Annotated in this window: 52 protein-coding genes and 1 pseudogene (2 of these 53 cut by a window edge); 38 read left to right on the top strand and 15 right to left on the bottom strand. The window is 63.5% G+C overall.

The features are described from left to right. From prmA to NCT05_RS14505, 5 genes are all read right to left on the bottom strand, one after another. Positions 1-355, bottom strand: partial view of a 50S ribosomal protein L11 methyltransferase gene (gene prmA, locus NCT05_RS14525; protein WP_250502631.1) — the start only. 548 nt of this gene lie to the left of the window's left edge; only the first 355 of its 903 coding nucleotides appear in the window; it begins with the start codon at positions 353-355; its stop codon lies beyond the left edge, outside the window. Positions 356-380: 25 nt separating this feature from the next. Next, entirely contained in the window at positions 381-1,748 is a 1,368-nt protein-coding gene (gene accC / locus NCT05_RS14520; protein ID WP_008342904.1) for an acetyl-CoA carboxylase biotin carboxylase subunit, read from the bottom strand. Between the two features lie 154 nt (positions 1,749-1,902). Then, positions 1,903-2,376 (bottom strand): acetyl-CoA carboxylase biotin carboxyl carrier protein, encoded by a 474-nt coding sequence (accB, locus tag NCT05_RS14515; protein WP_008342903.1) that lies wholly within the window; start codon positions 2,374-2,376, stop codon positions 1,903-1,905. 528 nt (positions 2,377-2,904) lie between these two features. Further along, positions 2,905-3,444 (bottom strand): TlpA family protein disulfide reductase, encoded by a 540-nt coding sequence (locus tag NCT05_RS14510; RefSeq protein ID WP_250502630.1) that lies wholly within the window; start codon positions 3,442-3,444, stop codon positions 2,905-2,907. An 18-nt stretch (positions 3,445-3,462) separates the two neighbouring features. After that, positions 3,463-4,110 (bottom strand): hypothetical protein, encoded by a 648-nt coding sequence (locus tag NCT05_RS14505; protein ID WP_008342899.1) that lies wholly within the window; start codon positions 4,108-4,110, stop codon positions 3,463-3,465. 201 nt (positions 4,111-4,311) lie between these two features. Between NCT05_RS14505 and mpl the strand changes: the two genes are divergently transcribed. The 16 genes from mpl to pyrF all read left to right on the top strand — a co-directional run bounded on the left by mpl (position 4,312) and on the right by pyrF (position 21,410). Continuing rightward, positions 4,312-5,715 carry a UDP-N-acetylmuramate:L-alanyl-gamma-D-glutamyl-meso-diaminopimelate ligase gene (gene mpl, locus NCT05_RS14500; protein WP_250435199.1) on the top strand — a complete coding sequence of 468 codons (1,404 nt, stop codon included), beginning with the start codon at positions 4,312-4,314 and terminating at the stop codon, positions 5,713-5,715. Beyond that, positions 5,712-6,311, top strand: coding sequence for a YqiA/YcfP family alpha/beta fold hydrolase (locus NCT05_RS14495; RefSeq protein ID WP_250502629.1), 600 nt, complete (start codon positions 5,712-5,714; stop codon positions 6,309-6,311). The genes mpl and NCT05_RS14495 overlap by 4 nt, the downstream gene beginning before the upstream one ends. A gap of 62 nt (positions 6,312-6,373) precedes the next feature. Next, positions 6,374-8,428 (top strand): ribonuclease catalytic domain-containing protein, encoded by a 2,055-nt coding sequence (locus NCT05_RS14490; RefSeq protein ID WP_250502628.1) that lies wholly within the window; start codon positions 6,374-6,376, stop codon positions 8,426-8,428. Continuing rightward, the gene (gene aroE / locus NCT05_RS14485; protein WP_239295161.1) at positions 8,425-9,267 is read left to right on the top strand and encodes a shikimate dehydrogenase; all 843 of its coding nucleotides are present in this window, start codon (positions 8,425-8,427) and stop codon (positions 9,265-9,267) included. The genes NCT05_RS14490 and aroE overlap by 4 nt, the downstream gene beginning before the upstream one ends. A 1-nt stretch (position 9,268) precedes the next feature. Continuing rightward, positions 9,269-10,027: a monofunctional biosynthetic peptidoglycan transglycosylase gene (mtgA, locus tag NCT05_RS14480; protein ID WP_250502627.1), complete on the top strand. Its 759-nt coding sequence runs from the start codon at positions 9,269-9,271 to the stop codon at positions 10,025-10,027. 348 nt (positions 10,028-10,375) lie between these two features. Then, positions 10,376-11,305 carry an IclR family transcriptional regulator gene (locus tag NCT05_RS14475; RefSeq protein ID WP_008342893.1) on the top strand — a complete coding sequence of 310 codons (930 nt, stop codon included), beginning with the start codon at positions 10,376-10,378 and terminating at the stop codon, positions 11,303-11,305. Then, positions 11,302-12,276 (top strand): 2-dehydro-3-deoxygalactonokinase, encoded by a 975-nt coding sequence (locus NCT05_RS14470; protein WP_250502626.1) that lies wholly within the window; start codon positions 11,302-11,304, stop codon positions 12,274-12,276. The genes NCT05_RS14475 and NCT05_RS14470 overlap by 4 nt, the downstream gene beginning before the upstream one ends. Positions 12,277-12,291: 15 nt before the next feature. Beyond that, complete coding sequence (locus NCT05_RS14465) at positions 12,292-12,969, top strand: 2-dehydro-3-deoxy-6-phosphogalactonate aldolase (RefSeq protein ID WP_250502625.1); 678 nt, start codon at positions 12,292-12,294, stop codon at positions 12,967-12,969. Then, a complete protein-coding gene (locus NCT05_RS14460) occupies positions 12,966-13,742 on the top strand; it encodes an SDR family oxidoreductase (RefSeq protein WP_250482245.1) in 777 nt (258 codons plus the stop codon). Before NCT05_RS14465 ends, NCT05_RS14460 begins: the two co-directional genes overlap by 4 nt. A 131-nt stretch (positions 13,743-13,873) precedes the next feature. Then, positions 13,874-14,881, top strand: coding sequence for an arabinose ABC transporter substrate-binding protein (locus NCT05_RS14455; RefSeq protein WP_008342889.1), 1,008 nt, complete (start codon positions 13,874-13,876; stop codon positions 14,879-14,881). Positions 14,882-14,937: 56 nt separating this feature from the next. Beyond that, positions 14,938-16,452, top strand: a complete 1,515-nt coding sequence (gene araG / locus NCT05_RS14450) for an L-arabinose ABC transporter ATP-binding protein AraG (protein WP_008342888.1) — start codon at positions 14,938-14,940, stop codon at positions 16,450-16,452. 18 nt (positions 16,453-16,470) lie between these two features. Continuing rightward, positions 16,471-17,487 carry an L-arabinose ABC transporter permease AraH gene (araH, locus tag NCT05_RS14445; protein ID WP_008342887.1) on the top strand — a complete coding sequence of 339 codons (1,017 nt, stop codon included), beginning with the start codon at positions 16,471-16,473 and terminating at the stop codon, positions 17,485-17,487. A gap of 184 nt (positions 17,488-17,671) precedes the next feature. Further along, positions 17,672-18,460, top strand: a complete 789-nt coding sequence (locus tag NCT05_RS14440; RefSeq protein ID WP_008342886.1) for an SDR family NAD(P)-dependent oxidoreductase — start codon at positions 17,672-17,674, stop codon at positions 18,458-18,460. Continuing rightward, positions 18,451-19,326, top strand: a complete 876-nt coding sequence (locus tag NCT05_RS14435; protein ID WP_250502624.1) for an SMP-30/gluconolactonase/LRE family protein — start codon at positions 18,451-18,453, stop codon at positions 19,324-19,326. Before NCT05_RS14440 ends, NCT05_RS14435 begins: the two co-directional genes overlap by 10 nt. Positions 19,327-19,413: 87 nt before the next feature. Then, positions 19,414-20,517: an aldose 1-epimerase gene (locus tag NCT05_RS14430; RefSeq protein WP_502801791.1), complete on the top strand. Its 1,104-nt coding sequence runs from the start codon at positions 19,414-19,416 to the stop codon at positions 20,515-20,517. An 80-nt stretch (positions 20,518-20,597) separates the two neighbouring features. Further along, entirely contained in the window at positions 20,598-21,410 is an 813-nt protein-coding gene (gene pyrF / locus NCT05_RS14425; protein WP_250502622.1) for an orotidine-5'-phosphate decarboxylase, read from the top strand. A 9-nt stretch (positions 21,411-21,419) separates the two neighbouring features. Here the strand turns inward: pyrF and NCT05_RS14420 are convergent, their stop codons facing one another. The 4 genes from NCT05_RS14420 to thiL are packed head-to-tail and all read right to left on the bottom strand — an operon-like array spanning position 21,420 to position 26,790. Continuing rightward, positions 21,420-24,734: a DEAD/DEAH box helicase gene (locus NCT05_RS14420; RefSeq protein ID WP_250502621.1), complete on the bottom strand. Its 3,315-nt coding sequence runs from the start codon at positions 24,732-24,734 to the stop codon at positions 21,420-21,422. A 15-nt stretch (positions 24,735-24,749) separates the two neighbouring features. Continuing rightward, complete coding sequence (pncC, locus tag NCT05_RS14415) at positions 24,750-25,250, bottom strand: nicotinamide-nucleotide amidase (RefSeq protein WP_250502620.1); 501 nt, start codon at positions 25,248-25,250, stop codon at positions 24,750-24,752. Between the two features lie 27 nt (positions 25,251-25,277). Beyond that, on the bottom strand, positions 25,278-25,811 hold the full coding sequence (locus NCT05_RS14410) for a phosphatidylglycerophosphatase A family protein (protein ID WP_244807630.1): 534 nt from the start codon (positions 25,809-25,811) through the stop codon (positions 25,278-25,280). Continuing rightward, positions 25,801-26,790, bottom strand: coding sequence for a thiamine-phosphate kinase (gene thiL / locus NCT05_RS14405; protein WP_250502619.1), 990 nt, complete (start codon positions 26,788-26,790; stop codon positions 25,801-25,803). The genes NCT05_RS14410 and thiL overlap by 11 nt, the downstream gene beginning before the upstream one ends. A 242-nt stretch (positions 26,791-27,032) precedes the next feature. Here thiL and NCT05_RS14400 point away from each other — a divergent pair, with 242 nt between their 5' ends. The 3 genes from NCT05_RS14400 (at position 27,033) to NCT05_RS14390 (ending at position 30,801) form a co-directional block, all read left to right on the top strand. Then, entirely contained in the window at positions 27,033-29,327 is a 2,295-nt protein-coding gene (locus NCT05_RS14400; protein WP_250502618.1) for an NADP-dependent malic enzyme, read from the top strand. A gap of 411 nt (positions 29,328-29,738) precedes the next feature. After that, positions 29,739-30,233, top strand: a complete 495-nt coding sequence (locus NCT05_RS14395) for a guanyl-specific ribonuclease (protein WP_250502617.1) — start codon at positions 29,739-29,741, stop codon at positions 30,231-30,233. 4 nt (positions 30,234-30,237) lie between these two features. After that, the gene (locus NCT05_RS14390) at positions 30,238-30,801 is read left to right on the top strand and encodes a barstar family protein (protein WP_250502616.1); all 564 of its coding nucleotides are present in this window, start codon (positions 30,238-30,240) and stop codon (positions 30,799-30,801) included. Between the two features lie 66 nt (positions 30,802-30,867). On the opposite strand, the gene NCT05_RS14385 is transcribed toward NCT05_RS14390, so the two are convergent. Together NCT05_RS14385 and NCT05_RS14380 are read right to left on the bottom strand one after the other, a co-directional pair. Further along, positions 30,868-31,605 (bottom strand): 16S rRNA (uracil(1498)-N(3))-methyltransferase, encoded by a 738-nt coding sequence (locus tag NCT05_RS14385; protein ID WP_250502615.1) that lies wholly within the window; start codon positions 31,603-31,605, stop codon positions 30,868-30,870. 53 nt (positions 31,606-31,658) lie between these two features. After that, a complete protein-coding gene (locus NCT05_RS14380) occupies positions 31,659-32,072 on the bottom strand; it encodes a VOC family protein (RefSeq protein WP_008342874.1) in 414 nt (137 codons plus the stop codon). A 432-nt stretch (positions 32,073-32,504) separates the two neighbouring features. On the opposite strand from NCT05_RS14380, the gene tkt reads away from it, so the two are divergent. After that, the gene (tkt, locus tag NCT05_RS14375) at positions 32,505-34,559 is read left to right on the top strand and encodes a transketolase (protein WP_250502614.1); all 2,055 of its coding nucleotides are present in this window, start codon (positions 32,505-32,507) and stop codon (positions 34,557-34,559) included. 47 nt (positions 34,560-34,606) lie between these two features. Further along, the gene (gene gap, locus NCT05_RS14370) at positions 34,607-35,617 is read left to right on the top strand and encodes a type I glyceraldehyde-3-phosphate dehydrogenase (RefSeq protein WP_008342872.1); all 1,011 of its coding nucleotides are present in this window, start codon (positions 34,607-34,609) and stop codon (positions 35,615-35,617) included. Between the two features lie 53 nt (positions 35,618-35,670). Here the strand turns inward: gap and NCT05_RS14365 are convergent, their stop codons facing one another. Next, positions 35,671-36,366: a FadR/GntR family transcriptional regulator gene (locus NCT05_RS14365; RefSeq protein WP_250502613.1), complete on the bottom strand. Its 696-nt coding sequence runs from the start codon at positions 36,364-36,366 to the stop codon at positions 35,671-35,673. A gap of 228 nt (positions 36,367-36,594) precedes the next feature. On the opposite strand from NCT05_RS14365, the gene NCT05_RS14360 reads away from it, so the two are divergent. Next, positions 36,595-37,923, top strand: a complete 1,329-nt coding sequence (locus tag NCT05_RS14360; RefSeq protein ID WP_008342869.1) for a C4-dicarboxylate transporter DctA — start codon at positions 36,595-36,597, stop codon at positions 37,921-37,923. 79 nt (positions 37,924-38,002) lie between these two features. Next, on the top strand, positions 38,003-38,512 hold the full coding sequence (locus NCT05_RS14355) for an ureidoglycolate lyase (protein WP_250502612.1): 510 nt from the start codon (positions 38,003-38,005) through the stop codon (positions 38,510-38,512). 141 nt (positions 38,513-38,653) lie between these two features. Here the strand turns inward: NCT05_RS14355 and fur are convergent, their stop codons facing one another. Further along, a complete protein-coding gene (gene fur / locus NCT05_RS14350) occupies positions 38,654-39,082 on the bottom strand; it encodes a ferric iron uptake transcriptional regulator (protein ID WP_008342866.1) in 429 nt (142 codons plus the stop codon). 194 nt (positions 39,083-39,276) lie between these two features. Here fur and NCT05_RS14345 point away from each other — a divergent pair, with 194 nt between their 5' ends. The 9 genes from NCT05_RS14345 to NCT05_RS14305 all read left to right on the top strand — a co-directional run bounded on the left by NCT05_RS14345 (position 39,277) and on the right by NCT05_RS14305 (position 48,411). Further along, entirely contained in the window at positions 39,277-40,077 is an 801-nt protein-coding gene (locus NCT05_RS14345; protein ID WP_250502611.1) for an outer membrane protein assembly factor BamE, read from the top strand. Positions 40,078-40,195: 118 nt separating this feature from the next. Then, a complete protein-coding gene (gene dapB, locus NCT05_RS14340) occupies positions 40,196-40,993 on the top strand; it encodes a 4-hydroxy-tetrahydrodipicolinate reductase (RefSeq protein ID WP_008342862.1) in 798 nt (265 codons plus the stop codon). A gap of 8 nt (positions 40,994-41,001) precedes the next feature. Further along, on the top strand, positions 41,002-41,667 hold the full coding sequence (locus NCT05_RS14335) for a MotA/TolQ/ExbB proton channel family protein (protein WP_239295143.1): 666 nt from the start codon (positions 41,002-41,004) through the stop codon (positions 41,665-41,667). 10 nt (positions 41,668-41,677) lie between these two features. Then, positions 41,678-42,118, top strand: coding sequence for an ExbD/TolR family protein (locus NCT05_RS14330; RefSeq protein WP_239295142.1), 441 nt, complete (start codon positions 41,678-41,680; stop codon positions 42,116-42,118). Between the two features lie 193 nt (positions 42,119-42,311). Further along, positions 42,312-44,906, top strand: a complete 2,595-nt coding sequence (leuS, locus tag NCT05_RS14325; RefSeq protein ID WP_250502610.1) for a leucine--tRNA ligase — start codon at positions 42,312-42,314, stop codon at positions 44,904-44,906. A 92-nt stretch (positions 44,907-44,998) separates the two neighbouring features. After that, complete coding sequence (locus NCT05_RS14320) at positions 44,999-45,508, top strand: LPS-assembly lipoprotein LptE (protein ID WP_409014118.1); 510 nt, start codon at positions 44,999-45,001, stop codon at positions 45,506-45,508. A 22-nt stretch (positions 45,509-45,530) separates the two neighbouring features. Then, entirely contained in the window at positions 45,531-46,622 is a 1,092-nt protein-coding gene (holA, locus tag NCT05_RS14315; protein ID WP_250502609.1) for a DNA polymerase III subunit delta, read from the top strand. 88 nt (positions 46,623-46,710) lie between these two features. Then, complete coding sequence (locus NCT05_RS14310) at positions 46,711-47,982, top strand: glutamate-5-semialdehyde dehydrogenase (protein ID WP_250502608.1); 1,272 nt, start codon at positions 46,711-46,713, stop codon at positions 47,980-47,982. A 12-nt stretch (positions 47,983-47,994) separates the two neighbouring features. Next, positions 47,995-48,411 carry a CopD family protein gene (locus tag NCT05_RS14305; RefSeq protein ID WP_008342849.1) on the top strand — a complete coding sequence of 139 codons (417 nt, stop codon included), beginning with the start codon at positions 47,995-47,997 and terminating at the stop codon, positions 48,409-48,411. On the opposite strand, the gene NCT05_RS14300 is transcribed toward NCT05_RS14305, so the two are convergent. Next, complete coding sequence (locus NCT05_RS14300; protein WP_250502607.1) at positions 48,398-48,643, bottom strand: hypothetical protein; 246 nt, start codon at positions 48,641-48,643, stop codon at positions 48,398-48,400. The two genes, NCT05_RS14305 and NCT05_RS14300, sit on opposite strands and share 14 nt — an antisense overlap. Positions 48,644-49,082: 439 nt before the next feature. Next, positions 49,083-49,922, bottom strand: a complete 840-nt coding sequence (locus NCT05_RS14295) for a MurR/RpiR family transcriptional regulator (RefSeq protein WP_034471506.1) — start codon at positions 49,920-49,922, stop codon at positions 49,083-49,085. A 298-nt stretch (positions 49,923-50,220) separates the two neighbouring features. On the opposite strand from NCT05_RS14295, the gene edd reads away from it, so the two are divergent. The 6 genes and pseudogenes from edd to NCT05_RS14265 all read left to right on the top strand — a co-directional run. Then, positions 50,221-52,173 (top strand): phosphogluconate dehydratase, encoded by a 1,953-nt coding sequence (edd, locus tag NCT05_RS14290; RefSeq protein WP_239295135.1) that lies wholly within the window; start codon positions 50,221-50,223, stop codon positions 52,171-52,173. A gap of 91 nt (positions 52,174-52,264) precedes the next feature. Beyond that, positions 52,265-52,897, top strand: a complete 633-nt coding sequence (gene eda / locus NCT05_RS14285; RefSeq protein WP_008342842.1) for a bifunctional 4-hydroxy-2-oxoglutarate aldolase/2-dehydro-3-deoxy-phosphogluconate aldolase — start codon at positions 52,265-52,267, stop codon at positions 52,895-52,897. A gap of 471 nt (positions 52,898-53,368) precedes the next feature. Beyond that, on the top strand, positions 53,369-54,529 hold the full coding sequence (locus NCT05_RS14280; RefSeq protein WP_284507541.1) for a DUF2827 domain-containing protein: 1,161 nt from the start codon (positions 53,369-53,371) through the stop codon (positions 54,527-54,529). After that, positions 54,526-55,677 carry a DUF2827 domain-containing protein gene (locus tag NCT05_RS14275; protein ID WP_250502606.1) on the top strand — a complete coding sequence of 384 codons (1,152 nt, stop codon included), beginning with the start codon at positions 54,526-54,528 and terminating at the stop codon, positions 55,675-55,677. The genes NCT05_RS14280 and NCT05_RS14275 overlap by 4 nt, the downstream gene beginning before the upstream one ends. After that, positions 55,674-56,589, top strand: a pseudogene (locus NCT05_RS37225) (DUF2827 family protein). The gene NCT05_RS14275 and the pseudogene NCT05_RS37225 overlap by 4 nt, the downstream one beginning before the upstream one ends. Before the next feature lie 440 nt (positions 56,590-57,029). Then, positions 57,030-57,671, top strand: partial view of a GntP family permease gene (locus NCT05_RS14265; protein WP_008342836.1) — the start only. It continues 723 nt past the right edge of the window; 642 of the gene's 1,365 nt are visible here — the first part of the coding sequence; the start codon lies at positions 57,030-57,032; its stop codon lies beyond the right edge, outside the window.

Below are 57,671 nucleotides of genomic sequence, written 5' to 3'. Positions count from 1 at the left end.
TGCGCTCGCCGATGGCGATCGGATCGAACTGCGCCTGCGTGAGACGCACCCAGTCCTGCTCCTCGACCTCGCGCACCGTGAACTGCGGGGTTGCCGCGAGGCCGATCTCGTTCGCGGCCGCGGCGAGCAGCACGTCGGGATCTGCGTCCTCGGCGAGCAGCGCGACGACGCGCGAACGGTTCCACGCACGCTTTTCAGGCACGAGACCCGGCTCGCCGAAGAGCGGCTGTTCGTCGGGCGTGTCGGCGTCGGCGTCTTCGACTGACACCGACAGCGCGCCGACTTCAAGCAGCGCATCCGACAGCGCTTCCGCGTGCTCGCGATCCAGCTCGGCGATCAGTTCCCGGTAACTCATGCTATCTCTCTGAATAAGGCGTGCTTCAGGACTCTTCGGCGACGGCGGCCTGGCGCGCGGCCAGCTTGTTCTCGAGATAGTGAATGCTCGTGCCGCCTTCGACGAACTTCGCGTCGATCATCATTTCGCGATGCAGCGGGATGTTCGTCGAAATGCCTTCGACGACCATTTCCGACAGCGCGATACGCATGCGGTTGATCGCCTGCTCGCGCGTCGCGCCGAACGCGATCAGCTTGCCGATCATCGAATCGTAGTTCGGCGGAACGAAGTAGTTCGCATACGCGTGGGAATCGACGCGAATGCCCGGGCCGCCCGGCGTATGCCACGACGTGATGCGTCCCGGCGACGGCGTGAACTTGAACGGATCTTCCGCGTTGATGCGGCACTCGATCGCGTGGCCGCGGAACTGGATGTCCTTCTGGCGGATCGAGAGCTTTTCGCCCGCGGCGATGCGGATCTGCTCCTGCACGATATCGACGCCCGTGATGAGTTCCGTCACCGGATGCTCGACCTGCACGCGCGTGTTCATTTCGATGAAGTAGAACTCGCCGTTCTCGTACAGGAACTCGAACGTGCCCGCGCCGAGATAGCCCATCTTCTTGCACGCGTCGGCGCAACGGTCGCCGATGCGCTCGATCAGCCGCCGCGCAATGCCCGGCGCCGGCGCTTCCTCGATCACCTTCTGGTGACGGCGCTGCATCGAGCAGTCGCGCTCGCCGAGCCAGATCGCGTTACGGAACGAGTCCGACAACACCTGAATCTCGATGTGGCGCGGGTTCTCGAGAAACTTCTCCATGTACACCTGCGGGTTGCCGAAGGCGCGGCCCGCTTCTTCGCGCGTCATGTTGACGGCGTTCACCAGCGCCGCTTCGGTGTGCACCACGCGCATGCCGCGCCCGCCGCCGCCGCCCGCCGCCTTGATGATGACGGGGTAGCCGATTGCGCGCGCAATCTTCACGATCTCGCGCGGATCGTCCGGCAAAGCGCCTTCGGAGCCCGGCACGCACGGCACGCCGGTCTTGATCATCGTCTGCTTGGCGGTGACCTTGTCGCCCATCAGGCGGATGGTCTCGGGACGCGGCCCGATGAACGTGAAGCCCGATTGCTCGACGCGCTCGGCGAAGTCGGCGTTTTCGGAGAGAAAGCCGTAGCCGGGATGGATGGCTTCGGCGTCGGTGACTTCGGCCGCGCTGATGAGCGCCGGCATGTTCAGGTACGAGAGATTCGAAGGCGCCGGTCCGATGCATACGGCTTCGTCGGCCAGCTTGACGTACTTCGCTTCCTTGTCGGCTTCGGAATAGACGACGACTGTCTTGACGCCCAGCTCGCGGCACGCGCGCTGGATGCGAAGCGCGATTTCGCCGCGGTTCGCAATGAGAATTTTTTCAAACATAGTGGGTCGGCTCATCAACGGGCTCGCGCGAGCGGCCCTCGGGGATCCAATCGGCGGCGCGCTTCTCGACGAATCGATGCCGCATGAAACGCGCCGGCGCGGCGGGGCCGGGCGGCGGCTGCGAGGCGCATCCGCGGCACGGCCCGGTGCGCCTTTAGTCGCCGATCACGAAGAGCGGCTGGCCGTACTCGACCGCCTGGCCGTTCTCGACGAGGATTTCCTTCACGACGCCGGCCTTGTCCGCTTCGATTTCGTTCAAGAGCTTCATCGCTTCGATGATGCACAGCGTCTGGCCTTCCTTCACCGTATCGCCGACCTGGATGAACGGATCCGCGCCCGGCGACGGCGCACGGTAGAACGAACCGACCATCGGCGAGGTCACGATGTGACCTTGCGGCGCGGCGGCCGCGGGCGCAGCGGCTGCCGGCGCGCCGGCTTCGCCTGCACCGCCGAATTGCGGCGCGGCCGGCGACTGCACTTGCGGTGCGTACTGCTGCGGCGCCTGCATGTAGACCGGCGCGGCGTTCTTGACGATGCGAACCTTGCCTTCACCTTCCGTCACTTCCAGCTCCGAGATGCCGGATTCCGAGACGAGGTCGATCAGCGTTTTCAGTTTACGAAGGTCCATCGAAAAATCCCCTTTCAATACTTGGAGACCGGGACTGCCCGGCACTTGACTTGATTTGTGGGTGTTCTGACTGCTCAGCCGCGAGTCGGCGCGGCCAGCCGTCGCACGCGCGCGCTCGCGAAAGCGCCCGCGCAAACGACGGCTGCAGAATCGGTCGGCACGCCGGTAGCGTTCATGTCGAACGTATCGGCGTGGTCGCTTCGAAGCGCGCGCCCGAACAGCACGCGGATGACGGCTGCGGATGCTCCACGCCTTCCGACCGCCGTTTTGCGGAGGTCGGACTTGACGGCGAGGGGGCCACATGGCACCGGCAGAGTTGTCATAGTCGCTTCGGGTTGTGCGGAATTCGGCGCACTTTAGCGCCGTTTAGAGAATTTTGTCTAGTTTTACTGTGCAGTCCGGCTCGCAACCATGGGACAAATTACCGCCGCGTATTGGGAGTCGCGTCGAATTTCCAGCAAGATCGGCGTACTGCGTGCTAACTCGCAGCTTACTCGACGCAAGCCACGGCGTACACGCAGCCAATTTTTACAGGCTGTCGAGCGTATGTTTCAGCTCGGCCGGGTCGACTTCGCCCAGTTTCGTGGAGCGGATTTTCCCATTCGTGTCGATCACGACGGTAAATGGCAGGCCGCCCGCATTATTGCCGAAGCTACGCGCAAGATCCGCGCCGCCGAAGCCGGTGACGTAGACGGGATAGGCGACCGGCACTTTCTTAAGAAAATCGTTGACGTTCTTCTCGCTATCGACGCCGAGTCCGACGAACGTGATGCCTTTCTTTTCGTAATCGCGCTGCATCGCGGAGAGCGTCGGCATTTCCTTCACGCACGGTCCGCACCACGACGCCCAGAAGTTCACGACGACCGGCTTGCCCTTGAACGCCGCGAGCGGTTGCGACGTGCCGGAAGCGCCCGGCGGCGTCGCCTTCCACAGTTGATCGACGGCGTTGCCGCTCGGCTGCGTCGCGGCCACGGTATCGCCGCCGGTGAACAGATGGCCCGCGTAGAAGCCGCCGACGGTCGCGGCGACAGCGACCACGAGGGCCGCCAGAATGCGTGTGCTTTTCATGAGCGTAGAGAAGAAAGATCAGCCGCTGATCTCGAGCGGCGGGACATCGGGGTGATCGAGCAGCGTGCGTACGGCCGCCGCGTTCGCGCGGGCGAGGCGGCCGCGGTTGTCCGCGCGCACCGCGCCGCGCAGATCGTCGGGACCGTAGAGCGCGATATGCACGCCGACCGGCTCCTCGTCGCGTGCGCGATGCAGAAAGCTCAGCGTCTCGACATAGCCGCGCCCGGCGAAGTGCCGCGTCTCCGACACGTCGTATTGCACGTTCGCGTTCAGCAGATAAATCGCGACTTCCTTGGGATTGTCGCAGAAGCATTGCAGATGAATATCGGAGTGCTCGCCTGCGGTGCCGTTGAGCACCGCGCCCGTCAGATATGGATCGAAGGGTGTCAGGCGCTCCATCCAGTCGAGCGCGACTTCGCGCATCCGGCGCAGCACGGCTGGCTGGCTGTCGCTCTGGAAAATCGCCTGATACTCGCGGATTTCCTCTTCGATCTGGTCGTTATCGGGCAGGAACTCGCCGCCGATCTTCGCCTCGCCGACGACCTGCCGCGCAGCCTTGCGCTTGGCGGTGGAGTAGTCGAGGCCGTCTTCGGCGATCATCCTCGCGGCAGCGATCGCGATTTCCTCGCGCACGCGCTGCGGATCGAAATGTGATTTGCGAACCATGCCGGAATGATACTAGATAAGCTCGAGCGGCCCTTTTGCGGGCCAAGGGCGGCAGGCTTGCGCCGGGGGAAAAGCGCTTAGCCTGCTCGGTTACAATATGCGCCTTCAGGCGCCTTTCTGCACGGGTTTGCCCTCAGGTTCACCGGTACGGCGCCGTTCCTGTTTTCGCATCTCAATCGCCCGCGCGGCGCGACACGGTTTATGCACATCCACATCCTCGGCATCTGCGGCACCTTCATGGGCGGACTTGCCGTCCTGGCGCGCGAGGCGGGCCACAAGGTCACCGGCTGCGACGCCGGCGTCTACCCGCCGATGAGCACGCAACTCGAAGCCCAGGGCATCGAACTGATCGAAGGTTACGGCATCGAGCAGCTCGCGCTCGAGCCGGATCTCTTCGTCATCGGCAACGTGGTGACGCGCGGCAATCCGCTGATGGAAGCCATCCTCGATCGCGGCCTGCCATACACATCCGGCCCGCAGTGGCTCGGCGAACATGTGCTGAACGGCAAATGGGTGCTCGCGGTGGCGGGCACGCACGGCAAGACCACGACGAGCTCGATGCTCGCGTGGCTGCTCGAAGACGCGGGCATGAATCCCGGCTTTCTGATCGGCGGCGTGCCGTTGAACTTCGGCATTTCCGCGCGCCTGACCGATTCGAGCTTTTTCGTCATCGAAGCCGACGAGTACGACACGGCATTCTTCGACAAGCGTTCGAAGTTCGTGCATTACCGTCCGCGCACGGCCGTGCTCAATAATCTCGAATTCGATCACGCCGATATCTTCCCCGATCTCGCGGCCATCGAAACGCAATTCCACCACCTTGTGCGCACGGTGCCGGGCGTCGGGCGCATCGTCACGAACGGGCGCGAGGCGGCGCTGGAACGGGTGCTCACGCGCGGCTGCTGGTCGGGCGTCGAACGCTTCGGCGTCGAAGGCGGATGGCAGGCGCTGCCCGTCGAACAAGGCGCCGCCGTCGACGAGCAGTTCGCCGTGTATTGGGAAGGCGAGCGCCAGGGCGTCGTCGACTGGCAGGTGCAGGGCGAGCACAATCGGATGAACGCGCTCGCTGCGATCGCGGCCGCGCGCTCGGTCGGCGTGCCGGCGGCGCAATCGGCGAAATCGCTCGCGAGTTTTCGCAACGTCAAGCGGCGCATGGAAGTGAAGGGCAGCGTCGACGGCGTCACCGTCTACGACGACTTCGCGCATCATCCGACCGCAATCGAGACGACCGTCGCGGGCCTGCGCACGCGCATCGGCAATTCGGATACGTCGCGCATCCTCGCCGTGCTGGAGCCGCGCTCGAACACGATGAAACTCGGCACGATGAAAGCGCAATTGCCGGCGAGTCTCGCGGGCGCGGATCTCGTCTTCGGCTACGGCGCGCGCGAAGGCCGCGACAAGCTCGGCTGGAATCTCGCAGAAGCGCTGTCCCCGCTCGGCGACAAGGCGCGGGCATTCGACGAAATCGAACCTCTGGTGAAGGCGGTCGCGGCCGCCGCGCGCCCCGGCGACCACGTACTCGTGATGAGCAACGGCGGCTTCGGCGGCGTCCATCAGAAACTGCTCGACGCGCTTTCGGCGCGTGGCGCAGGAGGACATTCGTGATTCTCTATCTGCACGGCTTTCGCTCGTCTCCCCAATCGTTCAAGGCGCGCGTGATGCACGCGCGGCTCGCGGAACTCGGGAGGCTCGGCGAATGGCAGTGCCCGTCGCTGCCGGTGTCGCCGTGCGATGCCGTCGCGCTGGCCGAATCGCTCGCGGCGAGCGAGAAAGCGGGCGATGTGACCGTCGTCGGCAGTTCGCTCGGCGGCTATTACGCGACGTATCTCGCGGAGAAACACGGCTGGCGCGCCGTGCTGCTCAATCCGGCGGTCGTGCCGGATCGCGATCTGAGCCATTTTCTCGGCGAGCAGCCGTTGTGGCACGGCGGCGGAACGATCACCGTGCTGCCGCGCCATCTCGACGAATTGCGCGCGCTCAAGGTCGAATCGATCACGCGGCCCGAGCGCTACTATCTGATCGCGGCGACGGGCGACGAAGTGCTCGATTACCGCACGATGCTCGACCACTATCCCGGCGTGCGAACCACGCTGATTCAGGGCAGCGATCACGCGATCAGCGACTTCCCGGCTTATCTCGCCGATGTCATCGCGTTCTGCGACCAGGCGCCGCCACCCGTGCGCGCGACCGCAGCCGCCTGAGCCCATTCATTCGCCGGCGCGCGGCAAGCGCGGCCCGGTCCACCGTTTTACGAGAGTATTGAGTGAACGTTTTCTTCGAGGAATCGGGTAGTTTCAAGGCCGGATCGGTGTTGTCGAAACAGGGCGACGCGTTCCAGGTCGAATTGCCGGGCGGCCGGCGCGCGAAAGTGCGCGCGAAAGACGTGCTGATCGAGTTCGAGAAGCCCGCAGCCGGCGATCTGATGCAGGAAGCCGACGCCATCGCGCAGGAGATCGATCTCGACTTCCTGTGGGAATGCGCGCCCGACGAGGAATTTCCGTTCGCCGCGCTGGGCGCGGATTACTTCGGCGACAAGTTCGGACCCGCCGAACGCGCGGCGCTCGTCCTGCGCATGCACGGCGCGCCGGTTTACTTCCGGCGCAAAGGGCGCGGCCAGTATCAGCGCGCGCCGCAGGAACAATTGCAGATGGCGCTCGCGTCGCTCGAACGCAAGCGTCAGCAGGCGCTCGTGCAGCAGGGCTGGGAAGAGGAACTGAAGGCGGGCAAGCTGCCCGATGCGCTGAAGGGCAAGGCGATCGGCCTGCTCACGAAGCCGGACAAGAATTCGATCGAGTACAAGGCGCTCGAAGCGGCGGCGGCGGCGCGCGGCATCTCGCAGACGCGGCTGATGCTCGAATGCGGCGGCATCGCGTCGCCCCGACAGTTGCACGAGGCGAAGTTCCTGTCGGAGTTCTTTCCGCACGGCATTGGCTTTCCGTCGGTGCAGCCGGGACCGCTGCCCGAGGATTTGCCGGAAGCGCACGTCGAAGCGTTCTCCATCGACGACGTCACCACCACCGAAATCGACGATGCCTTCTCCGTCGAGCATCTTTCGGATGGCCGCGTGCGCGTGGGTATCCACATCGCGGCGCCGGCGCTCGGCATTACGCGTGGCGACACGATCGACGCCATCGCGCGCGGGCGTCTCTCCACGGTCTACATGCCCGGCGACAAGATCACGATGCTGCCCGACAACGTCGTCGACGTGTTCACGCTCGGCGAGGGCGGGCTGCGCCCGGCGCTGTCGCTGTACATCATCGTGAATCGCGAGACGCAGGATATCGTCGCCACTGAAACGCGCGCCGAACGCGTGTTCGTGAAAAGCAACCTGCGCCACAACCATCTCGACGAGTTCGTCACCGAGGAAACGCTCGCGGCCGGCACGGGCGACTATCCGCACAAGGAAGACATCGCGGTGCTGTGGCCGCTCGCGCAGGCGCTCTTCGAAAAGCGTCAACAGGCGCGCGCGACTTACGGCCTCAAGCGCGAAGTGCAGCGCAACAACGACTTCAACTTTTATGTCGATGGCGAGCACATCACGATCACGCCGCGCCGTCGCGGTTCGCCGCTCGATCTGATCGTCGCGGAACTGGCGATTCTCGCGAATTCGTCGTGGGGCGCGTTCCTCAACGATCACGGCGTGCCGGGCATCTATCGCTCGCAGCGCGGCTTCGGCGGTCCGGGACCGAAACGCACGCGCATGCAGACGACGCCCGCGCCGCACGAAGGCCTGGGCGTCGCGCAATATGCGTGGAGCACGTCGCCGCTGCGCCGTTATGTCGACCTCGTCAATCAATGGCAGTTGCTCGCGTGCGTGCAGCATGGCGTGACGGCCAAACTCGCCGCGCCGTTCAAGCCGAAGGACGCGGACCTTTTCGCCGTCGTGCAGGGTTTCGACGACACGTACACCGCGTATGCCGATCACCAGCGCCGCATGGAGTATTTCTGGTGCCTGCGCTGGCTCAAGCAGGAGAACAGGAAGCACGTTCCCGCTTCGGTCATCAAGGACGATCTCGTGCGGCTCGAAGAGATTCCGCTGATTCTGCACGTGCCCGGCCTCGGCGTGCATGCGCGCGGCACGCGTGTGATGCTCGAAGTCGTATCGATCGACGAGCTGACGGTCGAAGCATCGTGCCGTCTGCTGCATGTGATCGACGCGCCGTCCGCGAGCGCGCCGGTCGAGGAAGAAGAGGCGGAAGAAGAGATCATCGAGACGAGCGATCTTTCTGCCGAAAGCGAAGCCGAAGCGCAGGCGGAAGCGTCGGTGGAGCAGCCACAACCGGAAACGCCCGACAACGCGCAGGAACCGACGCCATGAAAGACCAATACGCGGTGATCGGCAATCCGATCGAGCACAGCAAATCGCCGTGGATTCACGCGAAGTTCGCCGCGCAGACCGGCGAGCCGATCGAATACGGCCGCATTCTCGGGCCGCTCGATGGCTTCACGCGTGAAGTGAAGGCGTTCATCGCGTCGGGCGGACGCGGCATGAACGTCACCGTGCCGTTCAAGCTCGAAGCGCACGCGCTCGCCGATTCGCTGTCGCCGCGCGCGGCAGCGGCGGGCGCGGTGAACACGCTCGCCTTCGGGCCGGATGGCGTGCGCGGCGACAACACCGATGGCGTCGGCCTCGTGCGCGACATCGAAGTGAATCTCGGCGTGAGTCTGAAAGGCGCGCGCATTCTGCTGCTCGGCGCGGGCGGCGCGGCGCGCGGCGTCGTGCTGCCGATCTTCGATCGCGCGCCGGCGGCGCTCACCATCGTCAACCGCACGGCGGCGAAGGCGCATCAGCTCGTCGATCAGTTCGCGCAGAACGCGTCCGAGTGCGGCGTGCGTTTCTCGGGCGGCGGCGCCGACAGCGCGGAAGCCGGGCAGTACGACGTGATCGTCAACGCGACCGCGGGCAGCCTCGACGCCGCCTTGCCCGATTGCGACGACAGCGCGTTCGGCGCGGGCACGCTCGCCTACGACATGATGTACGGCGCGCAGCCGACCGTCTTCATGCAACACGCGTCGAAGCTCGGTGCGCGCGCATCGGACGGTCTCGGCATGCTGGTCGAGCAGGCCGCCGAATCGTTTTTCATCTGGCGCGGCGTGCGCCCGGATGGCGGCGCGGTGCTGCGCGATCTGCGCGCCGCGCTGGCCGCGAAAGCCTGACATGACCACCGCGCCCGTCGGCAGCCAGGGCAGCCGCTCGCCGCGCGTGCGCAAAGCGGTGCGGCTCGGCCCGGCGCGCTGGATCGCGTACGGCGTATCGGTGCTCGGCATCGCGTTCATCGCGACGCAAATGTGGTTCTTCGCGCAGATCGGCATCTGGACGATCGTCAATCCCGGTCCGACGGCCTTCATGCGCGCCGACGCGTGGACGCTCGCGAAGACGCATCCGGGCATTTCGCTGCAACGCACCTGGGTGCCGTACGAGCAGATTTCGCGCAATCTGAAGCGCGCGATCATCGCTTCGGAAGACGCGAATTTCGTCAATAACAACGGCTACGAAACCGACGCCATTCTTCAAGCGTGGGAGAAGAACAAGGCGCGCGGAAAAATCGTCGCGGGCGGCTCGACCATTTCGCAGCAGCTCGCGCGCAACCTGTTTCTGTCGCGCGAAAAGAGCTATGTGCGCAAGGCGCAGGAGCTCGTCATCACCTGGATGCTCGAGTTCTGGATGGACAAGGAACGCATCTTCGAGATCTACCTGAATTCGGTCGAGTGGGGCAACGGCGTGTACGGCGCGGAAGCGGCGGCGCGGTATTACTACAAGACATCGGCGGCGAAACTGACGGCCTGGCAGAGCGCGCGGCTCGCGGTGATGCTGCCGCGCCCTAAGTATTTCGACGACCATCGCAATGCGCCGTATTTGCCGCAGCGCGCGGGCGTCATCGCACGGCGGATGGGGGCGGCGGAACTGCCGCAGTGAAATTTAGCTGGCCGCGATAAACAATGCAAAGCCCTGATAATTCAGGGCTTTTTTGTTTTCCAGAAGCTTTCGGCTGCAAGCTTCTCTCCCATTATGTGAGCACGACGATCACATATTGAATAAATCGAAGAGCCGGAACTACAATCCGGCCAAAGCCTGAAACGGCACACGCGGACGACGACCGGAGCGACTTCCGGCGCGCACGACCAGAACAATGGAGACACGTCATGCATTCGATCGCACGCCCGCGCTCGCGGGCCTCCTTGCACGATTCGTACGCTCATTCCATCGGGGACGCGCCCGCGTGCGTCATCCGGCGCGCATCGTGATCGACGAGGGATTCGCGCCATGACCAAATTCCAGACCCCTGAAACCGACGTCGCCGAGGCGGGCGCAGCGCGCGCCAAGTCCAACGGCGCGAGCGGGACGAAGCACACACCCGATCCCGACGCCATCGCGCTGCCGAGCGCGCTCGTCGACATCACGCCGCAGCAGGCGGGCACGCAGACGCTATTGCGCGGCCTCGCGATTCTCGAAGCCGCCGCGAACGGCGCGCGCGACCTGCGCGCGTTCGGCGCGGCGCTCGGCACGACGCGCAGCACGACGCATCGGCTCGTGAGCTCGCTCGTGCAAGCGCGCTATCTGCGTCAGGTGCAGGGCGGCTATCTGCTCGGGCCGAAGCTCATCGAACTCGGCACGATCGCGCTCGAACAGATGCCGCTCACGACCGTCGCGCGACCGCATCTGCAGGCGCTGGCCGAGCATACGCACGACACGATCCATCTCGGCGTGCGCGACGGCGACGACGTGCTCTACATCGACAAGATTCCGGGCACGCGCGGCCTGGAGATGCGTTCGCGCGTCGGGCACCGGATGCCGCTCGCGTCGACGGGCATCGGCAAGGCGATGATGCTCGACCTCGAAGCGAACGCGTGGAAGAAGCTGCTGGAAGCGTCGCATCGCGTGCTCGCGAGAATGAGCTTCAAGCCCGACAACCGCCCCGACTTCGACACCTTCCAGCAGCGCATGACGCGCTATGCGCAAGGCGGCTTCACGTTCGATCTCGAAGAGAACGAGGCGTCGATCCGCTGCGTTGCCGCGCCGGTGCGCGATGCGTCGGGCGCGATCGTCGCGGCATTGTCGGTGGCGAGCACCATTCCCTACATGCCGCACGAGCGCATGGAGGAACTGATTCCGGTCGTGCAGCGCGAAGCGCACGCGATCTCCGAGGAACTTGGCTGGCGCGCGCCGCAGGCCGCCCGCAGGATCAAGCGATGACCGCATCTGTTTCCACGCCCGCGCTCATCGCGCTCGACTGGGGCACGACTTCGCTGCGCGCCTATCTGCTTGGCGCCGACGGTCTCGCCCTCGATACGCGCGCATCGTCGGCGGGCATCATGAATCTGCCGGCGGGCGGGTTCGATCAGGCGTTCGAGGAAACCTGCGGCGCGTGGCTCGACGCGCACGCGCACTTGCCGGTGATCGCGGCGGGCATGGTCGGCAGCGCGCAGGGCTGGGTCGAAGCGCCGTACGTCGAAACGCCGGCGAACGCCGATGCGCTCGTCGCGGGCATCGTCGATGTGAAGACGGCGCGCGGCGTCGTGCTGCATGTCGTGCCGGGCGTGCTGGAGCGCGGCGTGTTGCCCAACGTGATGCGCGGCGAGGAAACGCAGATTTTCGGCGCGCTGGCGAGCGAGCCGGCGCTCGGAAACGCGGGCGGCGCGCTGATTGGACTGCCGGGCACGCACGCGAAGTGGGCGTTCGTCGCCGATGAGCGCATCGAGCGTTTCTACACCTTCATGACGGGCGAGACCTTCAGCGCGCTGCGCGATCACACGATCCTCGGCCGCACGATGCATCCCACCGCGACGCACGACGAACAGGCGTTCCTGCGCGGCGTCGATACGGCGCGCGATGCCGGTCATCCCGGCATGCTCGCGACGATCTTCAGCACGCGCACGCTCGGCCTCACGGGCCAACTGAGCGCGGAGCAGCAATCGGATTATTTGTCGGGCCTGTTGATCGGCCATGAATTGCGCGGGCTGAACGAAGTGCTTGCGCGCGAACAATCCGCGCTCGCGGGAAAGCCCCTGCGCCTGATCGGCAACGATGCGCTTTGCAATCGCTATCGCGCCGCGCTCGCGCGTTTCGGATGCCACGATGCCGCCACGGTCGCGCACGCCACCGAGCACGGCCTTTATGGAATCGCCGCGCTGGCCGGGCTGGTCGCGGCCAGGCGCGCGGCCTGAAAAGGAGAGAACACGATGCAGCCTCCCATCAATCTGCCCGCGCCCTACGGCATGCACGCCGGTCTCGCAAAGGCGTTCGCCGCGTGCCCGCTGATCGCGATACTGCGCGGCGTCACGCCCGCCGAAGCCGCCGATCACGGCCGCGCGCTCTATGAAGCGGGCTTTCGCATCGTCGAAGTGCCGCTGAATTCGCCGCAGCCGTTCGACAGCATCGCGGCGATCCGTCAGACGCTGCCCGCCGATGCGATCGTCGGTGCGGGAACGGTGCTGCATCCGAGTTACGTCGATAGCGTGAAGGCCGCGGGCGGCGAGCTCATCGTGATGCCGCACAGCGACGCCGATGTCGTGCGCGCCGCGAAGGCGCAAGGTCTCGCGTGCGCGCCGGGCGTCGCGACGCCGAACGAGGCGTTTCTCGCGCTGAAGAACGGCGCGGACGTGCTGAAGATGTTTCCCGCCGAGCAGCTCGGCCCAACGGTGACGAAGGCATGGCGCGCGGTGATCGCGAAGGACGTGCCGCTCGTGCCGGTCGGCGGTATTGCGCCGGACAACATGGAGCCGTTCTTGAGCGCAGGCGCGAACGGCTTCGGCCTCGGCTCGGCGCTCTACAAGCCGGGCCAGAGCGCGGACGTCACGGCGCGGCACGCGAAGGCGTTCATCGACGGACTGGCCGTTACACGAGGCGCAGCCAGATGAACCGCCTCGCCGGCAAGGTCGCGATGGTCACGGGCGCGGGACGCGGCATCGGCGCGGCGATCGCGCTGGCGTTCGCGCGCGAGGGCGCACGCGTCGCGCTCGCGGAACTCGACATCGGCACGGCCCGCGAAACGGCCAAGCGCATCGGGGAAGAAACCGGCGCGAACGTCATCGCGGTCGAAACGGACGTGACGCAAAGCGCATCGGTGAAGGAAGCCGTCGCGCAGACCGAAGCCGCGCTCGGCCCGCTCGATGTGCTCGTGAACAACGCCGGCATCAACGTGTTCTGCGATCCGCTCACGATGACCGACGACGACTGGCGCCGCTGCTTCGCCGTCGATCTCGACGGCGTGTGGAACGGCTGCCGCGCGGTGTTGCCGGGCATGGTCGAGCGCGGGCGCGGCAGCATCGTGAACATCGCGTCGACGCACAGCTTCAAGATCATTCCGGGCTGCTTTCCGTATCCGGTGGCGAAGCACGGTGTGATCGGCCTCACGCGCGCGCTCGGCATCGAGTACGCGCCGAACAACGTGCGCGTGAATGCGATCGCGCCGGGTTACATCGAAACGCAACTGACGCTCGACTGGTGGAATTCGCAGGCTGATCCGAAGGCCGCGCGTCAGGCGACGCTCGATCTTCAGCCGATGAAGCGTATCGGCGAGCCGCGGGAAGTCGCGATGACGGCGGTGTTCCTCGCATCGGACGAGGCGCCGTTCATCAACGCCAGCTGTATCACCGTGGATGGCGGGCGAAGCGCGCTGTACCACGACTAAAGCAAACGAGATCACGAAGGAATGACGCACTGGCCGCTGTGCGGACATCAATCAACAAGAAAGCGGCCACACACTTCGTAGCGCCCGCGCGCGGGCATTTTTCGACATCGGAAAAAGTCGGGAGACAAAAAATGAAACGCAGACTGTTCCTCACGCTGATCGCCGCTGCCACGGCAACGAGCGCGTCCATGATCGCGGCGCCGGTCGCGCAGGCCGCCGACGAGGTCAAGATCGGCTTCCTCGTGAAGCAGCCGGAAGAGCCGTGGTTCCAGGACGAATGGAAGTTCGCCGAAATCGCCGCCAAGGAAAAGGGCTTCACGCTCGTGAAGATCGGCGCGCCGTCTGGCGAAAAGGTGATGAGCGCGATCGACAACCTCGCCGCGCAGAAGGCGCAGGGCTTCATCATCTGTACGCCGGACGTGAAGCTCGGGCCGGGCATCGTCGCGAAGGCGAAGGCCGACAAGCTCAAGATGATGACGGTCGATGACCGCCTCGTCGACGGTTCGGGCAAGCCGATCGAATCCGTGCCGCACATGGGCATTTCCGCATACAACATCGGCAAGCAGGTGGGCGACGGCATCGCCGCCGAGATCAAGAAGCGCGGCTGGGACATGAAGGATGTCGGCGCGATCGACGTGACTTACGAGCAATTGCCGACCGCGCATGACCGCACGGCCGGCGCGACCGATGCGCTCGTCGCCGCCGGTTTCCCGAAGGCGAACATCGTCGCCGCGCCGCAGGCGAAGACCGACACCGAGAACGCGTTCAACGCCGCGAACATCGCGCTGACGAAGAATCCGCAATACAAGCACTGGGTCGCCTACGGCCTGAACGACGAAGCCGTCCTCGGCGCGGTGCGCGCAGCGGAAGGCCGCGGCTTCAAGGCGGACAACATGATCGGCATCGGTATCGGCGGATCGGACTCGGCGTTGAACGAGTTCAAGAAACCGAATCCGACGGGCTTCTACGGCACCGTCATCATCAGCCCGAAGCGCCACGGCGAAGAGACGTCCGAGCTGATGTACGCGTGGATCAAGGACGGCAAGGCGCCGCCGCCGCTCACGCTCACGACCGGCATGCTGGCTACGCGTGAAAACGTGGCATCGGTGCGCCAGCAGATGGGACTGGCATCGAACTAAGTCTTTCGTGAGGGAAGCGGGCCGCGCGTGCGGTCCGCTCGAGAATAGGAGGCGATGTGTCAGCGACGCTGCGTTTTGACAATATCGGCAAGGTGTTTCCAGGCGTGCGCGCGCTCGACGGCGTGTCGTTCGACGTCAACGCCGGCGAAGTTCACGGTTTGATGGGCGAGAACGGCGCGGGTAAATCGACCTTGCTCAAGATTCTCGGCGGCGAGTATCAGCCCGATTCGGGGCGCGTGCTCATCGACGACAAGGAAGTGCATTTCGCGAGCGCGGCGGCATCGATTGCCGCGGGCATCGCGGTGATTCATCAGGAATTGCAGTACGTGCCGGATCTGACCGTGTCCGAGAATCTGCTGCTCGGCGCATTGCCGAACCGGCTCGGCTGGGTCGACAAGCGCGCGGCCAAGGCGCACGTACGCGAGCGGCTTGCGGCGATGGGCGTCGATCTCGATCCGAATGCGAAGCTGCGCAAGCTGTCGATCGCGCAGCGGCAGATGGTCGAAATCTGCAAGGCGCTGCTGCGCAACGCGCGCGTGATCGCGCTCGACGAACCGACGAGTTCGCTGTCGCATCGCGAGACGGAAGTGCTCTTCAAGCTCGTGCGCGATCTGCAGGCGGATAACCGTGCGCTGATCTACATCTCGCATCGCATGGACGAGATTTACGAACTGTGCAACGCGTGCACGATTTTCCGCGACGGGCGCAAGATCGCGTCGCATCTTTCGCTCGCGGATGTGCCGCGCGAAACGCTCGTGCAGGAAATGGTCGGGCGCGAGATCAGCGACATCTACAACTATCGCGCGCGTCCTTTGGGCGACGTGCGCTTCTCCGTGAAGAACGTGGAGGGCGATGCATTGAGCGCGCCCGCGAGCTTCGAAGTGAAGCGCGGGGAGATCGTGGGCTTCTTCGGGCTCGTCGGCGCGGGACGCAGCGAGCTGATGCATCTCGTCTACGGCGCGGACAAGAAGAAGGGCGGCGACATCATGCTCGACGGCAAGCCGATCAAGGTTCGCAGCACCGGCGAGGCGATTCGTCACGGCATCGTGCTGTGTCCGGAGGATCGGAAGGAAGAAGGCATCGTCGCGATGGCGACGGTCGCGGAGAACATCAATATTTCGTGCCGGCGACACTATCTGCGCGGCGGGCTGTTTCTGGATCGCAAGAAGGAGGCGCAGACGGCCGAGCGCTTCATCCAGTTGCTGAAGATCAAGACGCCGAGCCGGAAGCAGCGCATCCGTTTTCTTTCGGGCGGCAATCAGCAGAAGGCGATTCTGTCGCGCTGGCTCGCGGAGCCGGACCTGAAGGTCGTGATTCTCGACGAACCGACGCGCGGCATCGACGTCGGCGCGAAGCATGAGATCTACAACGTGATCTATCAGCTTGCCGAGCGCGGCTGCGCGATCGTGATGATTTCGTCGGAATTGCCGGAAGTGCTGGGCGTGTCGGACCGGATCGTCGTGATGCGGCAGGGGCGTATCGCGGGCGAACTTGCGCGCGAGAAGGCGAGCGAACAAACAGTGTTGAGCCTTGCGCTGCCGCAGGCGGAAACGGTCGCGCAGGCGGCGTAAAGACGAGAGGAGCGAATCATGGAAGCAAGAGAAAACATCGTGGGGCAAGCGACGGAAAGCGTCGCGAACGCGCTGATCCCGCAAAAGAACGACAAGCAGAAGTGGTGGCAGCAGATCACGGAGTACAGCCTGATCGTGATCTTCATCGTGATGTTCCTGACGATGTCGCTGACCGTCGATCACTTCTTCTCGATCGAGAACATGCTCGGCCTCGCGCTGTCGATCTCGCAGATCGGCATGGTCGCGTGCACGATGATGTTCTGCCTCGCGTCGCGCGACTTCGACTTGTCGGTGGGCTCGACGATCGCCTTCGCCGGTGTTCTGTGCGCGATGGTTCTGAATGCGACGGACAACACGTTCATCGCGATCATCGCGGCGGTGGCGGCTGGCGCGGTCATTGGTTTTGTGAACGGCGCGGTGATCGCTTATCTGCGAATCAATGCGCTGATTACGACCTTGGCGACGATGGAAATCGTGCGCGGGCTCGGGTTCATCGTGTCGCACGGGCAGGCGGTGGGTGTGTCGTCGGATACGTTCATCGCGCTCGGCAGTCTGTCGATGATCGGGATTTCCCTGCCTATCTGGGTCACGCTTGCGTGCTTCATCGTTTTTGGCGTATTGCTCAATCAGACGGTGTATGGACGTAATACATTGGCTATCGGCGGTAATCCCGAGGCTTCGCGGCTCGCGGGGATCAATGTCGAGCGCACGCGTGTGTGGATCTTTTTGATTCAGGGCGCTGTGACCGCGCTGGCTGGGGTCATTCTCGCTTCGCGCATCACGTCGGGACAGCCGAATGCCGCTCAAGGCTTCGAGCTCAATGTCATTTCTGCCTGTGTTCTTGGCGGTGTTTCTCTGCTGGGCGGTAGGGCGACGATTTCCGGTGTCGTGATTGGCGTGCTCATCATGGGCACTGTCGAGAACGTCATGAACCTTTTGAATATCGACGCGTTTTATCAGTACCTCGTGAGAGGGGCTATCCTGCTTGCTGCCGTTCTGCTCGATCAGTTGAAGAATCGCGGGTCGCGGGATTGATGTTTTTGCGGTTGATGTCGTTGTTGATGTTTTGCCGTTGATGTCGCTGGATCCCGTTTTCGTGTCGGTCTATCAGCGTTGCCCCTGTGCGGGGCGGCAGTGCTAAGACCACTAAGAAACCGGGATCCGGCAAAAGCGCAAAGCTAACAAGCGCGACAAGCGCAGCAAGGAGAGACAAAACCCAATGGCAACGATCGAAAAGAACCTCGCAAGATACCCCAGCCTGCAAGGCAAAACAGTGCTGATAACCGGAGGCGCAACCGGCATCGGCGAAGGCTTCGTCGAACACTTCTTCGATCAGGGCGCGAAAGTCGCCTTCTTCGACATCGACACCGACGCTGGCGAAGCGCTCGCCGACCGCCTCGGCGCAGCCCTGCAAGAAGGCCAGACCCGCCCGATGTTCCTCAACGTCGACCTGACCGACATCGACGCACTCCGCAAAGGCATCGCCGATGTAAGAGCCGCCCTCGGGCCCATCAACGTGCTTGTCAACAACGCTGCCAACGACAAACGCCACGCAATCGAAGACGTCACGCCCGAGTCGTACGATGCAGGCATCGCGGTCAACATCCGCCATCAATTCTTCGCGGCGCAGGCCGTCATCGACGACATGAAGCGCGCGGGCGGCGGCTCGATCATCAATCTCGGCTCGATCAGCTGGATGCTCAAGCAAGGCAACTTCCCCGTCTACACGACGTCGAAATCGGCAGTGCAAGGCATGACGCGCGGCCTCGCGCGCGATCTCGGCAAATTCGGCATCCGCGTGAATACGCTCGTGCCGGGCTGGGTGATGACCGAGAAGCAAAAGCGTCTGTGGCTCGACGAGGCCGGCAAGGAAGCAATCAAGCAAGGCCAGTGCATCGACGGAGAACTGCTGCCCGCACACCTCGCGCGCGCGGCGCTCTTTCTCGCATCGGACGACAGCAAAATGATCACGGCGCAGGACATGATCGTCGACGGAGGATGGGCCTGATGAATCCGATGCGAGCGCAACTTCTCATCGACAGCCAGTGTTCGCTCGGCGAAGGCGCGACGTGGTGCGCCGCGAGCGGCCGCTTCTGGTGGACCGATATCGAAGGCAAGAAGCTATGGCGCTACGATCCGCGCGACGGCGCGAGCGAATCGTTCGACATGCCCGAGCGGCTTGCGTGCTTCACGCCGTGCGCCGATGCGCGTTTCCTGCTGCTCGGCCTCGCATCGCGGCTCGCGTTCCATGAAATCGCGACGGGCAAGATCGAAACCATCATGGAAGTCGAAGCCGATCTGCCGACGCGCCTGAACGACGGCCGTTGCGACCGCGAAGGGCGCTTCGTGTTCGGCACGAAACACGACGTGGACGATGCGCAACCGGTCGGCGCGTTTTATCGGCTGAATGCGGATCTGTCGCTGGAAAGGCTGCCGCTAGGGAATTGCGCGATCTCGAATAGCATCGGCTTCTCGCCCGATGGGGCGACGATGTACTACTGCGATTCGCCCACGCGTCAGATTCGCGTATGCGACTATCCGACCTTCGACAACGACCGCGTGTTCGTCGAGCTGACGGATGCGACCGGCGTGCCCGACGGCTCGATCGTCGATGCGGACGGCGGCTTGTGGAACGCGCAGTGGGGCGGGGCGCGCGTCGTGCGCTACGAAAGCGACGGCCGCGAGACGGCGCGCATCGACGTGCCGAGCGCGCAGCCGAGTTGCGCCGCGTTCGGCGGCGCGGACTTCGGCACGCTGTATGTGACGACGGCGCGCATCGGCCTCGGCGAAACAGACGCGCACGCAGGCGGCGTGTTCGTCGCGACGCCCGGTGCACGCGGCATCGCGGAAGCCGTATTTGCGGGCAAGGCGTAACCAGAACACGAGGCGGCGCGCGATCGACGCGCCGCCCGACCCATCCCGGCAACGCCGGGTTCTTCGCCTCTCGATGGAGCACGAGTCATGGCTGTCGCGCGAACAGAGCAAAGACCGAATCCTGCATCGATGTCCAAGGAACAGGCGAACGCCCGCCGTGCGCGGCTCGCCGCCGCCACCGAACCGCCGATCCGTCCCGGCCCGAGCACCGCGGTCGTCGCGATGGGCGGCGCCGATGTCGACGGCTGCATCACGCTCGCCAACGCGCATTTGCGGCTCGAACTGGCACCGTCGCTCGGCGGCGGCATCACGCGCTTCGACTGGCGGCACGAAGGCACGCTCGTGCCGATCTTCCGGCCGTGCGTCGCGCCGGGACCGGACACCGATCCGAATCAGCTCGCGTGCTATCCGCTTTTGCCGTATTCGAACCGCATCGGCAACGGACACTTTCAGTTTTCCGGACGCTCGATCGAGGTCCCGTGCAATCGCCCGGGCGAACCGCTGCCGCTGCACGGCGATGGCTGGCTCGGCGCGTGGGAAGTCGCGGATCAGGATTCCGCGCGCGTGCGTCTCACGCTCGATCGCAGCGGCGGCATGCCTTACGCGTTTCGCGCCGCGCAGACTTACACGCTCGACGAAGCGACGCTCGCCGTGACGCTCGATGTCGAAAATACCGGCGACGAAGCGCTGCCGTTCGGCCTCGGGCTGCATCCGTTCCTGATGCGCGAGGCGGACACGGAGTTGTCGGCGGCGGCGGGCGGCGTGTGGCTGTGCGGCGACGACTGGCTGCCTGTGCGGCATGTTCCGACGCCGCCCGCGTGGCAATTCGGCGTTGCGTATCCGATGCCATCGGAAATGGTCAACAACGCGTTCACCGGATGGAGCGGGCGCACGAGCGTGCTGTGGCCGAAGCGCCGCCTGTCGCTAACGATCGCCGCCGACACCGACTACTACGTCCTTTACGCGCCGCCCGGCGAAAGCTTTTTCTGCTTCGAGCCGGTCGATCATCCGATCAACGCGGTGAATCTGCCCGGCGGCGGGGAAGCGAACGGCATGACCGTGCTCAAACCGGGCGAACGCTTGTCGCGGGAATTCCGCTTCACCGTCGAGCGCACCGGGGAAGCGACGCGGCGCGGAAGGCCGCGCACGCGGGCAGGCGCGAAGGCGCGGGCACGGGACGCGGCGCGCTAAGCCGCGCCGGAAGACGCGACGGAAGATGACGCCACGCACGTTAAAATGCGTGGCATCGACGTTTTCAACATCTTCCCGCCATGTCCTTCATCGAATCGCTCAATGCCGCGTGGTCGCGGACTCAATCGCTTCTGTGCGTCGGCCTCGACCCGGAGCCGGCGAAGTTTCCCGGCGCACTCAACGGCCGCGCCGACGCGATCTTCGAGTTCTGCAAGACCATCGTCGATGCAACCGCGCCGTATGCATCGTCGTTCAAGCCGCAGATCGCGTACTTCGCGGCGCATCGCGCGGAAGATCAGCTCGAAGCGTTGATCGCGCATATCCACGAGAAGCACGCCGGCATTCCGGTGATTCTCGATGCGAAGCGCGGCGATATCGGCAGCACGGCCGAGCAGTACGCGAAGGAAGCGTTCGAGCGCTATCGGGCCGATGCCGTCACCGTGAATCCGTACATGGGCTTCGATTCGATCGAGCCGTATCTCGCGCATGAGGGCAAAGGCGTGATCGTGCTGTGCCGTACGTCGAACGCGGGCGGCTCCGATCTGCAATTTCTCACGACCGATGGCAAGCCGCTGTATCAGGTCGTCGCCAGGCTCACGGCGGAAAAGTGGAATGACAAGGGCCAGTTGGGCCTCGTCGTCGGTGCGACGTTTCCGAAGGAAATCGAAACGGTACGCGGGATCGTCGGCGACATGCCGCTTCTGATTCCGGGCATCGGCGCCCAAGGCGGCGATGTCGAAGCAACCGTGCGGGCGGGCCGCACCGCGAACGGCACGGGCATGTTGATCAATTCGTCGCGCGCGATCATCTACGCCGGCAAGGGCGATCATTACGCGCAAGCGGCGGCCGAAGCCGCGAAGAAGACGCGCGATACGATCAATCAGTATCGGTGAGCGCGCGCTTCAACTATCGGCAATAGGCGCGAACAGCGCCTCGATGTCTTCGGCGGAGAACTTCTCCACCGCGCGCGCATCTTCGGACAGAATGCCCGCCGCGAGCGCTGCCTTTCGCTCCTGCATCTCCAGAATCTTTTCTTCGATGCTCCCGGCCGCGACGAGCTTGTACACGAACACCGGCTTTTCCTGGCCGATGCGGTGCGCGCGATCCGTCGCCTGATTCTCGGCCGCCGGATTCCACCACGGATCGTAATGAATGACGGTATCGGCCGCCGTCAGGTTCAGGCCGACGCCGCCCGCCTTCAGGCTGATCAGGAAGACCGGCGCTTCGCCCGCCTGGAAGCGCTGCACCGGCGTCTTGCGGTCGGAGGTGTCGCCCGTCAGCGTGACGTACGCGAGACCGGCCTCGTCGAGCGCGGCGGCGATGATCGCGAGCATGCCCGTGAACTGCGAGAAAACGAGCACGCGCCGGCCCTCCTCGATGAGCGCCGGAAGCATCTCGAGCAACAGCGCGAGCTTGGCCGATCCCGCGGTTTTCGGCGCGCCCGGCAGCTTGACGAGCGACGGATCGCAGCACACTTGCCGCAGTTTCAGCAACGCGTCGAGCATCACGATATGGCTGCGTGCGAACCCCTGCTTCGAGATAGCGTCGCGCACCTTCTTCTGCATCGCGGCACGCACGGTTTCATAGAGATCACGCTGTGCGTCTTCGAGTTCGACGCTGCGCACGATCATTGTCTTCGGCGGCAATTCCGTCGCGACTTCATCTTTGCGGCGGCGAAGCATGAACGGGCGAATCCGGCGCGCGAGCAGATCGCGGCGCATCGCGTCGTTCTGCTTTTCGATAGGCTTGCGCCAGCGAGAGGCGAACTCCTTTTTCGAGCCGAGAAAGCCGGGCAGCAGGAAATCGAACTGCGACCAAAGTTCGCCCAGATGATTCTCCAGCGGCGTCCCCGTGAGACAGAGCCGATGCCGCGCGCCCAACGTGCGAACCACGCCCGCCGCCTTGCTCGATGCGTTCTTCACGTAATGCGCTTCGTCGAGTATCAACAGGTGATAGTCGTGCTGCGACAGCGCTTCGTGATCGCGCCAGACGAGCGCATACGTCGTCACGACGAGGTCGTGCCGCACAATTTCCGTGAAGCGTTCGTGACGCAACGCGCCATGCAGATCGAGCACTTTCAGCGAGGGCGCGAAGCGGCGCGCTTCGTCGATCCAGTTGTTGACGAGCGTGGTCGGCACGACGATCAGCGCCGGGCTCGTGAGCCGGCCCGCCTCCTTCTCGACGAGTATGTGCGCGAGCGTCTGTATGGTCTTGCCGAGCCCCATGTCGTCGGCGAGCACGCCGGCGATATCGTGTTCGCGCAGGAATTGCATCCAGTCGACGCCCTCGCGCTGATAGTCACGCAGCGTCGCTTGAAGCCCGCGTGGGGCGTCGATGCGGCGCGTTCCCGCGACGTTGCGTAGCCGTTTCGCAAGTTCGATGACCGACGCGTCGCCATCGAATTGCCAGCGAAGCGTTTCGTCGGCGGCGGCGAGACGGCCGGCTTCGAGCGCCTGCAGCCGCAGTGACGCGTCGGCTTTCGGCTCGGCGCGGTCGAACAGGTCGATGAGCGCGCGCACGAGCGGCTTGATCCGCGCGGCGCGCAGCGCGAAGCGCCTGCCTTCGTGCGTGCGGAATTCGACGGCGTGCGCATCGTCGATGGCGTCGATCGCGCCGTTCAACCAGCGGCGATCCCGGGCGAAAAGTTCGGCGAGCAACGGTTCGAGGCGCACGCGCTCCGTCTCGACGAGGATGCCCAACTCGAGATCGAACCAGCCGTTTTCGGCGGCGCGCGCGGTCGCGTCGATTTGCTCGACCTCGACGACATCGAAGCGCGAATTGGGCGTGATCTCGATGCGCCAGCCGGCGTCGCGCAAAGCGGGAATGTCGTCGCTGACGAACGCCGGCCACGCGTCGCGCGCCGGCATGATGAAGCCGCCCGCATACGGTGAGTCGGCGCGGCTGACAGGCGCGCCGGAGACCGACTTCATCCCGCGTCCGAGCAGGCGTCCGGCGCATGCATCTTCGATATCGATCCGGCGCGCGATACGGACGAGCTCGCCGTCCGCGAGCCGCAAAAGAGCGTCGGGACTGTTCGCCGCGATCGTCACGCCGCCGTAGTCGAAATCGAGCAACGCGATGTCCAGTTCGGTCGCGGGCATATCCAGCCTGGCGGGTGCATCGAGCAACAGCGTATCGAGCGTGAGGACGGGCGCCGGCGTCGCGTCGATCGTGCGTATTCCGGTCTCGCCGTCGGAGGGCGGCGCGGGCAGATCGGGCGCGAATTCGGCGAGCGCGTTACGCACGGCGGCCGCTTCGTCGAGCGTGAGCACCGGCATCGACAGATAATCGGCGAGCAGTTCGTCCGAAATCGGTACGTCGATGGATCCGGTTTCGTTCGTAACGATGTCGATGTACAACGGCGGCTCGGTCGGCAATGTGACGTTCGATTCCGGCGACGTTTCGAGCGAGGCGAAGATCATGTCGTCGCCGTGCGGAATCCATTCGATGTTTCCGCTGCGCATCGCGCCTTCGCGCAACGGCTGTGCGAGTCGCGGATCCCGGATGTCCGGTTCGAAGTAGAGGCGGCCCGTCGCGAGCATCATCTGCCAGACGATCGCGCCGCGCTTGCCCTTCAGCGCGTAGTAGCCGCTTGAACCTCCGCGCTCGTTCCTGAGCGCACGGACGATGGGTTCATCTGCCGGCGTCACGAATTTCGGCGGATTGTTCCACTGGGCGTAATTTGGATACCACGCTTCGGTCGCGCGAATGTCGCCGTTGGTGCCGAGCCGCGCCTTCAGCATTGCGATCTCGAAAGGCAGCGCCCCGTACATGGACGGAACGAGCACATAGAGAATTTGGTAGTTTGCGCCTGTCGTGCGCCGGACCGCTGTCGCGCGTGCCCGACGCGTCGCCTCGACCTTCGCCCGAAAGCTGGAAAGCCACTGCTCGACCTCGAAACTCACGCCCGTTTGATCGGCTGCTTGCGTGCGATCCAGATAGGCGAGCAGCGTCGCCGCGACATGCTTGCATTCGTAACCGACGGGACAAGAGCAATAGCCGCGCGGCCGTTCTTCGCGGAAGGAAATCTCGACCGAGTACGGCTGTAGCTGCGTGCCGGGCACGCGCGCGCGCAGGATTTCGCCCGTCCAGCCGAGATCGCGCACCGCATTAACGTAGTCGAGCGCCTTGCCGAAGGTCTTCTGACCCATCCAGCGGGCCACCTGATCCTTGCTGAACGTGATGGAATCGGCCGGATTGTCGATGCGCTTGTTCATGCGATAGACGCTCGCTCAGCGCTCGCTCTGATCCATGAACTCCAGCAGCCTGCGCAAGGCATGCGCGGCGGCCTGCGTTCTGACCTGTTCGCGATCGCCCTTGAAATGCTGCGTCTCGATCTGCGTATTCAGACGATTGCTCCATCCGAAGCACACGGTTCCAACCGGCTTCGCCTCGCTGCCGCCCGCCGGTCCCGCCACGCCCGTAATCGATACCGAGACCTGCGCGCGGCTGTTGCGCAGCGCGCCTTCGGCCATGGCCTTCGCGACCGGCTCGCTGACCGCGCCGTGCTGTTCGATCAGCGTCGCGCGCACGCCGATCATTTCGATCTTCGCGAGATTCGAATACGTGACGAAGCCGCGCTCGAACCACGCGCTGCTGCCGGAAATATCGGTGATGGCGGTCGCGACCATGCCGCCCGTGCACGACTCAGCGGTGGCGAGCATCAGCCGTTCGGCGTGCAGCTTGTTGCCGACGCGAATCGCAAGTTGGTGAACGACGGTGTCGGTTGGCATGGCGGTGGTCCCGATGGATGGAAAAAATCAGACGGTCATGCGCCAGAGCGCGATCACGAGCAGCGTGAAGAACGCCGCGACGAGATCATCGAACATGATGCCGAAACCGCCTTTCAACCGGCGATCGAAATACCGGATGGGCGGCGGCTTCACCATGTCGAAGAAGCGGAACACGACGAACGCCCACAATTGTCCGGTGAAGGTCGCGGGCGTGACGAGCAGCAGCACGAGCCAGAACGCGACGATCTCGTCCCACACGACCGGCGACGGATCGTCGGTGCCCATTTTCTTGGCCGTGAAGCCGGTGAACCAGCATCCCGCAATGAAGCCGGCGACGATCAGCGCGCCCCATTCCGCGACCGTCAGATGCGGATTGAACACGACGAACGACACCCACGCGAATAATGTGCCGACCGTGCCCGGCACGATGGGAGACAGTCCGCTGCCGAAGCCGAGCGAAAGAATATGAAGCGGATGGTCGAGCATGAAGCGAGCGCTCGCCTTGCGCGGCTTGCTGCGCGGCGCGGCCGGGTCGCCCGCTAGCGTGGGGTCAGTTTGCATGGAAATGATCGAAGCCTTGCAACGTCAGGGAGAGCGGGGCGCCCGACGCATCGCGCCAGGCGATTGCGGGCGCACCGGATGACTCGATTGTACCGATGCGCGTCAGCGGCACTTTCACGTCCGTCGCGATCTTGGCGAGCGCGTCGCGGGCATCGATGGGCGCGGTGAAGCAGAGCTCGTAATCGTCGCCGCCCGCGAGCGTGCATTGACGGCGCGCGGTTTCGGGCAGCACGCGCACGGCGTCGGAGCACGGCACGGCATCGACATCGACGACCGCGCGCACGCGCGAGCGCTTCAGGATGTGCATGAGATCGCCCGCGAGGCCATCGGAGATATCGAGCGCCGCGTGCGCCACGCCGCGCAACGCCATGCCCAACGCGACGCGCGGTTCCGGGCGCTCCAGCGCGCGCCGCCAGGCGGAAGCTTCCGGCGCGGACCACTCGCCGCGAATCGCGCCGAGGCCCGCGCGCGCGTCGCCCAACGTGCCGGATACATAGATGTCGTCGCCGGGACGCGCCGCATCGCGACGCAATGCCGCACCCTGCGGCACGTCGCCGAACACCGTTATGCAGATGTTGAGCGGCCCGCTCGTCGTATCGCCGCCGACGAGCGCGCAATCGTGACTTTCCGCGAGCGCGAAGAGACCGTTGCTGAACGCTTCGAGCCACGTTTCGTCGGCGCGCGGCAACGCGAGCGCGAGCGTGAACGCGTGCGGCTTCGCGCCCATCGCGGCGAGATCGGATAGGTTCACCGCGAGCGCCTTGTGACCGAGCGCGTACGGATCGACATCGGGAAAGAAGTGGCGTCCTTCGACCAGCATGTCCGTCGAAATGGCGAGCTGATGGCCGACCGGCGGCGCGATAAGCGCGCAGTCGTCGCCGATGCCGAGCGGCTTCGCGGCCTCCTCGTCATGACGCGGGGAAGGCGCCGTCGCGCGGCGTGCAAAGAAACGGTCGATCAGTGAAAACTCGGAGAGCATGCGTCGGCGCTTGAGGTTGATTGTTGCAATGCACGATGAAAAACGCAGCGCGCCGAAACAGGCGCCGCATTTCGAAAACACTCGGCCGATGCCCGCGAAGGCTTGCCGGACGGACCGACCAGACGTTTTCCAGTCATGGCACTTGTAGCCGAAATGCATGGAGCGCGGTCCGAAACCGCGACTGATTGGCGCTACAATGCGTTCGAACTTCCATTCTAATTCCCGCACTGCTAGCCCGCCTTATGACGACTGACGCCAATACCAAGTTGCGCGAAGCTGCGCTCGACTATCACGAATTTCCGGTTCCCGGGAAGATCGCGATCGCGCCCACCAAGCAGATGATCAACCAGCGCGACCTCGCGCTGGCTTACTCGCCGGGCGTCGCGTTCGCGTGTGAAGCGATCGTCGAAGATCCGCTGAACGCCGCGCGCTTCACCGCGCGCAGCAATCTCGTCGGCGTCGTCAGCAATGGCACGGCCGTGCTGGGCCTCGGCAACATCGGGCCGCTCGCATCGAAGCCGGTGATGGAAGGCAAGGCCGTGCTCTTCAAGAAGTTCGCCGGCATCGACGTGTTCGATATCGAGCTGAACGAGAGCGATCCGCACAAGCTCGTCGACGTGATCGCCGCGCTCGAGCCGACTTTCGGCGGCATCAATCTGGAAGACATCAAGGCGCCGGACTGCTTCATCGTCGAACGCGAATGCCGCAAGCGCATGAAGATTCCCGTTTTCCACGACGATCAGCACGGCACGGCCATCGTCGTCGCGGCGGCGATCACGAACGGTCTGAAGGTGGTCGGCAAGAACATCGGCGAAGTGAAGCTCGTCGCGTCGGGCGCGGGCGCGGCGGCGCTGGCGTGCCTGAATCTGCTCGTCGATCTCGGCATGAAGCGCGAGAACATTTTCGTGACGGATCTGGCCGGCGTCGTCTACAAGGGCCGCACGGAGCTGATGGACCCGGACAAGGAGCTCTTCGCGCGCGAAACCAATGCGCGCACGCTCGCCGAAGTGATCGAAGGCGCGGACGTGTTCCTCGGGCTTTCGGCCGGCGGCGTGCTCAAGCAGGACATGGTCAAGCAGATGGCCGCGAAGCCGCTGATTCTCGCGCTCGCGAATCCGACGCCGGAAATCCTGCCGGAACTCGCGCTCGAAGTGCGCCCGGACGCCGTGCTCGCCACCGGCCGCACGGATTATCCGAATCAGGTCAACAACGTTCTGTGCTTCCCGTTCATCTTCCGCGGCGCGCTCGATGTTGGCGCGACCGTCATCACGAAGGAAATGGAAATCGCTGCGGTGAACGCGATCGCGGAACTGGCGCGTCAGGAGCAGAGCGATATCGTCGCGACGGCTTACGGCATTCAGGATTTGTCGTTCGGCCCGGAATATCTGATTCCGAAGCCTTTCGATCCGCGTCTCATCGTGAAGATCGCGCCGGCCGTCGCGAAGGCGGCGATGGACAGCGGCGTGGCGACGCGTCCAATCGAGGACATGGAAGCGTACGAGCAGCATCTGCAGCAGTTCGTCTATCACAGCGGCACGACGATGAAGCCCGTGTTCCAGCTCGCGCGCAGCGTCGAGCCGGAGAAGAAGCGCATCGTGTTCGCGGAGGGCGAGGAAGAGCGCGTGCTGCGCGCGGTGCAGATCGCCGTCGATGAAAAGATCGCGAAGCCGATTCTCATCGGCCGTCCGGCGGTCATCCAGCAACGCATCCAGAAATTCGGACTGCGTCTCGCGCCGGGCGTCGATTTCTCCGTGGTCGATACGGACCACGACGAGCGCTATCGCGATTTCTGGCAGACGTACGCGAAGATGATGGCGCGCAAAGGCATCAGCCAGCAGATGGCAAAGCTCGAAATGCGCCGCCGCACGACGCTGATCGGCGCGATGCTCGTGCAGAAGGGCGAAGCCGACGGCATGATCTGCGGCACGGTGAGCACGACGCATCGTCATCTGCACTTCATCGATCAGGTGATCGGAAAGAAGGAAGGCGCGAACGTGTACGCGGCAATGAACGCGCTCGTGCTGCCGGGGCGTCAGATTTTCATCGTCGATACGCACGTGAACGTCGATCCGACGCCCGAGCAGCTCGCCGAAATCACGATGCTCGCGGCGGAAGAAGTGAAGCGCTTCGGCATCGTGCCGAAGATCGCGCTCCTGTCGCATTCGAACTTCGGCACGAGCAATGCGCCGACCGCGCAGAAGATGCGCGACGTGCTCGCGATCCTCAAGGAACGCGCGCCCGATCTCGACGTCGACGGCGAAATGCACGGCGACGTGGCGCTCGATGCGCGTCTGCGCAAGGAAGTGCTGCCCGAATCGACGCTCGAAGGCGACGCGAACCTGCTGATCCTGCCGAACATCGACGCGGCGAACATCTCGTACAACCTGCTGAAGACGGCGGCGGGAAGCGGCATCGCGATCGGGCCGATCCTGCTCGGCGCGGCGAAGCCGGTTCACGTGCTCACTTCATCGGCGACGGTGCGGCGAATCGTCAACATGACGGCATTGCTGGTGGCGGATGCATCGGCGGCGCGCTGATCGCGGCTTGCTTTGACCAAGAACGCGGCGGGCTTTCCCGCCGCTTTTTTTTTGCGCGAAAAAAAAAGCGTGCCGTGGACACACGGCACGCCGCAAAAAAAGCAAAGGAGTGTTTGCTTTACACGCAAAAAGCGGGATCGAACGGCAAGCGCGATGCCGCGAAACTGGCGACGAGTGAGGCGGCTCGCCCAACGCTTCAGATCCCACGAGCAAATTATTATCCTGACTCGGATAAAAATCTCTCATACTTCGGTCAATTCTTCGGGATTACGTCATCAGAATTTGCGAGATCGGTCCAAAGTGCGAAAAAATTTCCGATTTTCGGGCGAACGTTGCTTCGCCCTGTCATTAGCGATACCCTTACATCTTTCATGGTCGTGAATTCTGGTGTAACGCGAGGACAACCGTTTGGTGACACGCGCGAGGGCTCTTTCGTTTTTCGTCGCCTTGAGCGTCCTTTTGGGCGCGTGCGGCAAGGGTGAACCTCGAAGCGGCGTTCAGGAAACGGTTGCTTCGGCGAGTCCGGCGCCCGTCTCGCCGGCCGAACCGGTCCGTGAAGCGCAGGTGCGGCAACCGCAAGCGACCGGCGAGCAGGAGCGCGACGGGCTGGCCACCGTCTACATTGCGCAGTTGCCCAAGCAGGCGGTCGCAACCTTGCGGCTGATCGAAGCGGGCGGCCCTTTCCCTTTCGAGAAGGACGGCGTCGTGTTCGGCAATCGCGAGCGTTTGCTTCCGCGGCATCCACGCGGCTACTACCACGAATACACCGTTCCCACGCCTCGCGCGCGGGATCGCGGCGCGCGCCGGATCGTGTGTGGCGGTCCGAAGAAGAAGCTCGACAATTGCTACTACACGGACGACCACTACGCCAGTTTCAAACGCATTGCGGATCAACTACGGGATTAACGGCATGAGCGACAACATCTACGCGCACGACCACAGCGTCGCGGGTGATCTTTTCGCCACCGGCGATGGCAACCTGTTCCAGCGAGTATTGCGGCTACGCATGACAGAACACGACAACAGACCCGACGACGAGACCAGGCCCGAGGAGCGCCATCCGCAAGAGGATTCGGAATCGCTGTTCGCAACCGTGCGGCCGAACATCGTGCAGTCGATCCGCGCGTTCCGGGTGCAGGATCTCGCGGACGAAGCGAACCGCCTCGGCCAGCATTTCCTGTACGCGTATCTCGGCCATGCGCAGAGCAAACAGGAAGTGCTCGAGACTATCGCTCTTTCGTTTCTCTTTCCCAAACACTTCGGCAAGAACTACGACGCGCTTTACGATTCGCTCACCGATCTCGTTCACAAGGCGGGCTCGCAACCGGGTTTCGTGATCGTGCTGGAACAACTGCCAATCGCGCAGAAGTTCGACAAGGAAGGCCGCGAAGTGCTGCTGGACGTATTCCGCGACGCGGCGGAATTCTGGGCGGAAAGGAAAGTGGCTTTCCGCGTGTTCTATTCGTTCGTCTGAGCGTTCGAACCAAGGCCGGTGCAAAGCCTGAAAAATAGCCCGATGGGTTTCCATCGGGCTATTTTTTTACCAGCCGGCCCAGCGCGCGGCCAGCGCCGCCAACACCGCGATGCCCGCCGTCTCCGTGCGCAGCACGCGCGGGCCGAGCCCGAGCGTGGAAAAACCCGCATCGACGATCGCGGTTTCTTCCGCGGGCGAAAAACCCGCTTCCGGCCCGATCAGCAAAGTGACGGGACTCGCCGGCGGATCGACGGGCAATGACGCAAAGCTGACTTCGGCGCGCGGCGAGAGAAGGAGGCGCAGTTCGCCGTTGATGGCGGCGGGCAGGTCGGCGAGCCAGGCGCCGAGATCGCGCGGCGGCGCAACCTCGGGCACGCGATTGCGCCCGCATTGCTCGCACGCCGCGCGCGTGAGCGCCTGCCAGTGCGCCTGACGACGCAATGCGCGCTCGCCGGCGAGACGCACGACGCCGCGCTCGGCCGTGATCGGCGCAATGCCCGAGACGCCGAGTTCCACCGCCTTCTCGATGAGCCAGTCCATCTTGTCGCCGCCCGCGACGCCTTGTGCGAGCGTCACGCGATACGGCGGCTCGGCTTCGCGATCGCTGTGTTCGTCGATGCGCGCGGTCGCCGCGCGTTTCGCGATATCGACGAGCTCGCCGCGATATTCGCCGCCGCGGCCATCGAAGAGTGTGATTGCATCGCCCGTTTGCAGACGCAGGACGTGCACATGACGCACGACGTCATCCGGAAGGGCGAAGGTTTGGCCTGCGCAGAGCGGGCCGTCGACATGAAAACGTGGCATGAATAATTGATCGCGGACTCGGCCGTCCGCGGATAGTGAGAATGCCTGCGCGCTCAGCGCAGATGCCGCGCGATCGCCCAGCGATAGCCGTCCGGATCTTCGATCTGCGCGAAGCGGTCGCCCCAGAACTGGTCCTGCGGCTCGATGAGCGCCTTCGCGCCGACTGCGAGCGCCTGATGGAACGTGGCGTCGACGTCATCGACGTATAAATAGAAGGACTGCGGCGCCATTTGCCCCGCGCTCTTCGGCGTGCGCGCCTGCGAACCGTACGCGCCTTCGGGCGCGAACATCACGATCAACTGCCCGCGATACGTCATCTCGACATGGATGACCGTGCCGTCGTCGTTGACGCTGTCGCGCACCGCGAAGCCTAGCGCTTTTTCATAAAACGCAATGCTCACGCGTGCGTCGCGCACGGTGAGATACGGAGTCAGCCAGGGCACGTCGGCGGGGCGAGGGTCGGTCATCGAAAGCACTCCTTGAAGCCTTGCTGCTGCACATTGGGAAACATTTTGCCATGAAGCCGTACGATCAATGGAGCGGCGAGGAACCTGCGCGATACGCCGCGCGCCGGACGGATTTCGCCAGATGAACGTCCGTTGACCGCGCGCGTTACCGTGTAAGGTCACGGATTGTCATGCTGCCGTGACAGTGTGGCGACGCGTGAAGTGCACGGAGCATGCCCGCGCCCGGGACGTCCGGACGCACCGGATTTGCGCCCTTACAGACGCGTGTCAATCGGACCGGTCTGTTAGAATGATGGGCTTCCGATCCTCGTCGTTTCTCGTCGTTTCCAAGTCGTTCCGGTCCTGAAAACGTGGTGTGTGCGGGTCCGGCCCGAGTGAGAAGTACTGCAAGAGAAGCACCGCGGATCATTTCAGCACCTGCCCAGACTCGACATGACGATCCCGACCTCCAGCCAGACCGCCCTCATGGCCAACGCAATCCGCGCGCTCGCCATGGACGCCGTTCAACAAGCCAACTCTGGCCATCCCGGCATGCCGATGGGCATGGCGGAAATCGGCGTCGCGCTGTGGTCGCGCCATCTGAAGCACAATCCCGCGAATCCGCACTGGTTCGATCGCGACCGTTTCGTGTTGTCGAACGGTCACGGCTCGATGTTGCTGTATTCGCTGCTGCACCTCACCGGCTACGACCTGCCGATGAGCGAGCTCAAGAACTTCCGTCAACTGCATTCGAAGACGCCGGGCCATCCGGAATACGGCATCACGGCCGGCGTCGAGACGACCACGGGCCCGCTCGGCCAGGGCGTCGGCAATGCGGTCGGCATGGCGCTCGCCGAGGCGCTGCTCGCCGCCGAATTCAACAAGGCTGACGCGAAGATCGTCGATCACTACACGTACGTGTTCCTCGGCGACGGCTGCCTGATGGAAGGCATTTCGCACGAAGCGTGCTCGCTCGCGGGCACGCTCAAGCTCAACAAGCTGATCGCGCTGTACGACGACAACGGCATTTCCATCGACGGCCACGTCGAGCACTGGTTCCACGACGACACGCCGAAGCGCTTCGAAGCGTATGGCTGGACCGTGATCCGCGCCGTGGACGGCCACAACGTCGATGCAGTCGATGCCGCTATCGCCGCCGCGAAGAAGTCGGACAAGCCGACGCTGATCTGCTGCCGCACGGTCATCGGCAAGGGCGCGCCGACGAAGGCGGGCGGTCACGACGCGCACGGCGCGCCGCTCGGCGACAAGGAAATCGCGGCGACGCGCGCGGCGATCGGCTGGAACTACGGTCCGTTCGAAATTCCGCAGGAAGTGTATGCGGCGTGGGACGCGAAGGAACAAGGCACGCACGCCGAAGCGGAATGGAACAAGGCGTTCGACGCCTATCGCGCGAAGTACGCGTCGGAAGCGAGCGAATTCACGCGCCGCATGAGCGGCGAGCTGCCGGCGAACTGGGCCGAAGCTGCCGCGAAGATCATCGAGGACGCGAATCAGAAGGCCGAAACCATCGCGACGCGCAAGGCCTCGCAGAACGCCATCGAAGGGCTGGCCGCGGCACTGCCGGAACTGCTCGGCGGCTCGGCCGACCTGACCGGCTCGAACCTCACCAACTGGAAGGCTTCCAAAGCCGTTCGCGCCGCAGGCGACGCCGAAAACGCGAATCCGGAACACGCGGGCATCCAGTGGGGCAATCACATCAACTACGGCGTGCGCGAGTTCGGCATGTCGGCTGCGATCAACGGCATCGCGCTGCATGGCGGCTATCGTCCGTTCGGCGGCACGTTCCTGACGTTCTCGGACTACAGCCGCAACGCGCTGCGCGTCGCCGCGCTGATGAAGTCGCGCTCGATCTTCGTCTTCACGCACGATTCCATCGGTCTCGGCGAAGACGGTCCGACGCACCAGTCGATCGAACATGTGTCGAGCCTGCGCCTGATCCCGAATCTGCAGACGTGGCGTCCGGCCGATACGGTGGAAACGGCGGTCGCGTGGACGCATTCGATCGCGCACAACGGCCCGTCGACGCTGATTTTCAGCCGCCAGAACCTGCAATTCTCGCCGCGCAACGACATTCAGATCGCCAACATCGCGAAGGGCGGCTACGTACTGCGCGACTGGAACGACGATATCCCCGCGCGCAAGATCATCCTCATCGCGACCGGCTCGGAAGTGCAGCTCGCGATGCAAGCCGTCGAGGCGCTGGCGAAGGAAGGCATCGGCGCGCGCGTCGTGTCGATGCCGTGCACGAACGTCTTCGACAAGCAGGACGCCGAGTATCGTGAGCGCGTGCTGCCGAAGGGCGTGGCGCGCGTGGCGATCGAAGCGGGCGTGACGGATTTCTGGCGCAAGTACGTGGGCCTCGAAGGCGGCGTGGTCGGCATCGACACGTTCGGCGAGTCGGCTCCGGCGGGCGCGCTGTTCAAGCATTTCGGCTTCACGGTGGAGCATGTTGTCGCGACGGCGAAGGCCGTCCTCGCCGCGCAGTAAAATTCGCGGTCAGCGAAGCAGGTTTTTTTAAGCCAAGGAGATAGACCATGACGATTCGCGTTGCAATCAACGGCTATGGCCGTATCGGCCGCAACACGCTGCGCGCCCTCTATGAAAACGGCAAGAAGCACGACATCGAGATCGTCGCCATCAACGACCTCGGCGATGCCAAGACCAACGCGCACCTGACGCAGTACGACACGGCGCACGGCAAGTTCCCGGGCGAAGTGTCGGTCGACGGCGATTACCTCGTCGTCAACGGCGACAAGATCCGCGTTCTGGCGAACCGCAACCCGGCCGAACTGCCGTGGGGCGAGCTGAAGGTCGACGTGGTGATGGAGTGCACCGGCTTCTTCACGACGAAGGAAAAGGCGAGCGCGCACATCAAGGGCGGCGCGAAGAAGGTCATCATCTCGGCGCCGGGCGGCAAGGACGTCGACGCGACCATCGTGTACGGCGTGAATCACAACGTGCTGAAGGCGTCGGACACGGTCATCTCGAACGCATCGTGCACGACGAACTGCCTCGCGCCGCTCGTCAAGCCGCTGAACGACAAGATCGGCTTGGTGAACGGTCTGATGACCACGATCCACGCCTACACGAACGACCAGGTTCTGACGGACGTGTACCACGAAGACCTGCGCCGCGCGCGCTCGGCCACGCACAGCCAGATCCCGACGAAGACGGGCGCTGCTTCGGCCGTCGGCCTCGTGCTGCCCGAGCTGAACGGCAAGCTGGATGGCTACGCGATCCGCGTCCCGACGATCAACGTGTCGGTCGTCGATCTGTCGTTCATCGCCGCGCGCGATACGACGGTCGAAGAGATCAACAAGATCATGAAGGAAGCGTCGGAAGGCGAACTGAAGGGCGTGCTCGGCTACAACGATGCGCCGCTGGTCTCGATCGACTACAACCACAACCCGGCTTCGTCGACGTTCGATTCGACGCTCACGAAGGTGTCGGGCCGTCTCGTGAAGGTGTCGAGCTGGTACGACAACGAATGGGGCTTCTCGAACCGCATGCTGGATACGGCGGTCGCCCTCGCGAACGCGAAGTAAGTTTCAGCCTGCTGAAACGACAAAGCCGCTCTTCGGAGCGGCTTTTTTTCGCCTCAAGCTTTGCTCGGAACGGGAAAATGCACGCCCGCGCGCTGCGCCGCGTTGACGATGTGACCTTCGATCGCGCGGCCGGCCTTCTCGCCGTCGCGCGCCTTCAGAGCCTCGATGATGACCGCGTGTTCGTGATACGTCGATAAAACCAGTTCGCGCCGATAGAACGGCAGCCGCTGGCTCTCCTTCATGATGTCGGCGCTGCCGCGCAGGATCGATTCGATCGCCGCATTGCCCGCGAGACTCACGATACGCATGTGAAACGCGAAGTCGAGTTGCGCGGCTTCGTCCAGCGCCGATTCCGTCAACGCGGCGTGCAGCGAGTCGAGATTGTCGTCGAGCCAGTCGATGTCCGCGTCGCCGATCGAATGTGCCGCGAGCCGCGCGACGAATCCCTCCAGCGCGAAGCGCATCTGATAGGTGTCGGGCAGCGACGCCTGATCCCCGAAGCGCCACGGATGTGCGTTGCTTGCCTGCGCACTGCTGACATACACGCCTTTTCCGGGCCGGATATGCAGCATGCCGAGCGCTTCGAGCGTCGAGAGCGCCTCGCGTAGCGACGCCCGGCTGATCGCCAGTTCTTCCGATAGCTGCCGCTGCGCCGGAAGCAGACTCCCGACCGGATACATGCTCGATTCGATGCGCTCGCGAATGGTCGCGATGGCGGCGTCGGTCACGGTATGCGGGACGTTTTTCATAGGAAGAAAACTGAATTGGCCGGTCTGACCGCCATTGTATGCGCGTGCCGTGCGCACGTGTGAACGACCGTGTCGCGGCCATTTCCGTACCCGGCCGGAACAGGGTAAACCGCTACCAATGCTTCCTTGACGGCTCTATATCGGCTTCCTAATATTCCCCATCACAGCACTGGTCCGACCAGTCGGAACAGTTGCTCTGGTCCCGAGACATTACACGAGGAGACGGTCGTGTCGAGATTTCTGAATTCGCTGTTCGGCAGGGTGATGATCGCGCTGGTCATCGGCGTGGTGGTCGGCGCGCTGTTTCCGCATTTCGGCCAGTCGTTGCGGCCTTTGGGCGACGGTTTCCTGAAGCTCATCAAGATGGTGATCGGACCGATCGTGTTCTGCGTCGTCGTGAGCGGCATGGCGAGCGCGGGCGATCTGAAGAAAGTGGGACGCGTCGGACTGAAGGCGGTCGTCTACTTCGAGATCATGACGACGCTCGCACTTGTCATCGGCGCGCTGCTCGCATGGTTCACGCGGCCGGGCGTCGGCATGAACATCGATCTGCACTCGCTCAATGCCGCGTCGCTCGCGACCTACACGGAGCACGCAAAAAGCCTGAAGGACACCGCGGGCTTCCTGTTGAAGATCATCCCCGACACCGCGATCGACGCTTTCGCCAAAGGCGACATCCTGCAAGTGCTCGTGTTTGCGATCTTGTTCGGCTCGGCGCTCTCGATGCTCGGCGAAAAGGCACAGCGCGTGACGATTTTCATCGACGAGCTGTCGCATGTGTTTTTCCGCATCATGGCGTTCATCATCAAGCTCGCGCCGCTCGGCGTGCTCGGCGCGATCGCCTTCACGACCGGCCAGTACGGCGTCGCGTCGCTCAAGCAGCTCGGCCTGCTCGTGATTGTGTTCTACGCGAGCTGCTTCCTGTTCGTTTTCGTCGTGCTGGGTATCGTGATGCGCCTCGCGGGCTTCTCGATCTTCAAGCTCGTGCGCTATCTGCGTGAGGAATTGTCGATCGTGCTCGGCACCGCGTCGTCGGATGCCGTGCTGCCGCAGATCATGCGCAAGCTCGAATGGATGGGCGTGAAGGATTCGACCGTCGGTCTCGTGATTCCGACCGGCTACTCGTTCAACCTTGACGGCTTCTCGATCTATCTCACGCTCGCGGTGATCTTCATCGCGCAGGCGACCAACACGCCGCTGTCGATGCATGACCTGATCGTCGTCGTGCTCGTGTCGCTGGTGACGTCGAAGGGCGCGCACGGCATTCCCGGCTCCGCGATCGTGATTCTCGCCGCGACGCTCTCCGCCATTCCCGCCATTCCCGTGCTCGGCCTCGTGCTGATCCTGCCAGTCGACTGGTTCGTCGGCATCGCGCGCGCAGTGACGAATCTGATCGGCAACTGCGTGGCGACGGTGGTCGTCGGCGTCTGGGAGAACGACATCGACCGGGCGCGCGCCAAACGCGTGCTCGATCAGGACGCCGAGTATCGCTTCGTGCCCGCCGCGCCGCAATCGGAGCAAGGCGCGCACGGCAACGAACACGCACACGCGATCTGACTCGACGCAACCCGGGCATTGAAATGACCGACTGTCGCGACACGCACCTCGCGGAATCGCGCTTCTTCGGAGGAATCGAATGAAAACATTGACGCTCGAACCGCTCACGCGCGAAGCCTTCGCCCCGTTCGGCGATGTCATCGAACTCGAAGGCGCGCGTCATTTCCCGATCAACGCGGGCACGACGGAGCGCTTTCACGATCTCGCGAACGTGGAAGTCGGCTTCGAAAGCGGAGGGCGGCCGCTTATCAACGTGTTTCGCGGCCAGCCGCGCCCGCAGCCGGTCGTGGTTTCGATGATGGAGCGCCATCCGCTCGGCAGTCAGGCTTTCGTGCCGCTCGCGGACGTGCGCTATCTCGTGGTCGTCGCGCCTGCGGACGAGTTCGATGCGGCTGGTCTGCGGGCCTTTTACGCGCGCGGCTGGCAGGGCGTGAACTATGCGCGCGGCGTGTGGCATCACCCGCTGATCGTGCTCGACGAGCCGAGCGATTTCATCGTCGTCGATCGCGGCGGCGACTTGCCGAATTGCGACGAAATCGACCTCCCCGAACGTTATGCGCTGATCGAAGCGGCCGCGCGCGCAGCTTGATACAACATGCCGTAATCGAAATGCAATTGCGAATCGATAGCATGCGCATAACATGAAACGTACGGGCGAAACGAAACCGCCGTCCATCGCGAGATGAACGGCGGTTTTTTCATCCGCGCGCCCAAGAGCGGCGCGCGAAGCTCAATGCTTGCGGTGCGGGCAGTTTTCCTTTGTGCATGCGCCGTACAGCGCGAGCGCATGCTCGTGGAGCTTGAAACCGCGTTCCTTCGCGATCGATTGCTGACGGCGTTCGATCTCCGCATCGAAAAACTCTTCGACGCGGCCGCAGTCGATGCACACGAGGTGATCGTGGTGCGATCCCTCGTTGAGCTCGAAGACGGCCTTGCCCGATTCGAAATTGCTTCGCGACAGCAGGCCGGCTTGCTCGAACTGCGTGAGCACGCGATAAACCGTCGCAAGACCGATATCGAGCTCTTCGTTGAGCAGGCTTCGATACACGTCTTCAGCGGTCAGATGGCGCACCGGACTGTGCTGGAAAATTTCGAGAATCTTGAGGCGGGGCAGGGTCGCCTTGAGCCCGATATTCTTGAGATCGGCGGGATTGGTCATGGCTAGGCATCCCTAGAGTACAATTCAAGGTTCTCATAGTAATGCGTTTTGCCAAATCCTGACATCCCAAGCGGCGTCAAGGCGTCAAGCTGAATTAGCTGAATGAGGGCCGAAATGAGTGCGGCCTTGAAGCGCCTCGCGTGAAAGGTGAAATGTTTTCCAAATATTTATCGAATTGCAGGGAGAGCCGTCGCATGCGGGGAACCGTAATAGCAGCAACCTTGGCCGCATTGCTCACCGGCTGCTCGACGTACGACAGCGTCACGCAGAAGATCGCGCAAAGCATCACGCCGTACCGGATCACGGTTGTGCAAGGCAATTTCGTTTCGGCGGAAGCCGCGGCGCAGATGCAGGTCGGCATGTCGCGTGATCAGGTGAAGCAACTCCTCGGCACGCCGCTTCTGACGGACATGTTCCACGCCGATCGCTGGGACTACGTGTTCTATTTCAAGCGTGGGTCGACATCCGTCGTTCAGCAGCGTGACTTCGTCGTCAACTTCGCGAGCGATCGCGTCGTGAGCTGGTCGGGCGGCGAGAATCTGCCGTCGAACCTCGAGCTGCTCGCCGAAATCGACGGCGACAAGGGCGTCAAGGTCGCGAAGCCTGCGACGCCGGCGGCGGCATCCGCGCCGGTGGCGTCGACCGCGGCGGTGACAGCGCCGGTCGGCGAGCCGTCGACGCAACCGAATACGGCAGCGGCATTTGCCGGCGATGCGAACCAGGAAGCCGCGCAGGCCGCGAACCGCGCAACGGCGCAAGTCGAAATGCCGACGGGGCGTCAGCGCTCCTCGGCGTTCAGCAGCGCGCCGACGAGCTCGGGCGGCGCGCCGGGTTCCACCAACAGTTCCGGCAGCAACTCGCAGATTCAGCTGCAGCGGCGCCCGCAGACGATCAACATTCCGGACAGCAGCGCGGTCGGTCCGGCGGGTTCGTCGCCGGCTCCGGCCAACGCAAGCGGCCAGGCGCAGTTCTATCTGCCGCAGCAAAGCCAGTAAGCAGTTCAGCCGCTCGAGGACGAAGCCGCGCCATCCGTCGACGCGGCGCCGCTTCATCCGCACAGCCCATTCGCATCATCCGTCGCGCGTGCCGCGCGCGATTCAACACGAGACTGCCATGAAGATCGCCATTGCCGGCGCGTCGGGCCGCATGGGCCGGATGCTGATCGAGACCGTCCTCAACGAGCCCGAAGCGCAACTCGCCGGCGCCCTCGACCGCCCCGGCGCGCCGCAGCTCGGACAGGACGCGGGCGCGTTCCTCGGCAAGACCACGGGCGTGTTGCTGACGGACGACATCGAGCGCGTGTTCGCCGACGCCGACGCCCTCATCGACTTCACGCGTCCCGAAGGCACGATGGCGCATCTGGAAGCGGCGCTGCGGCACAACGTGAAGATGATCGTCGGCACGACCGGTTTTTCGGACGAGCAAAAGGCGCAACTGAAGCAGGCGGGCGAGAAGATCGGCGTCGTGTTCGCGCCGAACATGAGCGTCGGCGTGAACGTCACGTTGAAGCTGCTCGAATTCGCCGCGAAGCATTTCGCGACCGGCTACGACATCGAGATCATCGAGGCGCACCATCGTCATAAGGTGGATGCGCCGTCGGGCACCGCGCTCGGCATGGGCGAAGTGATCGCCAAGGCGCTCGGCCGCGATCTGAAGGACTGCGCCGTGTACGCGCGCGAAGGCGTGACCGGCGAGCGCGATCCGTCGACGATCGGCTTTTCCGCGATTCGCGGCGGCGATATCGTCGGCGATCACACGGTGCTCTTCGCGGGCATCGGCGAGCGCATCGAGATCACGCACAAGTCGGCGAGCCGTCTGTCGTACGCGCAGGGCGCGCTGCGCGCCGCGCGTTTCCTCGAAGGGCACGACAAGGGCTTCTTCGACATGCAGGACGTACTCGGCCTGCGCTGATTTTTTTTATGGCAGCAACGGGCGTCATTCATTACCTTCAATCCGGCGATGCCGTGACGCATGCGGTCGCGGGTCTGCTGCTCGCCATGTCGCTCGCGAGCTGGTGTTTCCTGCTCGTGAAGGCGTGGATTCTGGCGCGCGCCAAGTGGCAAGGTCCGCGCGCATTGCAGCGTTTCTGGCAGGCGCCGAGTTTGAAGGATGGCATCGGCGCATTGCAGCGCGCGGATCGCGAGCGTGTGTTTCTGCCACTCGCTGAAGCCGCGTGGCGCGCATCGGAAGCTGAAATGCCCGGCGCGATGCTCGCCCGCGTCGAGCGCAGCGAGCGCGTGTTGCGCGCGCTGCGTCATGCGTTGCTGCGTTCGCAACGAAGGCTCGAATTCGGTCAGGTTCTGCTCGCATCGGTGGGGAGCACGGCGCCTTTCGTCGGCTTGCTCGGCACCGTCTGGGGCATTTATCACGCGCTGTCGAACATCGCGTCGAGCGGTCAGGCGATGATCGAAAACGTCGCCGGGCCGGTCGGCGAGGCGCTCATCATGACGGCGTTCGGTCTCGTCGTCGCGATTCCCGCCGTGCTCGCGTACAACATTCTCGGGCGCTACGTGCGGCAGATTTCCGAGGAACTCGACGGATTCGCGCACGATCTGCATGCGTTCGTGTGCGGTCCGGCCGAATAGGAACGCGGCGATGGCCTTCGGCGGACTCGACAAGAAGACGAACGGTGCGCCGATGGCGGACATCAACATGACGCCGCTCATCGACGTCATGCTCGTGCTGCTCGTCATCTTCATCATCACCGCGCCGCTTTTCACGCACGCGATCCGGCTCGATTTGCCGAAAGTCTCGTCGCAGCCCGCGCGCGAGACGCCGCAAACCGTCACGCTGTCCATCGACGACGCCGGCAAGCTCTTCTGGAACGACACGCCCGTCACTTTCGATCAGATGCGCGCGCGTTTCGCCGACGCGGGCAAGAGCGCGCAGAAGCCGGAACTGCATCTGCGGGCGTCGAGCGCGACGCGCTACGACGTCATCGCGCAGGTAATGGGCGCGGCGCAGCAGGCCGGTCTGGAGCGCATCGGCTTCGTCACGCAGCCCGCGAAACCGCAGCAGCCAGCGCGCGCGCAATAAGCGCGCGAACCGGCGCGCATCGAACGGTATAATCGCGGTTTCCCCGTTCGGCGGGCCTTGGCCCGAGCCAGCAGGCCCGAATTCCGACGCCGCGCCGTGTCAGCAATGCCGCAGCGCCCGGACTCGTTGCCCGAATCGATAGCGGCGAGTCCCAAAGTCCGTTCCCAGCATTTGCCGAAAGCCAAACCACACCATGCACGATAAATACGCACCCGCCGACGTCGAATCCGCCGCGCAGAGCAACTGGCGCGCGAACGACGTCTACCGGACGACCGAGACGTCGGCCAAGCCCAAGTTCTATTGCGTCTCGATGCTGCCGTATCCGTCGGGCAAGCTGCACATGGGTCACGTGCGCAACTACACCATCAACGACGTGATGTACCGTTACTTGCGCATGAACGGCCACAACACGCTGATGCCGATGGGCTGGGACGCGTTTGGCATGCCCGCCGAAAACGCGGCGATGGCGAACAACGTGCCGCCGGCGAAGTGGACGTACGAGAACATCGCGTACATGAAGAAGCAGATGCAGTCGATGGGCCTCGCCATCGACTGGTCGCGCGAAGTCGCCACCTGCTCGCCGGATTACTACAAGTGGAACCAGTGGCTGTTCCTGAAGATGCTGGAAAAGGGCATCGCGTACAAGAAGACGGGCACGGTCAACTGGGATCCGGTCGATCAGACCGTGCTCGCCAACGAGCAGGTCATCGACGGGCGCGGCTGGCGCTCGGGCGCGCTCGTCGAAAAGCGCGAAATCCCGATGTACTACCTGCGCATCACCGATTACGCGGATCAACTGCTCGACGATCTCGACGGCCTCGGCTGGCCCGAGCGCGTCAAGATCATGCAGCAGAACTGGATCGGCAAGAGCTTCGGCGTGAACTTCGGCTTCCCGTATGAAATCGACGGCGAAGCGAAACTGTTGCGCGTATTCACCACGCGCGCCGACACGATCATGGGCGTCACGTTCGCGGCGGTCGCGGCGGAGCATCCGCTCGCCACGCGCCTCGCGCGCGACAACGCCGATCTCCAGGCGTTCATCGACGAATGCAAGCGCGGTGGCGTGGCCGAAGCCGATGTCGCGACGATGGAAAAGAAGGGCGTGCCGACCGGCTTCTTCGTCACGCATCCGCTGACGGGCGCACAAGTCGAAGTGTGGATCGGCAATTACGTGCTGATGTCCTACGGCGAAGGCGCGGTGATGGGCGTGCCGGCGCACGACGAGCGCGATTTCGCGTTCGCGAAGAAGTACAAGCTGCCGATCAAACAGGTGATCGATGTCGAGGGCAAGACGTACTCGACCGACGCCTGGCAAGAATGGTACGGCGACAAGACCGCGGGCAGGCTCATCAACAGCGGCAAGTACGACGGCCTGACGACGGAAGAAGCCATCGACGCGATCGCCGCCGATCTCAAGGCGAAGAACCTCGGCGACAAGCAGGTCACCTGGCGTTTGCGCGACTGGGGCATCTCGCGCCAGCGCTACTGGGGCACGCCGATTCCGATCATCCATTGCCCGTCGTGCGGCGACGTGCCGGTGCCGGAGAAAGATCTGCCGGTCGTGCTGCCGGAAGACCTCGTGCCGGACGGCTCGGGCAACCCGCTCGCGAAGTCGGAAGCGTTCGTGAACTGCATGTGCCCGAAGTGCGGCGCGGCGGCGAAGCGCGAAACCGACACGATGGACACCTTCGTCGATTCGTCCTGGTACTTCTCGCGCTACACCGCGCCGGACGCGCCGACGATGGTCGACGAGCGCACCGATTACTGGATGCCGATGGATCAGTACATCGGCGGCATCGAGCACGCGATTCTGCACCTCTTGTACTCGCGCTTCTGGACCAAGGTCATGCGCGACATGGGCCTCATCAAGTTCAGCGAGCCCGCGAAGAATCTGCTCACGCAGGGCATGGTGCTGAACGAAACGTTCTATCGCGAGGACGCGAGCGGCAAGAAGACTTGGTACAACCCGCTCGAAGTCACGGTCACGCACGATGAAAAGGGCCGCCCGACGGGCGCGACGCTGAACGCGGACGGCAAGCCGGTCGTGCTCGGCGGCGTCGAGAAGATGTCGAAGTCGAAGAACAACGGCGTCGATCCGCAAACGCTGATCGATCAGTACGGCGCCGACACGGCCCGTCTTTTCGTGATGTTCGCCGCACCGCCCGAGCAGTCGCTCGAATGGTCGGGCGCGGGCGTCGAAGGCGCGAGCCGCTTCCTGCGCCGCGTGTGGCACTTCGCGCATGACAACGCCGATGCGCTGCGTCAGCACGCGAAGCTCGACGCCTCGAAACTCGGCGACGCCGAGAAGACCTTGCGCCGCGAAATCTATACCGTGCTGAAGCAGGCCGATTTCGACTACGGCCGTCTGCAGTACAACACGGTCGTGTCCGCCGCCATGAAGATGCTCAACGCGGTCGAAGGCGCGAAGAACGTTGGCGCCGGCGTGCTGAACGAAACCTTCGGCGTGCTGTTGCGCGTGCTGTATCCGGTCGTGCCGCACATCACGTTCCAGTTGTGGTCGGAACTCGGCTACGAGAATGAATTCGGCCCGCTCCTCGACGCGCCCTGGCCGAAGGTCGACGAAGCCGCGCTCGAGCAGTCGGAAATCGAGCTGGTGCTGCAGGTCAACGGCAAGGTACGCGGCGCGCTGACGGTCGCGAAGGAGGCATCGCGCGAAGACATCGAAAAGGCCGCGATCGCGCACGAAATGTTCGAGAAGTTCGCCGAAGGCCGCACACCGAAGAAGGTGATCGTGGTGCCGGGGCGTCTCGTCAACGTGGTCGTCTGATGCGCACAACCAAGGGAGTGGATGTGACCGGCAAAGTCAGCGCGAGCAGGCGCTCGTTTCTCTCGTTCGTCCCGCTCCTCGGCGGCGCGGCGATGCTGTCCGCGTGCGGCTTCCAGCTTCGCGGCCAGCAGGACTACGCGTTCAAGCGGCTCGCGATCACCGGCGGCACGCCGCAGATGGTCGCGCGCCTCGAGCGCATGGTTCAGGGCGGCAGCGACACCGTGATCGTCAAACCGTTCGAGAAGCCGGACGCGACGCTCAATCTGAACGAAGGCCAGGGCATGCGCACGTTGAGCCTGAACGCGCAGGGCGTGATTCAGGAATACGAGCTCGTCTTCTCGCTGAACTACACACTGCTCGGCGCCGACGGCACGTTACTGATTCCGCCGAGCACCATCGCGCTGAATCGCTCGATGACATACAGCGATCAATACACGCTCGCGAAATCGCAGGAAGCGACGCTGCTCTACAACGACATGCGCAACGACGCCGTCGATCAGCTGACGCGCCGTCTCGCGACCGTGCGTTCGCTGCATCCGGCGCCGGGCGAGCAGACACCGGGCGTCTCGCCGCGCGCGCCGCTGCCGGTGCCGCCGCTTTGATCGGCCGGGTTCGCTTGGCATCATGCAACTGAAGCTCGACGCGCTCGAAGCGCATCTCGCGAAAGGCCTGAAAGGGCTGTACGTCGTCTACGGCGACGAGCATCTGCTCGCGCAGGAAGCGTGCGACCGCATTCGGGCAACGGCGCGCGCGGCGGGCTTCACCGATCGCACGGTGTTCACGGTCGAGCGTGGATTCGACTGGAGCGCGCTCATCGGCGCAACGCAGTCGATGTCGCTGTTCGGCGACCGTCAACTGATCGAACTGCGCATTCCGACCGGCAAGCCCGGCAAGGAAGGCGCGGAAGCGCTGAAGACGCTCGCCGACGCCGATAACCCGGACGTCGTGACACTCGTCACGCTGCCGCGTCTCGACGGCGCGACGCAGAAATCCGGCTGGTTCACGGCGTTGCTGGGCGCGGGCGTCGCGTTGAAGGTCGATCCGATCGAGCGCGCGCAGTTGCCGATGTGGGTCGGCCAGCGGCTTGCGCTGCAAGGCCAGCGTGTCGCCCCGGGCGAGGAAGGGCGGCGCGCGCTGTTGTTCATCGCGGAACGCGTGGAAGGCAATCTGCTCGCCGCGCATCAGGAAATCCAGAAGCTCGGGCTGCTGTATCCCGAGGGCGTGCTCACGTTCGAGCAGATTCACGACGCGGTGCTGAACGTCGCGCGCTATGACGTGTTCAAACTCAACGAAGCGATGCTGACGGGCGATGTCGGCCGTCTCGCGCGCATGCTCGATGGCCTCAAAGGCGAAGGCGAGGCGGCAGTGCTCGTGCTGTGGGCGCTCGTCGAGGAAGTTCGCACGCTGCTGCGCATCAAGCGCGGCGTCGCATCGGGCAAGCCGCTCGCGACACTCATGCGCGAGAACCGCGTCTGGGGCCCGCGCGAACGGCTGATCGGCCCGGCGCTCTCGCGCGTGACGGACGAGGCGCTGGAAAAGGCGCTGTCGCTGGCGGCGCGGCTGGATCGGCAGGTGAAGGGACTGTCGGGCAGCACCGGCAAGCGCGGCAGCGAGCCGCCGCCGGATCCGTGGGCCGGCATGTTCGAACTGGCGATGGCCGTCGCGCACGGCGGCAAGACGGCGCAGCCCGCGCCAGCGCCACGACCGCGTCGCTAGAACGCTTCCGTCACGCGCTGTTGCAATCTGTGCAACAGCTTAGAATGAACTTTTCGACGCGCGCAGCGCCGACGCAACGAGACCCACGATGAACATCGATCAATACATGACCGACCTCGGCCGCCGCGCCCGCAAGGCGTCGCGCGCGATGGCGCGGGCGTCGACGGCGGCGAAGAACGCGGCGCTCATCAAGGTGGCCGACGCCATCGAGCGCGAGCGCGAAGCGCTCAAGGAAGCGAATGCGCGCGATCTCGCCCGCGCGCGCGAAAAGGGTCACGACGCGGCGTTCATCGACCGCCTGACGCTTTCGGACAAGGCGCTGAACACGATGGTCGAAGGCTTGCGTCAGGTCGCCGGGCTGGGCGATCCGATCGGCGAGATCAGCGGGCTCAAGTTCCGTCCGAGCGGCATTCAGGTCGGGCAGATGCGCGTGCCGCTCGGCGTGATCGGCATCATCTATGAATCGCGGCCCAACGTGACCATCGACGCCGCCGCGCTCTGTCTCAAATCCGGCAACGCGACCATTCTGCGCGGTGGCTCCGAGGCGCTCGAATGCAACACGGCGCTCGCGAAGCTGATCGGCGTCGGGCTCCAAGCGGCGGGCTTGCCGCAGGACGCGGTGCAGGTCGTCGAGACGGCGGATCGCGCGGCGGTCGGCAAGCTCATCACGATGACCGAATTCGTCGACGTTATCGTGCCGCGCGGCGGCAAGAGCCTGATCGCGCGCCTGATGGAAGAAGCGCGCGTGCCGATGATCAAGCATCTCGACGGCATCTGCCACGTCTACGTCGACGATCGCGCTGATCTCGCGAAAGCAGCGGCCATTTGCGACAACGCGAAGACGCATCGTTACGGCACCTGCAACACGATGGAAACGCTGCTCGTCGCGCGCGGCATCGCGAACGAGGCGCTGCCGCAACTCGCGCGCGCGTTCCAGGCGAAGGACGTCGAGTTGCGCGTCGATGGGCAAGCGCGCGCCGTGCTCGAAGCGGCGCAGGTCGGCTCGCTCGTCGACGCGACCGAAGAAGACTGGAGCACGGAATATCTGGCGCCGGTGCTGGCGATCAAGGTCGTCGGCGATCTCGACGAGGCGATCGAGCACATCAACACGTACGGCTCGCACCACACGGACGCCATCGTCACCGAAGACCACGACCGCGCGATGCGCTTCCTGCGCGAAGTCGATTCGGCGAGCGTGATGGTCAACGCATCGACGCGTTTCGCGGACGGCTTCGAATTCGGTCTGGGCGCGGAAATCGGCATCTCGAACGACAAGCTGCATGCGCGCGGACCGGTCGGTCTCGAAGGGCTCACGTCGCTCAAATATGTCGTGCTGGGGCGCGGCGAAGTCCGTCAATAAAAATCAGAACCGATGCTCTGGATCAAATCGCTGCATATCGTGCTCGTCGCTTCATGGTTCGCGGGGCTGTTCTATCTGCCGCGCATCTTCGTGAACCTTGCGATGGAGAAAGACCCCGCGGCCACCGCGCGCCTGCTGCTCATGGCGCGCAAGCTCTTTCGCTTCATGACGTTCATCGCCGTGCCCGCGCTCGCGTGCGGGCTGTGGCTGTGGCTCGTCGTCGGCATCGGCGCGGGGCAGGGCTGGCTGCACGCTAAGCTGACGATCGTCGTCCTGCTGATCGCCTATCACGCATATTGCGGGCGCTTGCTGCACACATTTCAGCGCGGCGAAAACAAGCGTTCGGACAAGTGGTATCGGATGTATAACGAGCTGCCGGTGCTCGGGCTGCTCGGCGCGACGCTGCTCGTCGTGATCAAGCCGTTCTGACGCGTTCCTGCTTCACCAGATCGAGGACCATTTCCCCGAACACTTCGGGACGGCCCTCGAAGGAACGCTGGACCACACTCTTGTCAAGCATGTAGCGGCGCGGCGATTCGCGTTCTTCGTGATTGTTCGCGAGCCTGACCGCCGCTTCGATATATTCCTCGACCGTGTCCGCGACCAGCCAGCCGGGCATGTACGCGCGCATGAACATGGCGCCGTCGATGCGCTCGAACACTTCCCTTCCTGATACCGATATTAATCTCTGCCGTTGGCTTCTTCGCCGGGTAGTCGACTGGCTCCACCGCGTGCGACGGCCGATGGGGCTGGCCATCTTTCGGAAGTTTCAATAGCTTTTCGCTGAAACATGCCGGATCGCCGACGTAATCGGCGGGAGCCGCATGTTCGACACGTTGATCGCCAGCAACGACATGCCCACGCTCCGCATGTGGAGACGTCGGGGTGTACCGATTATGTCAGCGTGGAAGACCGCAGGTAATGATTGCATGCGCACAGCGGCGCGAGCGCTTCGTCCGGCTTTCCGCCATAAACACAGATTTCAAAGCGCTCGACAGTGAAGGAACAGTCCACGTTGCATGGTCCTGCAAGACATCGGGTTTGTGGGAAGAATAAGCGATCCATCGCCCTTCATTCGACGTCGAAGCGAACTTCGCCGTCTACGCACCCACACGCCGCCCTTCGAGCACGTCCTTCGCTTCCGCGAGCTTTTCCGCCAGCGCGGGTCCGCGCGCCAGGGCAAGACCGACTGCCAGAATGTCGCCGATCGCGAGATGTGAAACGCGCGATGTCATCGGCGAAAATATGTCGGTATCTTCATCGACGTTTGCGAACAATCCGACTGTGGCGAGACGCGCGAGCGGCGAATTGCCGTGCGTGATCGCAATGACCTTCGCTCCGCCATTCAGCGCCGATCTGCACGCGTCGAGAATGTCCCGCGTGCGTCCCGTATTCGATATCGCGACGACTACATCGCCCGCACCAAGAAGCGCCGCCGAAGTGGTGTACGTGTGCGGGTCCGAGTATGCGACAGATGGCACGCCCAACCGAAAAAATTTGTGCTGCATGTCGAGCGCGGCGATGCCCGAGCCGCCCGCGCCGTAGAACTCGATGCGCCGTGCTTCCGCGAGCATCGCGATCGCGGCCGCGACACTGTCCGACGACAGGCTGTTGCGCACCGCGATCAATGCGCCGATGGTCCGGTCGAGCACCTTCGCCGCGACGCCGGCGGCCGGTTCATCTGTGCGGACGTCGCGATACACGGTCGGAACATCCGCTGCTACCCCTTGCGCCAAGCGAATCTTGAACTCGCGAAATCCCGAAAAGCCGAGCGCCTGACAGAAACGCGCAATCGTCGGCTGGCTGACGCCCGCGCGCGCGGCGAATTCGGTCATCGAAAGGTCGAGCACCTCGCGCGGCGCTTCCAGCACGTACTCAGCCAGCTTGCGCTCGGACGGACGCAGTTGCGCGCGCATCGCTTCGACTTGGGACAGCAACATCGGAATTCTCGCCTATTCTGAAAATTGCTACGGACTATAACGGATGATCGGTTTTGTACAAATACTACATAAGCCCCATGCAGAATCTTAGGGAAATCCCGTAAACATCCGTGGGATAAGTGTCTTATTCATTTGGCTGCTTGTCGTTCTGGCCAGGTTTTCGATTGTCATCGTGTAGTTTTTCTCCTAAACTCGCGAGACACGGCACCATCACAAGACAACGACCTAAACGCCGTCCCTCGCAATGTTCAACCCAATCTCAACGGCAGGCAGCCGGGAGTGAGACGAAGGAGCTTCGATGGTTTCCCCGCATCCGCAACTCAAGAACGTCACCGATCGCATCATCGAACGCAGCAAACCGACGCGCGCAGCCTATCTCGCGCGCATCGACGCGGCGCACGGCCTGTTCCCGGCGCGCGGTGCGCTGTCCTGCGCCAATCTCGCGCACGGCTTCGCCGGCCTCGAGGGCCAAGAAAAGTTCGCGATCAAGGCGGTGCGCGAGCCGAACATCGGTATCGTGTCGTCTTATAACGAGATGCTCTCCGCGCACGCGCCGTACAAGAGCTTTCCGGACATCATCAAGCAGGCGGCGCGCGCGCATGGCGGCATCGCGCAATTCGCGGGCGGCGTGCCGGCTATGTGCGACGGCATCACGCAAGGCAACGCGGGCATGGAGCTGTCGCTGTTCTCGCGGGAAGTCATCGCGATGAGCACGGCCGTCGCGCTGACGCACAACATGTTCGACGCGGCGCTGTGCCTTGGCGTGTGCGACAAGATCGTGCCCGGACTCGCGATCGGCGCGCTGCAGTTCGGCCATCTGCCGACCATTTTCGTCCCAGCCGGCCCGATGACGAGCGGCCTCACCAACGACGAAAAAGCCAAGGTGCGCCAGGAATTCGCGACCGGCAAGTGCGATCGCGGCGCGCTGCTCGAAGCCGAGGCGGCGGCGTATCACGGTCACGGCACCTGCACGTTCTACGGCACCGCCAACAGCAATCAGATGCTGATGGAAGTGATGGGCCTGCATCTGCCGAGCGCGGCGTTCGTGCATCCGCATACGGAACTGCGCGACGCGCTCACCGCCGAGGCCGCGCGCCGCGTGCTCGATATCACGCTCGAACGCGGCAACTACACGCCGATCGGTCATGTCGTCGATGAAAAGGCGATCGTGAACGGCATCGTTGCGCTGCTCGCGACGGGCGGTTCGACCAATCACACGCTGCATCTCGTGGCGATCGCGCGGGCGGCGGGCATCGTGATCGACTGGAACGATTTCGACGAGCTGTCGCAGGTCGTACCGCTGCTCGCGAAGATCTACCCGAATGGCAAGGCCGACGTGAATCACTTCCACGCAGCAGGCGGCGTCGCGTTCCTCGTGCGCAATCTGCTCGAAGGCGGGCTGCTGCATGAGGACGTGCAGACGGTCGTCGGCAAAGGGCTGTCGCATTACACCAAGGAGCCGAAGCTCATCGACGGCAAACTGCAATGGGTCGACGGCGCGGCAGAGAGCCACGACACGAAGGTGCTGCGCGCGATCGGCGAGCCGTTCCAGCCGGACGGCGGACTGCGGCTGATGCAGGGCAAGCTCGGGCGCGGCGTCATCAAGATATCGGCTGTGGCGCCGGAGCATCGCGTGGTGAAGGCGCCGGCCATCGTCTTCAATTCGCAGGAAGAAGTGCAGGAAGCGTTCGACAAGGGCGAACTGAAGCGCGATTTCGTCGCCGTCGTGCGTTTCCAGGGCGCGCGCGCGAATGGCATGCCGGAGTTGCATCGATTGACGCCGCTTCTGGGCGTATTGCAGGATCAGGGCTTTCACGTAGCGTTAGTGACCGATGGACGCATGTCGGGCGCATCGGGCAAGGTCCCGGCGGTCATTCACGTATCGCCGGAAGCGCTGCTGCAAGGTCCGCTCGGCAAGGTCCGCACCGGAGATATGCTCGTGATCGACGCACCCGCGGGCGTGCTCGACATCGAAATCGATGCGAACGAGTGGGCATCACGCGAAGTCGAGGCTCCGCTGCATCAAGCGGAGAACGAAGCGGGCTTCGGCCGCGAGTTGTTCGGCGTGTTCCGCAGCGCGGCGTTGCCGGCGGAGCAGGGCGCGTCGGTCTTCGGCGCGTTGATCGGCGCGGCAGCAAGCCACGACGGACACGCCCATGCGACGGCCGCCGCGCCCGAACGAAACGCGCTTCGCGACAATGCGCGGGCGGCGGCGTCGGCGCTGAACAAGGCGCACGCCACGAATCACTGAACGGAACAACGAAGGGCGTATCGCCCGGGACCTGAGAGAAACCCGCGGACAGACCCCAAGGGCGCCGCTCAAAAACCAGGAGTCGTATCAAATGAAAACGGTAAGCGAAATCGTGCGTCTGGGACCGGTGATCCCGGTTCTGGCTTTCGAAACGATCGAGCAAGGCGAGCATGTGTCGCGTGCGCTGCATGCGGGCGGCGTGAAGGTGCTGGAAATCACGCTGCGCACGCCGGCGGGCATCGGTGCGATCGAGCGCGCGAGCCAACTGGCGGACGATATCGTCGTCGGCGTGGGCACCATCACGAAGCCGGAGCATTGCGCGCAGGCGAAGAAGGCGGGCGCGCAATTCGGCGTATCGCCCGGTCTCACGAAGGACATGCACAAGGCCGCGCAGGACGCCGGATTGCCGCTTCTGCCGGGCGTGATGACGCCAAGCGATATCATCACGGCGATGGAACTCGGCTATGAAATCGTCAAGTTCTTTCCGGCGCAACAGGCGGGCGGCATTCCGATGCTTCAGGCGTTCTACGGACCGTTCCCGAACCTGAAATTCTGTCCGACGGGCGGCATCACGGCAGAAACCGCGTCGAGCTTCCTGGCGCAGCCGAATGTAGTGTGCGTCGGTGGGTCGTGGCTCACGCCGAAGGCCGCGCTCGCCGCGCAGAATTGGGAGGAAGTCACGCGCCTCGCGCGGGCGGCGAGCGAATTGGCGCCGCATAAGTAATTGCTGCACTAATCGAAAACGCGTCACGGCCGTGCGAGCGGCCGGGCGCGTTTTGTTTTTTCGCCTTTCGGTCAGGGGCAATTCGCGCCCGACGATGCTCCTCTTCCGACATGCTTTCGCGTGCGCCGTCAGTCGAGCGCGCGAACATCAAGCTCTTTCGTCAAGCGATTCGATCAATACTTGAATCGTATAAATCCAAATTTCGAAACGCATTGTGTTTAAGACGTTTTGCGCATTTTAAGACTCGCATAAGACTAGTCTCATTAATCCCTGGTTCACTGGGAATTCTAGAGATTTTTCTATATATTTAGCTTTCAGAAGTTCCCGATATATTTAATCGCGGAAGCGAATCAGGACGGTTCGGCGCATGCTGCACCATGCCTCCGTACTTCCGCGCGATGCTGCTCGCACCAACGCCGATCCCGCCGCATCAGCGTTCAACAGTGTGCCGGCCGAAACGATGCCAATCCGATGACCATCCGAGTCGGAATATCAGTCGTCACACATCAAGGCCAAAGCATCTGGCAAAACGGCCTGGGCCAGAACGTGATCTTCTTGTCGGAAGCGCTTCAAAAGCTTACGTTCATCGAGAGTGTTTCGCTCATCGACGTGGGCGACCAGAACGCATTGCCGCCGCAGGTGGACGCCGCGTCGAAAGGCCTGCGCATCATGCGGACGCATGATGCGACCGACGCCGTCGACGTCATCTTCGAAATGGGCGGCGCGCTCGACACCGAATGGCTCGATCTCATGCGCGCGCGTGGCAAGAAAGTCGCGTACTACTGCTGCGGCCAGCCGTACGTCGGGCTCGTCGAAGCGCCGGTGTTCGACAAACCCGTGCACGTCATGCGCGCGGACCGTTACGACCAGGTCTGGCTGATGTTGAAGGATCGTGCTTTCGTCCCGATGATGCGTACGCTGCATCGCTGTCCCGTTCATATCATTCCGTTCATCTGGCATCCGCAGTTCATCGAGAGCCGTATCGTCGAAGTCGAGGAGCACGGTCTGCGCTTCGGCTACGAGCGCCGCGCGGACAAGTCGGCCCAACCGGCCATCCAGCCGCAAGGTTTCCGGGTCGCAATCTTCGAGCCGAATATTTCGGTGGTGAAAACGTCGAGCATTCCGATGCTCGTCTGCGAAGAGGCGTATCGCGCGGATCGTTCGAGCGTGTCCGCCATGCATGTGCTCAATTCCATGCACATGAAAGATCACCCGACGCTCATGTACATGGCCAACTCGCTCGACATTGTGAAAGACTCTAAGGCGACGTTCCATGGCCGTAACGATATCGCTGGTTTCATGGCGCAATACGCCGATGCAGTCGTGTCGCATCAGTGGGGCAACGATCAGAATTACCTGTACCTGGATGTGCTTTATGGCGGCTATCCCCTCGTCCACAATTCGCCGTGGCTGAAGGACGCCGGTTACTACTATCCGGGTTTCGACGCGCAAGAGGGCGGACGTCAGTTGCTGCGCGCGTTCCGTGAGCATGACGACAATCTCAATGCATATCGCGCAGATGCACAGCGCGTCATCGACGCGGTCAGTCCTTTCAATCAAGCCAACCTGGATGCGTTCGCAGAACGGTTGATCATCCTCTGTGCGGGAAGCAAGCTCGAGGTAGGCGTATGAACATGCAAAGCAAATCCCGCATGCCGGAGCGGATCACCGTCGGCGTTTCCATTTTTATCCGCAAAGGCGAGCAGTCGCTGTGGGAAAACGGCATCTTCCAGAACTGCCTTTATCTCGTGATGTTGCTCATGCGCTCGCCGCGCGTGAAATCGACTTATCTTGTGACGGGCGGCGGCGACGGCGGCCCCGAAGACGCAAAGCGCTTCCTGTCTGATTCACCCGTGCCGCTCATCGACATGGAAACGGCCATGTCGAAACTCGACGTCATGATCGAAATGAGCGCGCAGCTCAGCAAGGAATGGGCGATCAAGTTCCGCGAGAAGGGCGGCAAGGTCATCACGATGCGTGTCGGTAACGACTATGTCATCGATATCGAACGCATGGTCTTCAATCTCCAGCACGCGCTGCTGATTTCGGGCGCGCCTTACGACGAAGTCTGGACGCTTCCCGAATACGAAGTCAGTTGCAAACCGTATTTCGAAACGCTCTTCCGCGCGCCGGTGAAGCTGATGCCACACCTGTGGAGCCCGGTCGTGCTCGAACGTGAAGCGGCAAAGCTGCCCAACGGTCAGAAGTTCGGTTATCAGCCGGGGCGCCGCCGTTGGCGCGTGGGCATTTTCGAGCCGAACGTCTGCATGGTGAAAACGAGCTATATCCCAATGCTCGCCTGCGACGCGGCGCATCGCGAGAATCCGGACATGCTCGAACGCGTGTGGGCCTACAACACGTTCAAGCTGAAGGATCACGCGGCGTTCGTCGGCTTTGCGCATAGCCTCGATTACGTGAGACACGGGCTTGGCAACTTCGAGGGACGCTTCCCCTTCGCGCATATCGTGCCGGCCTCCGTCGATGCGGTCGTGAGCCATCAGTGGGAGAACCCGCAGAACTACGTTTATTACGAAGCGCTCTACGGCGGCTATCCGCTGATTCACAACTCGCATCTTATCGGCGAGTGCGGCTATCGCTATCACGAATTCGATTGCGAAGAGGGTGGCCGCACGTTGCTTCGCGCCTTCGCCGAGCACGATGCCAATCTCGAAAGCTATCGCGCGACCGCGAAGAAGTTCCTTCACACGCTCGACCCGGAAAACGAAGACAACGTGCGGATCTACACGCGGGCGATCGAGGCCGTCTACGCGAAGGCGTGAGTTCGGGATTCAAGCATCTGCCGCGAGGCAACTGCGTTAACTGGAATGAAGAAGTTGCGAATTGGCATACGATCGGCCTGTTTCACGAGGCCGAAACGTTGTGGAACAACGGTATCAAGCAGAACGCGGTGCTTCTCGCGCAAGCACTCAAGAACTTTCCGAACGTCGAGCGCGTCGTGCTCCTCAACACGACGCATGTGGCGAACACGAACCAATTGCCCTGGGATCTCGAGCGCTGGCTCACCGTCAAATTCGATGATGCGAAGGACAAGGTGGATGTGTTGATCGAGCTTGGTGGCCAGATCGACGCGAACGCGACGGCTTATCTGAAGGAGCGGTGCGCGCGCCTCATCTCTTATTGTTGCGGTTTCGAATACGTCCAAGCGATGGAGTAGATTCTGTTCAAAAGACCGACTTTCGTCTACAACCTGTTCGTCAATCAACGCTACGACGACATCTGAATTCCGCAAGTTGCGAATATCAGCGCGCCGTACTTTGAAGTCAAGCGTCGTCAAACCGCGCGGATGGTGCAATTCATCTGGAGCCCCATTTTCCTGAAGGCGCGTACCGCTTCGTCTCCGCATTCCGGGCGAGCATCAGCCGCACACGTGGCCGCGTCGCCTGAGCGTGATGGAGCCAAATATCATTATCGTGAAATTCTGTCTTTATCCGGCGATGATCGCGGAATTGGCTTATCGCGAACGGCCCGACGACATTCAATTGCTTCAGGTGACCAACGCGCAGCATCTGGCCACGCAGTGCCGCGAATTCATTGCGCTGAAGAACCAGCTGGACATCGTGCGGAATCACAAGGCGGTGTTTCTCGGACGCTTCGACACCTCGACGTATCTTGCCAAGCATACCGATATCGTCGTGTCGCAGCAGTGGGAAAATCCGCTGAACTACTTTTAACCGGGGGGGGGCTGAGTCGCCGAGATGCCATGGCGCGAGGCAAGTAGAGTTCTGGCGGCGCGGTATGCAACCTGGCAGACGGTCAGGGCGCCACATTAGCGGCTTACCGGCAAGAAGCTAACGATCCGGACGACATGTCCGTGTGGCGGGACGCCGTCCGGATTGCAAGGATCGCCAAGTAATCGTGGTTCCGCGCCGACAATCCGCAGCTCAGGCCAAGCGGAAGCCGCGCGCGCCAATTGGATGTCCGGTGGGAAGCGGGGCCGCGTTTCGCACGCGCGCGCTTCTCGCTGCCATTTCTCGGCCGACTTCCTCGCTTACAAGTAAAATTCCGTTGCCCAGCGCCGTGTTTGCGCTTGCCGGATGTTGCCGCGTGTGCAGTGCAACGACGGCAAACGCATACATAGCGCAGAAAACCTCAACAAAATCAAGGAGGCGTTATGCCAGCCGTCCACGGGAGCATGCTACTGCTCTACGCGGTGATCGCGATCGCGGTTCTGATCCTGATGATCGCCCGCTATAAGGTTTACCCGTTCCTCGTTCTCATGATCGTGTCCGTATTGCTTGCCCTCGCGGTCGGCATGCCGATGGACAAAATCGTGAAGTCGTTCGAAACCGGCAACGGAAATACGCTCGGTCACATTGCTGTCGTCGTCGGCCTTGGCACGATGCTCGGCAAGATGATGGCCGAATCGGGCGGAGCCGAGCGCATCGCCAATACGCTGATCAATCTCTTCGGTGAGAAGAACATTCACTGGGCGATGATGGTCGTCGCGATCATCGTCGGCTTGCCGGTGTTCTTCGAAGTGGGCTTCGTGCTGCTGATTCCCATTGCGTTCAACGTCGCGAAGCGCACCGGCAAGTCGCTGCTGTTGATCGGTCTACCGATGGTGGCGGGTCTCTCGGTCGTGCACGGTCTGATTCCGCCGCACCCGGCTGCGTTGCTCGCGGTGCAGGCGTACCACGCCGATATCGGAAAGACAATCGCCTACGGTCTGATCGTCGGCGTGCCGACTGCAATCGTCGCCGGCCCGCTGTTCGCGCTGTTGATCCACAAATACATCAAGCTGCCCGACGCCAAC

The sequence above is a fragment of the Caballeronia sp. AZ7_KS35 genome, assembly GCF_023631045.1.
GTDB classification, from domain to species: Bacteria; Pseudomonadota; Gammaproteobacteria; order Burkholderiales; family Burkholderiaceae; genus Caballeronia; species Caballeronia zhejiangensis.
The sequence above is the reverse complement of the archived record's forward strand: the minus strand, read 5'-3'. Positions and strand labels throughout refer to the sequence as shown.

Excerpts from the sequence above, each read along its gene's own strand:
- accC (WP_008342904.1), bottom strand. The coding sequence starts at position 1,748 with ATGTTTGAAAAAATTCTCATTGCGAACCGCGGCGAAATCGCGCTTCGC.
- accB (WP_008342903.1), bottom strand. The coding sequence starts at position 2,376 with ATGGACCTTCGTAAACTGAAAACGCTGATCGACCTCGTCTCGGAATCC.
- NCT05_RS14510 (WP_250502630.1), bottom strand. The coding sequence starts at position 3,444 with ATGAAAAGCACACGCATTCTGGCGGCCCTCGTGGTCGCTGTCGCCGCG.
- NCT05_RS14505 (WP_008342899.1), bottom strand. The coding sequence starts at position 4,110 with ATGGTTCGCAAATCACATTTCGATCCGCAGCGCGTGCGCGAGGAAATC.
- mpl (WP_250435199.1), top strand. The coding sequence starts at position 4,312 with ATGCACATCCACATCCTCGGCATCTGCGGCACCTTCATGGGCGGACTT.
- aroE (WP_239295161.1), top strand. The coding sequence starts at position 8,425 with ATGAAAGACCAATACGCGGTGATCGGCAATCCGATCGAGCACAGCAAA.
- mtgA (WP_250502627.1), top strand. The coding sequence starts at position 9,269 with ATGACCACCGCGCCCGTCGGCAGCCAGGGCAGCCGCTCGCCGCGCGTG.
- NCT05_RS14475 (WP_008342893.1), top strand. The coding sequence starts at position 10,376 with ATGACCAAATTCCAGACCCCTGAAACCGACGTCGCCGAGGCGGGCGCA.
- NCT05_RS14470 (WP_250502626.1), top strand. The coding sequence starts at position 11,302 with ATGACCGCATCTGTTTCCACGCCCGCGCTCATCGCGCTCGACTGGGGC.
- NCT05_RS14465 (WP_250502625.1), top strand. The coding sequence starts at position 12,292 with ATGCAGCCTCCCATCAATCTGCCCGCGCCCTACGGCATGCACGCCGGT.
- NCT05_RS14460 (WP_250482245.1), top strand. The coding sequence starts at position 12,966 with ATGAACCGCCTCGCCGGCAAGGTCGCGATGGTCACGGGCGCGGGACGC.
- NCT05_RS14455 (WP_008342889.1), top strand. The coding sequence starts at position 13,874 with ATGAAACGCAGACTGTTCCTCACGCTGATCGCCGCTGCCACGGCAACG.
- araH (WP_008342887.1), top strand. The coding sequence starts at position 16,471 with ATGGAAGCAAGAGAAAACATCGTGGGGCAAGCGACGGAAAGCGTCGCG.
- NCT05_RS14440 (WP_008342886.1), top strand. The coding sequence starts at position 17,672 with ATGGCAACGATCGAAAAGAACCTCGCAAGATACCCCAGCCTGCAAGGC.
- NCT05_RS14435 (WP_250502624.1), top strand. The coding sequence starts at position 18,451 with ATGGGCCTGATGAATCCGATGCGAGCGCAACTTCTCATCGACAGCCAG.
- NCT05_RS14430 (WP_502801791.1), top strand. The coding sequence starts at position 19,414 with ATGGCTGTCGCGCGAACAGAGCAAAGACCGAATCCTGCATCGATGTCC.
- pyrF (WP_250502622.1), top strand. The coding sequence starts at position 20,598 with ATGTCCTTCATCGAATCGCTCAATGCCGCGTGGTCGCGGACTCAATCG.
- NCT05_RS14420 (WP_250502621.1), bottom strand. The coding sequence starts at position 24,734 with ATGAACAAGCGCATCGACAATCCGGCCGATTCCATCACGTTCAGCAAG.
- pncC (WP_250502620.1), bottom strand. The coding sequence starts at position 25,250 with ATGCCAACCGACACCGTCGTTCACCAACTTGCGATTCGCGTCGGCAAC.
- NCT05_RS14410 (WP_244807630.1), bottom strand. The coding sequence starts at position 25,811 with ATGCAAACTGACCCCACGCTAGCGGGCGACCCGGCCGCGCCGCGCAGC.
- thiL (WP_250502619.1), bottom strand. The coding sequence starts at position 26,790 with ATGCTCTCCGAGTTTTCACTGATCGACCGTTTCTTTGCACGCCGCGCG.
- NCT05_RS14400 (WP_250502618.1), top strand. The coding sequence starts at position 27,033 with ATGACGACTGACGCCAATACCAAGTTGCGCGAAGCTGCGCTCGACTAT.
- NCT05_RS14390 (WP_250502616.1), top strand. The coding sequence starts at position 30,238 with ATGAGCGACAACATCTACGCGCACGACCACAGCGTCGCGGGTGATCTT.
- NCT05_RS14385 (WP_250502615.1), bottom strand. The coding sequence starts at position 31,605 with ATGCCACGTTTTCATGTCGACGGCCCGCTCTGCGCAGGCCAAACCTTC.
- NCT05_RS14380 (WP_008342874.1), bottom strand. The coding sequence starts at position 32,072 with ATGACCGACCCTCGCCCCGCCGACGTGCCCTGGCTGACTCCGTATCTC.
- tkt (WP_250502614.1), top strand. The coding sequence starts at position 32,505 with ATGACGATCCCGACCTCCAGCCAGACCGCCCTCATGGCCAACGCAATC.
- gap (WP_008342872.1), top strand. The coding sequence starts at position 34,607 with ATGACGATTCGCGTTGCAATCAACGGCTATGGCCGTATCGGCCGCAAC.
- NCT05_RS14365 (WP_250502613.1), bottom strand. The coding sequence starts at position 36,366 with ATGAAAAACGTCCCGCATACCGTGACCGACGCCGCCATCGCGACCATT.
- NCT05_RS14355 (WP_250502612.1), top strand. The coding sequence starts at position 38,003 with ATGAAAACATTGACGCTCGAACCGCTCACGCGCGAAGCCTTCGCCCCG.
- fur (WP_008342866.1), bottom strand. The coding sequence starts at position 39,082 with ATGACCAATCCCGCCGATCTCAAGAATATCGGGCTCAAGGCGACCCTG.
- NCT05_RS14345 (WP_250502611.1), top strand. The coding sequence starts at position 39,277 with ATGCGGGGAACCGTAATAGCAGCAACCTTGGCCGCATTGCTCACCGGC.
- dapB (WP_008342862.1), top strand. The coding sequence starts at position 40,196 with ATGAAGATCGCCATTGCCGGCGCGTCGGGCCGCATGGGCCGGATGCTG.
- NCT05_RS14335 (WP_239295143.1), top strand. The coding sequence starts at position 41,002 with ATGGCAGCAACGGGCGTCATTCATTACCTTCAATCCGGCGATGCCGTG.
- NCT05_RS14330 (WP_239295142.1), top strand. The coding sequence starts at position 41,678 with ATGGCCTTCGGCGGACTCGACAAGAAGACGAACGGTGCGCCGATGGCG.
- leuS (WP_250502610.1), top strand. The coding sequence starts at position 42,312 with ATGCACGATAAATACGCACCCGCCGACGTCGAATCCGCCGCGCAGAGC.
- NCT05_RS14320 (WP_409014118.1), top strand. The coding sequence starts at position 44,999 with ATGCTGTCCGCGTGCGGCTTCCAGCTTCGCGGCCAGCAGGACTACGCG.
- holA (WP_250502609.1), top strand. The coding sequence starts at position 45,531 with ATGCAACTGAAGCTCGACGCGCTCGAAGCGCATCTCGCGAAAGGCCTG.
- NCT05_RS14310 (WP_250502608.1), top strand. The coding sequence starts at position 46,711 with ATGAACATCGATCAATACATGACCGACCTCGGCCGCCGCGCCCGCAAG.
- NCT05_RS14305 (WP_008342849.1), top strand. The coding sequence starts at position 47,995 with ATGCTCTGGATCAAATCGCTGCATATCGTGCTCGTCGCTTCATGGTTC.
- NCT05_RS14295 (WP_034471506.1), bottom strand. The coding sequence starts at position 49,922 with ATGTTGCTGTCCCAAGTCGAAGCGATGCGCGCGCAACTGCGTCCGTCC.
- edd (WP_239295135.1), top strand. The coding sequence starts at position 50,221 with ATGGTTTCCCCGCATCCGCAACTCAAGAACGTCACCGATCGCATCATC.
- eda (WP_008342842.1), top strand. The coding sequence starts at position 52,265 with ATGAAAACGGTAAGCGAAATCGTGCGTCTGGGACCGGTGATCCCGGTT.
- NCT05_RS14280 (WP_284507541.1), top strand. The coding sequence starts at position 53,369 with ATGACCATCCGAGTCGGAATATCAGTCGTCACACATCAAGGCCAAAGC.
- NCT05_RS14275 (WP_250502606.1), top strand. The coding sequence starts at position 54,526 with ATGAACATGCAAAGCAAATCCCGCATGCCGGAGCGGATCACCGTCGGC.